Source organism: Flavobacterium sp. 3HN19-14 (assembly GCF_051373205.1).
Classification (GTDB): domain Bacteria; phylum Bacteroidota; class Bacteroidia; order Flavobacteriales; family Flavobacteriaceae; genus Flavobacterium.
This window is the reverse complement of record NZ_JBPPZT010000001.1, coordinates 1,038,086-1,095,756: the sequence shown is the minus strand read 5'-3', so window position 1 is coordinate 1,095,756 and position 57,671 is coordinate 1,038,086. Positions and strand designations below refer to the sequence as shown.

Here is a 57,671-nt window from a genome sequence, read left to right as displayed (position 1 = left end):
TCCAGTCGATGTGCTTGGTGCTTTCGCCGGCATTATAAACTTTATGCTCGGCAAATTCGGCAGAAAAACCATGAAACGGGCTTTTATGCATTCCGGAAATAAAGCCTTCAACAACCTGATTGGCCAATAATTCAAGATGCTGGAAACTCGATATTTTCTCTATTTGTGATTCAATCTTCATGATCCAAATGTATTAAAAGATTAAAAGATTAAAAATTAAAAGATTGCCAAATTTCATCCATAGAAAAAGCCTGACTTTCATCAGGCTTCCGGTTCAACATCTATTTAAAAATCTAAAACTATTCAATTATTACCTTTTTAATTTCTTTCGAGTTACCCGTGATGATTTCGACGAAATAAATGCCCGCAGGAAATTCTGTTGTATTGATGACCGCACTATTGAAAGACTTAACATATTGACCGGTGGCTGTGTAGAAATTCACTTTTTCCAACATCAGCCCTTCCGAAAGCGATACTGTCAGCCTGTCTTTTACGGGATTCGGGAAAACTACGATTTTTGACGCTGTGAAATCCGGCGTATGCAATAAAAGATTGCTGAAATCATAAACCCTTGCATAACCTGCCCCGATGCGATAAGCGCCAATTGTAAGCTTATTTCCCATGGAAGAAAGCGAAATGCTATTGCCGAAATTATCAAAATTCCCACCTCCGCTCAGCGAATTTCCGATTTGCGACCACGTTCCGCCTGAATTCTGAAATAATCTCACCTCGCCCGAATCAACAAAACCTCCTGCGTCGGCAAGCGAGGCTCCCACAGCTAGCAGGTTGCCGTTTGCAGACAATGCAACGCTGTCACCAAAATGGTCGCCTGCAGCGTTGCCCTTAAGGTCTTCTCCGGCCTGGATCCAGTTCGGTACCGTTGAAGCCGAACACCCTTACTTTTCCTGATTCGCTACCATTATTGCTGTTTTTCGGCGCTCCGATTGCAATCATATTTCCGTCGGCCGATAACGACAAGGCATTGTAAAACAGCAATCCGAATCCGCCGAGCTGGTCATCTGCTGCCTCACCGTTGATTGCATTTCCCATTTGTGCCCAGCCTGTGCCGTTGAATTTGTAGATGCGCACCTGCCCGGAATCTGTAGCATTAACATCATGAAAAGGCGATCCGACGGCCACTTTTAGTCCGTCTGCAGAAAAAGCAAGGCTGCTTCCGGCCTGGTCGAAATTGGTTTCTCCATATATTCCGTCACCCAATGACGCCCATACAATTCCGTTAAAACTGAAAATACGGATTTGCCCTTTTTTTGTGCCGAATTCGCTGTCATTTGGCGAAGAAATGGCGATGCGCTGCCCATCTGCAGATAATGAAATATGATTCAGAAAACCGGACAGCCCGTTGATTTCGTTTCCAACCTGATTCCACAACCCGCCCGAATAACTGTAAATTTTCACTTGTCCGGCACCATGGTAAGGCGCGCAAATGGCAATCGTATTACCATCGGCAGACATTGAGACATTCATCCCGAAATTGTCACTTTCGGCAAGTCCGTTGATGTCGGCGCCAATTTGGCTCCATTCCGTTCCATTATAACCGAAAACTTTGACCTGTCCTGAATTAATGCCATTAACGTCGCTGAAAGGTGACGCTATCACCACTTTCGTCCCATCGGCAGACATGCCAACACTGGCTCCCGAAAAATCGCCGTTTGCCACTCCGGCAATGACAGATCCTATTTGTGTTTGGGCAACCGCCAATTTGCCAGCGGCTATTAAAATCATTAAAAAGAGTAATTTTTTGTTCATAAGAATTGTATTTAGGTTTTTATTTTTTTGATAGACATTATTGTTCATAAGTAATTAAAATGCGCATTGATTTTGATAAGATATTGGCCGAATTCGCTGCTTTATTGGTAACGACGATACCAGCGGGCGTTACTAAATAATCAAATTCGTAACCCGCAGTACTGTTGCCGTTGGAGACACAGCTTCCATTACCGATGTTATATTCGACCATTACAGATACGCTTAAAATCTTCGAAGTCGTCAACCCGTGTGCAATGGTGACCGAATTCCCCTGAAATGCCGCCGTAAATCCCGTTAACTTCAATTGCTTGACAGCCGGCGCATTCGAACCTTGCTTCGTGAATCCGTTGACTTCAAGCTCTGCCGCCGGCGCAGTAGTGTTAATGCCAACATTTCCGGCCGAAGTGATGGCCATTCTTGGTGTGTTATTATTCGTCCTGAATACGATTCCTTCACTGATCCCGCTATTGTACAGAATACCGCCATTGGTCGCATTTCCGTTCACACCAAATAATATTCCGGTTTCACCTGTAGCAGAAAGCAGATTGATGAAAGTGCTGTTGCCGCCTTCGAACGTGGCGACAGCATTAGAATTTGGCGTAATACCAGTCGTTGCCTTGCTTACGTGCAATTTTGAAGAGGGAACCGTTGTGCCAATGCCAACATTTCCGGCAGCAGTAATGGCCATCTGCGACGTATTATTGTTCGTCCTGAACACCATGCCGCTGGCAATTCCCGAATTGTAAAAAATACCGCCGTTAGCGGCGTTGCCATTTGTTCCGAATACGATTCCGGTTTCTGCGCCGGACAGCATATTAAGATAGGTATTACCCGCACTTTCGATAGTTGCAATTGGATTGATGTTTGGCGTAAGCCCGGAACTGCTATTTAAAATGTGAAATTTAGACAATGGAGCCGTCGTGCCGATACCGATATTTCCTGCCGATGTAATTGCCATTTGTGTCGTATTGTTGTTCGTGCGGAACACCATACCGTTGTTAATTCCTGAATTGTAAAGAATCCCTCCGTTGGTTGCATTTCCATTTACACCGAACAAGATCCCTGTTTCTCCTGCATTCGACAATAGATTCAGGTAGGTGCTGTTGGTACTTTCAAAAGTAGCGATTGCAGATGGGTTGGGCGTTAATCCGGATGCGCTTTTAAAAACATGTAGCTTAGAACGCGGAATTTTGGTTCCGATGCCTACTTCACCGATGCCGGTGAAACGCACCCTCTCTATAAAATTGTTACTATCGCCACAACCGAACGCGATATCACTTTCTAAATTGGAAACGTGAACCAACATTAACGTATCCTGAATTCCGAAACCGTAAGAACGGGTAGCATCACTTTTGTAAAGGCATATTTTTTCGCCGATTTCCTTTTTAAACTCCAGCGGAGATTTTGCATCAAACGGAACCGAGTGCTATATTTCCTGTGGTACCAATCCTGATGCGTTCAGCATTTGCAGTTCTTACGGCCAAAGGCTGGCTGTCGGTAGTCCCTATAAAATTCTGCGCGGCATCGGTACCGGAATTGCCGTTCATATCCCATTTTTGTTTGGAGTTGATCCCGTTCACAACGCGGTGGCATTGTCCCAATAGTAAAATCCCGGAAGATTCGCGCCCGAGGCTGTCGTTAAAAAAACCAGCATTCCGTTTTGTGCGGCAGTCGGATTTGTTGCAGGAAATACGTCGATTTTCGGGATCAGAATTCCGTCATTATTCGCCGGATTCGCCTGATTCGTAGCTCTTATGTCAAGTTGCGCTTCGGGAAATGCGGTGTTGATTCCCACTTGCCCAAATGCATGCGACGCTACAAAGAGTAACGTCATGATTAACAGCCTGTAAAATATTTCAGTTAAGAACCGCATAAGATTGTTTTTCAGGCGACAAAATTCTTCTAATCCATCCACATAAAAAATCGCTAATAGACCAATGGCGTTTTAAATAGACGAACGCATTTTCAGGTGATTTATAAATTTATACTTTTGCCAATATCAGGAAGTTATATGAAAAAATTCAATTGTGTTATAGTCGACGATGACGATATTGACCGTCTTACGGTGCTCTCTTTTGCGAAAAGAGAAGCCGGATTAAATGTGCTGGGCGCCTTCTCAAGCCCGATGGAAGCCATGCCGTTTCTTGAAAATGAAAAAATCGACATCCTGCTGCTTGACATCGATATGCCCGGGATGAGCGGAATGGAATTCAGGAAACTGTTGCTCGACATTCCCGTTTGCATTTTCATCACGGCACATCCTGAACATGCGGCAGACAGCTTTGATGTTGATACGCTTGATTTTATCGTTAAGCCGCTGAAAGCTGATCGTTTCAGGAAAGCTATGGAGCGTGTTGAAGAATATATGAAGCTGAAGCAAAAGGCCAAACTTTTTGAATCCAGCCTCGGCGGAGATTCCATATATATTAAGGAAGGCCATAAACAGACAAAAATCAGCCTGACTGATATTTTATATCTTGAAGCGCTCAAAGATTACACGCTCGTGGTGACTTCGCAGAAAAGGTATTGTGTTTTATCAAGCATAGGAACGTTGCTGAAGGAACCGCATTTTCGTTCATTCATACGCATTCACCGGAGTTTTGCCGTTCAAAAGCAATACATCAGCAGCATGGGCACTTCTGAGGTCGAGCTTAACAACAGCGTCATAATTCCGATTGGGCGCAGCTTTAAAGACAACTTAAATCTTTTGCAATGAAAAAAATGATCCCGCTGTTTTTTTTCATTTCGTTTTGTGCTTTTTCCCAAAGTGACGGACAGCATGCCATTGACTCACTTCAAAAGACATTGACACATCCGAAAGACAAGCTCCAGCAAAGTCAAATCCTCAATGAACTGGCTGCTGAATATTACAATATCAATCCTGAAAAATTAAACGAATATGCCCGGAAAGCTTATGCAATCGCGGCGAAAGAAGGTTTTGAGTCTGAGAAAGGCGTAGCTGCCGGTCATATCGGCGAATATCATTTTATCATGGGAAATTCAAAAGAATCCTTTAAATGGTATGCGATTGCAAGGGGAATATTCGAAAAGCTCGAAGACCGTTGCTCGCTTGGACTGATTTATATGAACATCGGCAACAATTATGCGCGTTCCGGTTCTTATCCAGAGGCGCTCGATAATTTTTTCAAGGCCTTGAAATATTATGAGCATTGCGATGAAAAGTCTTTCAGCGGAATTGCGTCATGTTATCAGGGCATCGGGAATATTTATACGGCAAACCTGAGTTACGAAAAAGCCATTAAGAATTACGAAAGCGCGGCGGCTTATTATGAAAAAGTTCCCGGGCATGAGATGGAAATCGCGATGAGTATGGCCAGCAAAGGCCTTGCCTATGAACATTCTGATAAAAATGCTGAGGCGTTGGCAGCTTTTGAAGCGGCGTTGAAAAAAATGCCCGCGAATGGCAACGAATGGGCGAAAGCAGCAATTACAAGCTGGGAAGGCGTTATTTATTGCAAACTGGGCGCTTATGATCGCAGCATCGCTATTTTAACGCAGGCCAATACGGTCATTAAAAAATTTGGCGACCAGGATATGATGGCAACCAATTATCAGAATCTGGGTGTTGCTTATTTGAGAAAATCAAGTGAAAATGGCGACCGAAAATATTTGCCGCATGCGTTGGATTACCTGAACCAATCACTTGCGCTGCACAAAGAATCGAACAATCATGAAGCTTTAATTAAAGATTATAACATTCTGTCTGAATATTATGGCTATATAAAAGATTACAAAAAAAGCCTTGAGGCACATTTGCAATATTCGGTTTATAAAGACTCAGTATTTAACTTTCAGAACAAGCAATCGCTGCAAAACCTCAATTATGAAAGGATGATTGAATTGCGCGAGAAAGAAATTAAGATCAACAAACTGAGCCTTGAATCGAAAGAACGGCAAAAATGGTTCCTCTTGACCGCCATTCTTTTCCTTTTCATTATCGGTTTGCTTTTCTTCTACCAAAGCCAGAAACGCAAAATGATGAACGGTAAATTAATGGAACTCAACACCGAACTCGACCAGGCCAATAAAGTAAAAGCGCGTTTCTTCAGCATCCTGAACCACGATTTGCGCAGCCCACTCAGCAACCTCATTCATTTTTTGCATCTGAAGAAAGAAAATCCCGGACTTCTCACGGCAGAAAACGAAGCGATAATGGGCCAAAAAACCATCACTTCAGCCGAAAACCTGCTCGAATCGATGGAAGATCTGCTGGTTTGGAGCAAAAGCCAGATGGAAAATTTCAAGCCGCAACCCAAAAACATCATCGCCCAACATCTTTTCGATTACCTGAAACTACATTTTTCAGGAGAAGAAAAAATAAAGATGACTTTCGAAAACCCGCACAACTTACAACTGTTTTCCGACGAAAATTATGTAAAAACAATCATGCGGAATCTTACCGGAAATGCTATCCATTCGCTCAAAAATTTCGATAAAGGCGCCATTCACTGGAAAGCCTGGGAAGAAAACGGCAGCCCCTACCTATCAATTACCGACAACGGAACGGGCGGCACTTCCGAAGAATTCAGAGCATTGTATGACGAAAAAGAAATTACCGGAATCAAGACCGGACTCGGCCTGCACCTGATCAGGGACTTTGCAAAATCTGTCGACTGTACCATCGAAGTATCTTCCGGCGCAAGCGGCACAACTTTCTTACTAAAATTCAATAAAAGATGAAAAATACATTCCTGTTGGTTTTATGCTTTTCGCTTTACAAATCTGCGGCACAGTTGCATTTGCTTCCGTCGAATTATCTGTATGTAAACGACCGTACAGTATTTGTTAACAACGCGATTGAACTTCAGGATGGCACTGGAATTTACCTCAGAAATGAAGCGCAGCTTTTACAGGGCGATCATCCGGCATCAGACAATAATGGCAACGGGAAAGTCTCGGTTTTTCAGGAAGGCAGCACCAATAATTTTCAATTCAACTATTGGTGTTCGCCAGTCGGCAATGCTTCTTCCTTTAAAGGAAATGAAAATTTCGGCATAACGATGCTTCATTCTCCCATTGATTCGTTGCAAAGTACGCCTGTTGCCGTTACTTCAGGTTATGACGGAACAGCCAGCCCATTAACAATTGCCGAATACTGGATTTTTAAATTCCTCCAGTCAAGCGCTTACTCCGGCTGGGAGCAAGTAGGTTCACAGAATATGCTCTTGCCGGGCGAAGGATTTACGATGAAAGGAACAGCAGGCGCAGACGCAACAATGGTTTTGGGCGTTGAAAACAATCCGGGAAGCAGGCAGCGTTACGATTTCAGGGGAAAACCCAATGACGGTGATGTGCACAGAGCTGTGGCCCGGCTCAGGAAACCCTCACAGGAAATCCTTATGCTTCGGCAATCGATCTTTCGCTTTTCCTCACAGAAGCAACCGATTGTACCGGAATTGCATATTTCTGGGAGCAGGATAAAAGCATCGATTCGCACACGCTGGCAGATTACAGTGGCGGTTATGGCCGATATGCTCCGGTATCAAGACATGGTTTGGGAATTTATATTCCGGCAGTTTTTTACAATTATGATTCTTTCGGGCAGCAGATTGGCGTAGGCACTGCTTCAAATAATATTTTTGAGCGGTATTTTTCGCCTGTCGGACAGGGTTTTATGATTGAAGGCGCTGAAGGCACTTCCGGAATTGTCACGATGAAAAATAAATACCGTGTTTTTGTAAAGGAAGGCGCGGCGAATTTTTCTGAATTTGAAAGATCTGCCAATAATCAGATTAGTTCATCAGGTGCGGCTTTACCTGAGATCATTTCGGTTTCCGGGTTTGATTATACAACTGTTTCTACAACGCCGGTGCCTCAAATTCGTTTTGATGTGCTGCTGAATAACGAAGGACGTCGTATTATAGTTGCGGCATTCGACCCTGAAGCGACAGATGGCGCCGATCATGCGATGGATGCAAGTGCCGATGCGGCAGAACTTCCGGCCAATGCTTATTTTTTAATCAACGAAAATCCATTCTTAATTGATGTGATGCCTTTTGACATACACAAAAAAATACCTGTCGGATTTCAGAATACCAATGAAGCCAATTATAAAATCACGATAAGCGAAACCGTTGGCCTGCCGGAAATCCAAAATATTTATCTGCATGATAAAATCGCTGATTTGTATTTTGATATCAAAAATGATATCCATGAACTGGTTTTACCCGCCGGCACCAACGATACCCAATATGAAGTCACTTTTGAAGACGGCACGCTTTCAACCGGTTCAGAAGATCTTAAGACCGTCATTATTTCACAAGACAATGACGCACGTCGTTTATTGGTTGAAAACGCGCAATCGCTTCAGCTGGAGCAATGTTATATTTATGATATTTCGGGGAAACTGGTATTACAGCATGAATTAAAAAATACCGCAGCATCATTTTCGGTTGATACGACTTCGCTCTCTGAAGGTGTTTACATTGTAAGATTGAGTGCTGTAGATATCAAACCTTTCTGTAAAAAAATCATCATTATAAACCAATAAAAAACCCGGCACAAACCGGGTTTTTGTTTTATTTCTTAATTTTTTATTTTAACAATGCGTTGAGTGAATCAGCATAGGTTTGTTTCGGCGCAACGCCAACTTGTCTGCCTACTACTTCGCCATTTTGGAAAACCAATACGGTCGGAATGTTTCTCACACCGTATTTTGCGGCAAATTCCTGGTTGGCATCTACGTCGACTTTTCCGACTACGACTTTCCCGTCGTACTCTGTGCTTAATTCATCGATGATTGGAACCACCATTCTGCACGGACTGCACCATGCTGCCCAAAAGTCGACCATTACCGGTTTGCTTGATTTCAATACTACTTCGTCAAAAGTAGCGTCTGTTATTGCTAGTGCCATATTATTTTGTCTTTAATGTTATTATTATGACACAAAATTAGGCATTTAATCTCTAATGTTTTGTTAATTGAAAATTGGTTTTGGCTATGACCCTATTATAAACGGCAATTACGAACAATTATCATAATTAATTTTTTACAAATAACAAATATCTATTTTTTAAATAAATTAAAATAAATAAATCTCATATTGTAATTTTTATTATATCTTTATGCTATTAAAAACCTACATTATGAAAAAATCATTACTACTTCCAATTTTCATTATGACAACTTGCAGCAGTATCGCCCAACTTCACGTGGCTGCAAATGACTATTTGTATGTTTCGCATGATTTCGTCTATGTGAAGCAGGAAACCAGCCTCAACGGCAATTTGTACCTTCGGAATGAATCGCAATTGCTTCAGGGCAACGACATCAGCACATCCTTTAACCGCGGACAAGGTATTTTATCTGTCTACCAGGAAGGGACGAGTGATAATTATGAATACAACTACTGGTGTTCGCCGGTCGGCAACCCGTTTGTTTACGGTTTCCGGAAAGCAAGAATTTCTGGATTCACATGCTTTATCGTCCAGTAACTGCCACAGAAAGTGAACCGGCAATTGTAATCAATCACGACATTGACGGCATAGACGGGATTTCGAACCCGCTGTCTATCGCCGACCGGTGGATTTACAGATTGACAACCGCTTCCTATTATTTTCAGATTGCAGACACCTCTTCTGGGATTCAGGTTTCACCAGGAGAAGGATTTACGATGAAAGGCACCGCCGGAGAAGATTTTCACGAGGTATTGGGTGTGGCGAACAATCCGGGCTCCAACCAACGCTACGATTTCAGGGGAAGCCCGAATAACGGCAACATCACGTCTATGCTTTTCAGCACTTATTCTGAATTGACGGGCAATCCGTATCCATCTGCCATCGACCTTTCGATGTTCCTGACCGACGCCGATGCTTGCAGCGGAATCGCTTATTTCTGGGAAATGGACGAAGATGCCAATACGCATATCGAATCAGATTATGTAGGCGGTTACGGGGCATTTTCTCCTGTAAGCCGCGGCGGTACCGGAATCTATGTCCCTGCGGTTTACACGCCATTTCTCGGAGGCCCATCGCCAAATCATGAATATGAAAGGCGGTTTTGCCCGATCGGACAGGGATTTATTCTTGAGCGTACCGAAGAAGGCATTGGCGAAATTACGATGAGGAACATTTACCGCGTATTTGTTCCCGAGGGAACTGCGAATCATTCTGATTTTGAACGGAATGCAGCAGGAAAATCCGAATTCCTTCCTGCAATCCAATCTGTTTCCGGATTTGATTATACAAAAGTTTCCACAAAGGACGTACCGCAGGTAAGGCTGGCTACAACAATCAACGGAAAATGGGTTCGTGAAACTGCCCTGGCTTTTGACGATAAGGCTACAGACGGCGTTGATCATGCAATGGACGCCCGTTTGTATGATAAATATCCGGCCGACTGTTATTTTGTGATTGGGCGTGATAAAAAAGAATATGTTGTCGATGTAATGACTTTTGATATCCACAAAAAAATACCAATTGGCTTCAGGAACGACGCTGCCACAAAATTCGAAGTTTCAGTAAAGGGACTGCTGAATTTAAATAATGTTCAAACGGTTTACTTGCATGATAAAAAAACGGGGAAGTATGTTGACATCAGCAAAAAATCTTTTGAGATTACGCTCCCAAAAGGCATTAACAACAGCCAGTTTGAAATAACATTTGAAAATGATTCCGTTTTGGACAAAAATCCGCTTACTGAAGAAAATATAGGCATTTTGCATAATAATGATTCAAAAAACGCTGTTGTGCAGAACAAAAGTAATCTGGCACTTGAAGATGTCACATTATTTGACCTCAACGGAAAAATGATATTGGAGAAAAAATTAGGAAGTGATAGCAACTATCAATTTTCAACCGCTGCACTTTCGGATGGCATTTACATCGCCAGAATCACAGATGTTTCCGGAAATCAATTCAGCAAAAAGATTAATGTGAAAAACTAGTTCAGCTTAAAATTCACCTGCAATTTCTCTAGTTCCTGAAGCAATTCACCCGAAATCTTAACCTTTAGTTTCCTGCTTGGCATGCTCAGGCGGGTAACTATTTTGGTTTCTTCGACCTCGACCAATTCATTCATATGTTGCGCTTCGGCGGTATCATCATCGGTCGAACTCTCGTCGGTTTCTTCTTTGACAGTGACGGCAGTTTCGACCATTTTTTTGATTTGCTCGAGTTCCATCACTTCAAAAGTAACAGAATTGTCACCTTTATTATTCTGGAAAACTGTGCTTAATTGATGCACTAAATCGGTTCTTAAATCGGCAATATTAAGATTGATAATGAGTTTTTTTGCAAAGCTCGTTAATACATCCTGCAAATACTGAATGAGCATGAATTGCAGTCGCGGCTCACCTTTTTTGCCGGTTTCCTTATTGGCCAGCCTTCTTTTACGAGTACTTTCATAAACGTAAAATTATTCTGGATCAGGAAATGACGGAATTTCAGGTATTCCTCACCAAAAATCCGGAACTCATAACTTTCATCGTAACCTTCAAGCATAAATGAAGCCCAGCCTTTCCCGTTTTTCGCCGTGCGATGTTGCACATTGGTAATAATACCGCCGAGCGTCAGGTTTTTATTGACGTGTGATTCAAGATTTTTGAGCGCTTCCAGCTTCGAATTGCAGAAATATTGCATCTCAAATTTATAATCGTCAAGCGGATGTCCCGAAATATAAATCCCGACAACTTCTTTCTCTTTGGCGAGTTTTTCCATCGTATTCCAGTCTTCGCAAGGCGGAACGACCGGTTCGGCAATCTGGACTTCACTCGCTTCTCCAAATAAACTCACTTGCGATGAATTCTCATTTTCCTGAATTTCGAACCATAACGAACGGCTTTTTCAAGAAACGTAATGCCGTCGCCTTCGTCATGAAAATATTGCGCCCGATGCGTTCCTGTAAACGAATCGAATCCGCCGGCGAGCGCTAAATTTTCAAAAGCTTTTTTATTCGCGGCGCGTAAGTCGATTCGCTTTGCCAAATCAAAAATCGATTTGTATTTTGTAGCGGTGCGATTTTCGACAATTGTCGCCACCGCACCAGAACCAACGCCTTTGATAGCGCCCATTCCGAAACGCACGGCATAATTGTCATTTACGGTAAATTTATAGAACGATTCATTCACATCCGGCCCTAAACCTGCAATCCCATCCGCTTGCATTCTTCCATAAAGAAAGAAACCTGCTTGATGTCGTTCATATTATTCGAAAGCACGGCCGCCATATATTCTGCCGGATAATTGGCTTTCAGATAAGCGGTTTGGTATGCAATCCATGCATAACAAGTCGAGTGTGATTTGTTGAACGCATATTCCGCAAATGCTTCCCAGTCTTTCCAGATTTTTTCGAGTTTCGCTGCGTCATGGCCTTTCGCAACCGCCTGATCAACGAATTTCGGTTTCATTTTATCGAGTACGTCGCGCTGTTTTTTTCCCATTGCCTTACGCAAAACGTCTGCATCACCTTTTGAGAAATCCGCTAATTTTTGCGACAAAAGCATTACCTGTTCCTGGTAAACCGTGATTCCGTAGGTGTCTTTGAGCAATTCTTCGCAGGCGTCAAGGTCATAGACGATTTCTTCTTCGCCGTTTTTACGTTTGATAAAACTCGGGATATAAGCGATTGGTCCCGGACGATGACAATGCGTTCATGGCAATCAAATCACCAAAAACCGTCGGTTTGAGTTCCTTCATGTATTTCTGCATTCCGGCACTCTCATACTGGAAAATCCCAACTGTTTCGCCTCTTTGGAAAAGCTCGTAAGTTTTTACATCATCAATCGGAAATGCATCGGGATCGATGTCTTTCCTGTGCGGTACTTAACCAATTTCACTGTATCCTTTATGAGTGTAAGGGTTTTCAGTCCCAAGAAGTCCATTTTCAGAAGACCGGCACTTTCTACGACGGAGTTGTCGAATTGCGTGACATACAATTCTGAATCTTTTGCCGTTGCAACGGGAACAAAATTTGTGATATCATCGGGTGTAATGATGACTCCGCATGCGTGGATTCCGGTATTCCTGAGATTTCCTTCCAGAACCTGCGCTTGTTGTAAAGTTTCCCCGCCTAAATCATTTTCATTCGCCAAAGCAATCAGTTCTTTGACTTTATCGAATTCTTCAGGACGCAAAGCTGCTTTCAACTTCGCATCGTCGAAAGAAAATATCTTCGCAAGATTTAAGTTGAACGGAATTAATTTTGCGATTTTATCAGCTTCGAAAAGTGGTAAATCAAGCACACGTGCGGTATCGCGAATGGCTGATTTTGCTGCCATTGTTCCGTAAGTAATAATTTGTGCTACTTGCTTTGAACCGTATTTCTTAATCACATAATCCATAACCTTGCTCCTGCCCTCGTCGTCAAAATCGATATCAATATCGGGAAGCGATACACGATCCGGATTCAGGAAACGCTCAAAAAGCAAGTTGTACATCAATGGATCGATATTCGTAATTCCGAGGCAATACGCTACTACGGAACCGGCGGCGGAACCATGGCCTGGCCTGTACGGAAACCCCCATTTTCCTGGCTTCGGCGATGAAATCCTGAACGATTAGGAAATAACCCGGATAACCGGAATTTTCAATCGTCAATAATTCAAAATCGATGCGCTCTTTGATGTCTTCGGTGATTTCGGCATAACGCCTTTTCGCGCCTTCGTATGTCAGGTAATGAAGGAATTTATTTTCGCCGCGTTTGCCCTTATCTGCAAAATCTTCTTCAACCACGAATTCCTGTGGAATTTCAAATTTCGGAAGCAGCACTTCGCGCGCAAGGCTGTAAATTTCAATCTTATCTACGATTTCGGAAATATTCGAGATGGCTTCAGGCAAATCGTTGAAAAGCGCTTTCATTTCGTCACCTGACTTGAAATAATATTCCTGGTTCGGCAATCCGAAACGATAGCCGCGGCCACGGCCTATAGGTGTTCCCTGTTTTTCGCCGTCGCGGACACAAAGCAAAATATCGTGTGCATTGGCATTTTCCTTGTCGATGTAAAATGTATTGTTGGAAGCGATTAATTTCACCTCATGTTTCCGCGCCAACGAAACCAATCCTGAATTCACGCGGTTTTCGTCTTCCTGATTGTGGCGCATCAATTCAAGATATAAATCGGAACCGAATCGGTCTTTCCACCAGATTAGCGCTTCTTCAGCCTGGTTTTCACCGATGTTGAGTAATTTATTCGGGATTTCTCCATAAAGATTTCCTGATAATACAATTAAATCTTCTTTGTATTTTTCGATAACATTTTTATCGATTCGCGGTACGTAATAAAATCCTTCGGTATAAGCGATTGACGACATTTTCGCCAGATTATGATAGCCATTTTTATTCTTCGCCAGAAAAACCACCTGGTAACCATTATCTTTCCTGGTTTTATCTTTGTGGTCTTCGCAGACGAAAAATTCACAGCCGACGATAGGTTTGATTTCGACTTCTGACGGTTCTTCACCATTTTCAACGGCGGTTTTATTTTTGGCTTCCGCCGATTTGTTGTGGTATAAAATATCGCGGACGAAATGAAACGCACCCATTAAATTCGCGTGATCGGTAATCGCGACAGCGGGCATTTTATTCTGGACAGTCGCCTTTACCAAAGCTGCAACGCTGATTGTAGATTGCAGAACCGAGAATTGCGTATGGTTATGCAAATGCACAAAATCAACATCGGCAAGACTTTCAGAAGCTTGCGTTGAAGCCGGCTTTTGTATTTCCTGCACTTTTTTGAATTGCTCGCGAATCGCATCTGAAGCGGCCTTCAGATTGATGTGCTGTAATCCGATTAACTGGATTTCGTGTGTATTCCTTTCCTGGAAATCCTGAATGTAGCCAATGGGAACATCGAGTTGCTCTTCTGTATAATTACCGCGACGGACGAGTTCAAGGAAACATCTTGTCGTGGCCTCAACGTCGGCGGTGGCATTGCGTGCTTCTGCGAAAGGAACGTGAAAAAGGTATTCGTGCAATTCAGTGAGCGTTGGCAATTTGAATTTTCCGCCACGACCGCCGGGAAGCTGCAATAATGAAGCGGTAACTTCCGTACAAGTATCGAGAACCGGCATTTGCGCCATTTTTGAATCGATGCCAAAACGGTAAAATTCGGCGCCCATGATATTGACGTCAAAACCTACATTTTGCCCGACGATGAATTTGGAGTTGGCTAAAACGGCGTTGAATTTTTCGAGGACTTCACTGAGTGGAATCCCGTCAGCTTCAGCCAATTCGGTTGAAATTCCGTGAATACGCTCGGCATCATACGGAATATTAAAACCTTCGGGCTTTACGAGATAATCCTGATGTTCGATAAGCGCGCCGTATTCGTCATGCAGTTGCCAGGCGATTTGTATGCATCGCGGCCAGTTGGCAGAATCGCTCACTGGCGCATCCCAACGTTTCGGCAATCCGGTGGTTTCGGTATCAAAGATTAAATACATAAATGATTTTGAGGGTTTTGCAAAGTGGAATAATCCGCAAATTGATTTTTCAAAAATAGGCTTTTTATCGTTGAAAATGAATGGGAAGTTATCAACAGAAAATGGTTTTTTGTTGGGTTTTTTCAACTACAAATTGAATAAGGCAGAAAACAAAAAAACCATTCCTCAAATGAAGAATGGTTTATATATGTGGTAAAAAAATAGTGTTAAATCTAACAGTACATTATGCCAATTGTCGGATTTGAATCCGGTGAAGCAAATTAATATCCGCCTCTGTTTCCGCCACCGCGGTTATCTCCGTAGCCGCCACCGCCTGAGCGATTGCCGCCACCGTATCCACCGCCACCTGGACGACTTCCACCACCGTAACCTCCACCGCCACGGTTTCCACCGCCGCCAAAGCTACGTCTTTCCCCTTCGGGTTTCGGTTCTGATTTATTAACAACAATTGCACGACCCTGAACAGTAGCTCCGTTCAATTCGTCAATAGCTTTTTGTGCTTCATCATCATTTGGCATTTCAACAAAGCCAAAACCTTTACTTCTTCCTGTAAACTTATCAGTAATAATTTTTACTGTGTCAACGGCACCGTATGCCTCGAAAGATTCTCTTAAATCTGCTTCCTCAATACTGAACGGAAGGCTTCCAACAAAAATATTCATATGTACTATTTATTAATTACCAACAAATATAGGGGTAATAAAATTGTAAAGCACTATGGGATAAGTTATATGTAAGTTAAAAAAAATATAAATGTTGAGAATTGTTTTATAGGAAATTGAATTTGGTAATTGTAAAAGAAAACGTGGTTCCGCTGCCGATTTTAGAATCAACGCTGATTTTTCCGCCAAGTCCCGCAACGAGTTTTTTGACAGTGGAAAGACCGATGCCACAGCCGCGGTTTCCAAAACGGTCTTCGGAGGTCAGCACTTCGAAAATATTGAAGATGCGTTCGCGATGTTCTTCAGCAATACCGGGACCGTTGTCTTTTATGAAAAACTCGTACGTTTCTTCTGCTTCAGCAAAACCGATTTCGATTTCGACTTTAATTTTGTCATTATATTTTATCGCGTTAGCAATCAGATTGATAAGAATTTGCTGCAGCGCCACCCTATTGGTATAAAGCGCTTTATCTTCAAATGATTTTTTAAAATGGTATTGCTTTTCGTTATCAAGCATGCCAATCGTTTCATCGACAAGTGCTTCGATATTGAAAACAGTTCGTTTTTCAATCAGGACGGTATCGCATTTGCTGTGCTCCAGAATACCATCAACAAGGTTTCGAAGACTGTTGGAAGACACGTCAAGCATTTCCATCAGCATTTTGGCATTGTCATCGAGCTTGTCTGAATAATCGGAAAGCAGGATTTGCGTAAGGCTTGAAATATTGTTGAGCGGCGATTTAATATCGTGCGCCGCCACTTGCGCGAATTTGTCGAGTTCGGAATTCCTTGTCTCAAGGTCTTTTGTGAATTTTTCCAGCAGCATCTTGCTTTTTCGCAGCTCAAAAAGGCTTACGACCTGATTGGAAAGCGCCTTTAAAGCTGTCAGCTGTTCGCGGCTTAATTCTTTTGGCTTATCGTCGATGACGCATAATGTACCCAAAGCCAATCCATCCGAAGTCACGAGCGGAACGCCGGTGTAAAAAATCACGTGCGGGTCGCCAACCACAAACGGATTGTCCTGAAATCTTTCGTCAAGCCTGGAGTCTTTGACCGTAAAGATGGAATCAGGATCAATTATCGCATGTGCGCAAAAAGCATCGCTGCGACTGGTTTCCGTACCATCAATTCCGACTTTCGATTTAAACCACTGGCGCTTCTCGTCGATTAAGCTAATGGTCGAAATCGGGGTGTTGCAAATCTGCGAGGCGAGTTGTGTAATATCGTCATATTCCTGCTCCGGAAGCGTGTCAAGAATCGAATATTCCTTTAACGCTTTTAAACGGGAAGTTTCATTTTGAGGGATTGGAGCATTCATCATTTTATGCTATTAAAGTAAAAAACCATCCGCATGGGATAGTTTCAGATATAAAAAGATATTTTTTACTGTATCGGAACGTGATAAAAAGCGCCTTCCTGAAAATTTACGTTTTCATTCACGACAGTGCTTGTACCGGTATATTTCGCATTGAATTTGAATGTTCCGGAAACCGTCTGGTCAACCGTATCATAATCATTAATAACAATAGTAGCATTGCCGATGCTTTCGTCATGCTCTAAATCCTGTCCGGTTGAATAAACAAGTCCAAAACCTTGATCTTCATAGGTATAAATCGCTGCAATATCATCGCTGTCATCAGGCGTTGGTTCAAGTTGATATTCTGCCGGGTTGAATTTTGTAATAGGTGTATTTTTTAAAAACGGAATCCTGAGCGTAACAATCTCAAGGCCTTTGTAACCATTGATTGTCAGGTAACCTTCATTAGGCGCGTCCGGGATATTATAAGAAGTAAAATGCGCATCGGACAAATCGGCTCTCCATGCAAAATTGTCTTTTCTTCCCTGAAAACCAGGATCGCTAAACTTCACATCTGATTCACATGACCAAAAAGCTACTGTTAATAATAAGAGCGATAAAATCTTTTTCATTAAAATATATATTAAGATTGGGTAGTTGATGTATTTTGGATACAAAAATAGTTTTTAAAACGAAATATGCTAAAGAAAATTGAATAATTTCTGCCTTATTTCAAATATTTAACGAATAGTGCAATCAATAATGTATTAAAAATCAACGCAGAATTAGCGTCAATTAAAAAAATGTGTATCTTTGCACCCTTAATTAATCGAGGTCGTGTACCTCAAAATTTAATCATAAGATTATGTCTGTAAAAATTAGATTACAAAGACACGGTAAAAAAGGAAAGCCTTTTTACTGGGTAGTAGCGGCTGATGCACGCTCAAAAAGAGATGGTAGATACCTTGAAAAAATCGGTACTTACAATCCAAACACCAATCCTGCAACCATCGATCTGAACCTTGACAGTGCTGTTCAATGGTTACACAATGGTGCACAACCAACTGATACTGCCAGAGCAATCCTTTCTTACAAAGGAGCTTTGTTGAAACACCACCTTGACGGAGGCGTTCGCAAAGGTGCTTTAACCCAAGAGCAGGCTGATGCTAAATTGGCTGCCTGGTTAGACCAGAAAGCAGGTAAAGTTGACGCTAAAAAAGAAGGTTTGTCTAAAGCACAATCAGATGCTAAAGCAAAAGCCTTGAAAGCAGAACAGGAAGTGAACGCTAAGCGTTTGGCTGCTGCTGCCCAGGCTGAAGCCGATGCAATCGCTGCCGAAGCTGCTGCAAACGCGCCGGAAGTGGAAGAAACAGAAGAAGTTGCTGAAGTAGCTGCTGAGGAAACTCAAGCTGTTGAAGAAGCGCCTGCTGCCGAAGCTGCAACTGAAGAAGCGCCTGCTGCTGAAGAGAACAACGAAACAGAAGCTTAATTTTACAGCGATAATGCGTAAAGAAGATTGTTTCTATTTAGGTAAAATCGCAAAAAAATTCAGTTTCAAGGGTGAAGTCCTGATCTGGTTAGACACCGACGAACCCGAGTTATACGAAAATCTGGAATCAGTGTTTGTCGAATGCGGCAAACATCTGGTTCCTTTTTTATTGAAAACAGTTCGCTCCACAAAAACGACTTTTTAAGGGTGCGTTTTGAAGACATGAACACCGAGGAAGATGCTGATGCCGTCATGGGCAACGGCATTTACCTTCCTTTAAAAATGCTGCCAAAACTCACCGGCAACAAATTCTATTTCCACGAAGTCATCGGATTTGAGATTGAAGACAAACGTCTCGGCGTTTTCGGGAAAATCCATGCTATAAATGATTCGACTGCACAACCGCTTTTCGAAGTTTTAAATGGCGAAGTCGAAATCCTCGTTCCTATGATTGACCATTTCCTGGTAAAAGTTGATCGCGAAAACAAAAAAATCGTGATGGATTTACCGGAAGGGCTCATTGAAATGTACCTCTAGTATTCCCGATTATTGTGAGTTTCCGAAATGTCACCCCGAGCGCAGTCGAGGGCCTTATATCAACCATGTTCCAATTCAAACAATTTTCCGTCCAACAAGACCGCTGCGCAATGAAAATCGGCACCGACAGCGTTTTGCTCGGCGCGTGGGCACCAATTGATAATAATCCATTCTCAATCTTAGACATCGGCGCCGGAACCGGAATTCTATCTTTAATGTTAGCGCAAAGAACTTCCGTAGAGCAAATCGATGCATTAGAAATCGACGAAGACGCCTACGAACAATGCGTCGACAACTTCGAGAATTCTCCTTGGGGCGACCGCCTTTTCTGCTTTCATGCCGGACTCGATGAATTCGTCGAAGAACCTGAAGACGAATATGATCTGATTATTTCAAATCCACCATTTTTCTCCGAAGATTATTTTTCCGGAAATGAACAACGCAATCAGGCAAGATTTCAGGACGCTTTGCCTTTTGAAGATTTAATCGAAGCTGCAGATTTACTACTTTCGGAAAACGGGATTTTTGCCGTCATCATTCCTTATAAAGAAGAAAAGAAATTTCTCGACTTAGCAACCGAATCCGAATTACATCCGATGAAGATAACGCGCGTAAAAGGCACTGCAACTTCTGAAACCAAAAGAAGCCTTTTAGCTTTCAGCAGAAATAAAACCGACAATTTTCAGGTTGATGAACTTGTCATTGAAATTTCCCGCCACGATTACACACCGGAATATATTGCATTGACCAAAGATTTCTACCTGAAGATGTAATTTTCTGAAAATCAATATATATTGATTACTTTTGCAGAAAATTGCAAAAATGAAATATTTCTATCTTATGCTACTGTCAGGATTTATAATGTCCGGGCAGGAAAACAGCAATGCCGAACAATGGGGCAATAAACCTTATAATATCCTTAGTTTCACCGGGCCGCAGGGCAATTTGTCAGGGATTCTCGATAACAATCAGGTACTGGCAGTCGCCGAGCAACCCGATGGAAAAGTACTAATCGGAGGCGGTTTCTATAATTTCAATGAGCTCGAAAGTCCAAAAGTAGTGCGTGTGAATCCTGATGGCACTATCGACACCACTTTCCACTCTACCATTACCAAAGAATATTTTACGCGCGTCACCAATATTTTAGTCCTTGCCGATGGCAGAATCGTCATTACAGGCCAATTTGAGAGCGGCAACGAGAGCTATCGCATTTTGGACACCTTCGGCAATGTTCTCAATCCGGGAACGCTCATCGTAGGCAATTTGTGCAATGCTGCATTGCTTCAGGCAGATGGCAAAATCCTGCTTTCCGGGGAACATAACGAAAATGGATACATCACAAAAGGCATCACGCGCCTTAATAATGACGGGACGCTCGACACCACTTTTCCTACAATAGGCCAAAACGTAGGTTCTGCGCAGGCTTATCAAATCAGGGGCTTCGCACAACAATCAGACGGAAAAGTCATTGTGGTTGGAGAATTTTCTTCCTACCGCGGCGCGATTGTAAAGAATATGTTCCGCATGAATACCAACGGTACGCTGGATACGACTTTCAACAATCAAAGCAATATTAATGACGAGATCCATTGCGTCAAGGTGTTACCTGATGACAGCATCCTCATAGGAGGTGATTTCTACCAGTTCGGAGGTGTTACGCGGAATCATTTCGCAAAATTACATCCTGACGGCACACTTGATACCGGCTTCCCGGTAGAGAACAACATTTATCCCGTTAACAGCATAGACGTTCAAGCTGACGGGAAAATTCTTCTGGCTACGGATTACTCTCCTAACAACACCGGATTTTCAACCAGACTCAATCCGGATGGAAGCGTAGATACTTCATTCTACAAAAATTCACTTGTCAACGGCGATGCCAACATAGTGCACGTTCTTAGCAATGGCCGGATTATTTTCGGTGGCGATTTTAAAACGTTTCAGGGAGCACCCAGAAAATACATTGTGGCCGTTTCAGAAAGCGGCATTCTGGATGCAGGATTCAACCCGTGCACAGGTGCCAATGATGAAATCCGGAAAATGATCAAACAGCCCGATGGGAAAATATTGATTGCCGGAAAATTTGAAGAATTCAACGGCACGACTCATTTTGGGGTTGCCCGGATTTTTGCCGATGGTTCCGTCGATCCAAGTTTTGACAGCGGAACGGCTTTCCTTGACGGTACCGTTAATGACCTTGCATTGCTGGATAACGGTAAAATTATTGTTGGCGGACTCTTCTCGAATGTGCTTGGCACTGGACTCAATGGAATCGTACGACTCAATGCCGACGGCTCGCTCGATACCGGTTTTCAGGCGCCGCTCACCAGCGGGCAGTATGCAACACACATTGCATTACAGGCTGATGGAAAGATATTATTATCAGGAGAGATTTACCTTGGATTGAGCGCTTATTACAGACTTAATCCTGACGGAAGCCACGATGCTTCATTTGATCCCGGCCTCAGCCCTTATGACACTTATTCTATTACTGTACAACCCGACCAAAAGATTATTTACACCGGAAGTTTCAGCTATGGCACCGACGAAAGCAAACATGGCGTTGCACGTGTCAATTCAGATGGCACTATTGACACGACCTTTAGCGTCACAAGCGGTGCGAATGGGAATGTATATACTGCAAGCTTATATCCGAATGGTAAAATCCTTTTTGGAGGAAGCTCAACCAATTACAATAATACGACAGTTGGCTGTGTATTCCGTGTAAACGCCAACGGAACGCTTGACAATACCTTCTTGAACCAAACCGCCTATGCCCGCGTACATTCCATCACACCACAGCCTAATGGCAAAATCATTATTGCCGGGGAATTTTCGGCAGTGAACAGCCATCCATCAAAAAAAGTGGCCCGCCTGAATGCCAATGGAAGTGTTGACACCGTTTTCTTACTGCAAGCGCCAATGGTTTTTACGCCGCAACTTCGTTACTCGACGATGATGGCGAACTGGTTGTAGCAGGCGATTTCACTGAATATAATGGTGTGCACCGTGGCCGCATCAACAGGGTAAATATGAGTACGCTTAGCACAGGATTTGAAGAACCTGCCTCAACCCAAGAGGTATCGGTATATCCGAATCCCGCCAAAGAAAAAGTAATGGTGAAATCAGAATCTCCGATAGAATCGATTTCGCTGTATAACATACAAGGCGTATTGTTAAAGCAATTCAACGTAAATGACTTTGAAACTACTATTCACATTGATAATTATCCGGCATCTGTATATGTGCTGAAAATAAAATCCGGAACGCGGCGTTATTTCACGCAAAATTGTCAAATTATAAAGATTTTGCAAGCAGTTGCAAAGTCTTGAACTATATTTTATCAGATTCGGATAAATTATAACAAAAATCACACGTATCGTTAAAATTCTTTCTGTAAATTTGCGACCATTAAACCAAAAAGCTTTGTATGAAACCAGATTTATTCCAATCACCGGATTACTATTTGTTAGATGATTTACTGACCGAAGAGCACAAATTAGTGCGTGATGCCGCGCGCGCGTGGGTAAAACGCGAAGTGTCGCCAATCATCGAGGAGTATGCGCAGAAAGCAGAATTCCCAAAACAATTAATTAAAGGGTTAGGAGAAATCGGCGGTTCTGGCCGTTATATTCCCGAAGAATACGGCGGTGCTGGCCTGGACAGATTTCCTACGGACTCATCATGCAGGAAATTGAAAGAGGCGATTCGGGCGTTCGTTCGACTTCGTCGGTGCAATCTTCGCTCGTCATGTATCCAATCTGGAAATACGGAAATGAGGAGCAACGCCAGAAATACCTTCCGAAATTAGCGACCGGAGAATTCATCGGCTGTTTCGGTTTGACCGAGCCCGATCACGGTTCAAATCCGGGCGGTATGACGACGAATTTCAAAGATATGGGCGACCATTATTTATTGAACGGCGCCAAAATGTGGATTTCCAACGCACCTTTTGCCGACATCGCAGTTGTTTGGGCAAAAGATGAAACCGGAAGAATCCACGGATTAATCGTTGAACGCGGCATGGAAGGCTTTACCACTCCGGAAACACACAACAAATGGTCACTTCGCGCTTCGGCAACCGGCGAATTGATTTTTGATAACGTAAAAGTGCCTAAAGAAAATTTACTCCCGAATAAATCAGGATTGGGTGCACCGCTTGGCTGCCTCGATTCTGCACGTTATGGCATCGCATGGGCGCCATTGGCGCGGCAATGGACTGCTACGACACGGCTTTGCGTTATGCAAAAGAAAGGATCCAGTTCGATAAACCAATCGCCGGAACGCAATTGCAACAGAAAAAATTGGCCGAAATGATTACTGAAATCACCAAAGCGCAATTGCTGACATGGAGATTAGGTGTTCTGAGAAACGAAGGCCGCGCAACATCTGCACAGATTTCTATGGCGAAAAGAAATAATGTGGATATGGCCATCAACATCGCTCGTGAAGCACGTCAAATCTTGGGCGGAATGGGAATTACCGGCGAATATTCAATCATGCGCCACAGTATGAACTTAGAATCGGTGATTACTTATGAAGGGACACACGACATCCATTTATTGATTACCGGAATGGACATTACGGGAATTCCGGCGTTCAAATAAGATATTTTTATTTCAACCAAAAAGCTTCCTCTAACCGGGAAGCTTTTTTATTTTATAAAACCAAAAACGGTTGTGCTGCGTAACTATTTTCGTAAAATAAGTAAGATGAATTTATTCAAAAAATATCTGAAATTGATTTGTGTTTCATTGCTGACTTCCTGCTCAGGTGGGAATGACGGCAGTGAATCTACCTATATTCCGCCCGTGACGCAGCCAACTACGCGCACCATTAATTACCTCGCTTTGGGCGACAGCTATACCATTGGTGAAAGTGTTTGCGAAACCTGCCGTTTTCCGGAGCAGTTGAAATCGGTGCTTTCGTCACATCTTACTGCTAACTATAATCTCAAAATTGTCGCACGAACCGGCTGGACAACGACCAACCTGAAAACCGCTATCGCAGAAGAAGGATTAAGCAACAACTACGATTTGGTTACCTTATTAATAGGCGTCAACAACCAATACCAGCAAAAGGCATTTTCGATTTATGAACAGGAATTCCCGGAGTTACTGGCCACGGCGATTGAAAAAGCCAAAGGCGATAAGACGCACGTAATTGTCGTATCGATTCCTGATTATGCTTACACGCCTTACGGAATGAACACAGGAAATCAGGCAATGATTTCAGCACAAATTGATCAATATAATGCTTTCGCGAAAAATTATGCCGAGCAAAATGGCGTGAAGTTCATCGACATCACTCCTATAACCCGGGAAGGATTGAATAATACAGTACTCGTCGCATCAGACGGATTGCACCCATCGCAACTGGCGTATGCGAAATTTGTGGAATTGTTGTTTCCTGTAGCAAACGATATCTTGCAGGAATAGCTTTTTAGTATTCAGGAGCGAGTTCGAGTTCAAGTCCGTCCAATTCCTCTGTGATCGGAATCTGGCAGCCAAGGCGGCTGTTGGATTTTACGTAAAACGCTTCAGACAGCATTGCCTCTTCATCATCACCCATTTCCGGTAGCGGCACATCATTAAGCACATAACATTGGCACGAAGCGCACATCGCCATGCCGCCGCAAGTGCCTTCGACAGGTAAATCGTAGGCCTTGCAGAGTTCCATGATGTTCATGGCCATATCGGTTGGCGCTTGTAATTCGTGAATTATGCCTTCACGGTCTTTTATTCTGATTAAAACGTCCATAAATTTAGATTGAATATTTAGATGTCATCTGCATACTAAATTACAAAAATCTATTCTATTGATTTAACAACCTGTTTTTCAGCTTCTTTCTCGTGCCGTCAAAACCGTCAACACCGGAAACCGTAGTATATTTCATCACATATTTCTTGCCCGGATTCATGCGTTGGTAAACGCTTTGGCACATTAAAGTCGCCTCGTGGAAACCGCATAAAATCAACTTTAATTTACCAGGATAAGTATTGACATCGCCGATGGCATAAATGCCCGGAATGTTCGTCTGGTAATCTAAAGCGTTATTGACCTTAATCGCATTTTTTTCGATTTCAAGTCCCCAATTGGCGATTGGGCCGAGTTTTGGCGACAATCCGAAAAGCGGGATGAAATAATCGGTATCGATTTCTCGGTGTGCGCCGTTTTCGTCGATGTCGATAGATTCAAGGTGTTCTGCGCCGTTTAATCCAACGACTTCTGCAGGGGTAATCAATTTGATTTTGCCTTCGTTTTTGAGTTCCTGCACTTTATCGACAGAATCGAGTGCGCCACGGAATTCGTTCCTTCTATGGATTAACGTTACTTCTGAAGCGACGTTAGAAAGGAAAATACTCCAGTCAAGTGCTGAATCACCACCGCCTGCAATGACGACTTTTTTATTGCGGAATTCCTCGGGATTTTTGACGAAATATTTCACGCCTTTGTCTTCGTAGAATTCGATGTCTTCGATGAGCGGCTTTCTGGGTTCGAAACTACCTAATCCGCCAGCAATGGCAACTGAATTGGCGTGGTGTTTCGTGCCTTCGCTGGTGGTTACGATAAAAGACCCGTCTTCGAGTTTTTCGATGGTTTCTGCGCGTTCCCCAAGTGTAAAGCCCGGCTGGAACTGCTTGATTGTTCCATCAAATTGGTAACCAAATCGCCTGCCAAAACTTCAGGATAACCCGGAATATCGAAGATTGGTTTCTTAGGATATAACTCAGATAATTGTCCGCCCGGCTGTGGCAAAGCGTCAATGATATGGCATTTAAGTTTTAGTAATCCTGCTTCGAATACGGCGAAAAGTCCGGTTGGCCGGCGCCGATGATGAGTATGTCTGTTTCTATCATTTTGTTTGTTGCAAAGTTGCAAAGTTGCAAAGGAACAAAGTTGCAAAGTTTATGGAAGAATTTTTCTCGGGATACCGAAATGCGTTAGGGATTAAGGCGGTATCCTTTTTATCTTAATGGAAATTCCCGGCAACCGAAATGGCTCCGATAAAAAGATTACTTCGTCAGTTCGCTTCGCCCGGGTGAGCAGAAAGCCCTGCCCGCAGGGAAACGCCCAGATCCCTCACTCCGTTCAGGACGACAATCACGCGATATTTACGACGGTTTCGATTTGCGGCGCGAATTTTTTGATGGTCGTTTCGACTCCGGCTTTCAAGGTCATCTGGTTGACGCTGCAGCTGATGCAGGCACCTTCGAGGCGAACGGTAACGTGCTTGTCGTCTTCGATGCCGATGAGTTTGATGTCGCCGCCGTCGGAATTCAGGAACGGACGGATTTCTTCGAGCGCTTTTTCGACGTTTAATGTTAATTCTTCTGTTGTCATAATTTCAATGTGTCAATTAGAAAATCAGATAATCAGATAATTTTTAACCATTATCTAATTACCTGATTATCTCATTATCTAATTCTTTTTTACCGCTGAACACCCGGCCATTGTTGTAATTTTGATGACTTCGGTAGCGGGTAAATTTTCGTTTCTGTTGACGGTTTCCTGCACTACGTTTCTGGTGATTTCTTCGAAAACGACTTCAATTATTGACGCTGTTTGTAAAGCTGCAGGTCGTCCGTAATCTCCGGCTTCGCGGATGGATTGTACGATTGGTACTTCTCCAAGAAACGGGACGCCCAAATCTGCTGCGAGGTTTTGCGCGCCTTCTTTTCCGAAGATGTAATATTTGTTTTCTGGCAATTCTTCAGGAGTGAAATAGGCCATGTTTTCGATAATTCCCAAAACGGGAACATTGATGCTGTCGGACAAAAACATTGAAACGCCTTTTTTGGCATCGGCTAAAGCGACGGCTTGCGGCGTACTTACGACAACCGCGCCCGTAATTGGCAGCGATTGCATGATGGATAAATGAATATCGCCGGTTCCCGGTGGTAAATCGATGAGCATGAAATCGAGTTCACCCCAATCGGCGTCAAAAATCATTTGATTGAGTGCTTTTGAAGCCATGGCTGCACGCCAGATAACAGCCTGGCTTGGCGCTGTGAAGAATCCGATGGAAAGGATTTTAACTTCGTAGCTTTCGATGGGTTTCATCTTTGATTTGCCGTCGACGTTGACGGAAATCGGTTTTGCCGTTTCGACGTCGAACATGATTGGCATTGACGGACGGTAAATATCAGCGTCTAAGATCCCGACAGAAAAGCCCATTTTGGCTAATGTAACCGCGAGATTTGCGGTTACAGTCGATTTTCCAACACCGCCTTTTCCGGAGGCGACGGCGATTATATTTTTGATTCCGGGAATGGATTTTCCTTTGATTTCGGGTTTTTCAGGCGATTCGATTTTGGTGTTGATCTTGATTTTTGCTTCCGCGGAAACGGTTTCAAGGATTACTTTACGGATGTCGTCTTCTGCGCGTTTCTTGATGTGCATTGCGGGCGAATGCAAAACCAATTCTACAACAACTTCATCGCCGAAAGTCAGCACGTTGGTAACGGCACCGCTTTCGACCATATTTTTACCTTCGCCTGCAACCGTAATGGTTTCAAGGGCTTTAAGGATTTCTTTTCTGTCTAATTTCATTTAAGTTTACTGTTAACAGTTAACGGTTTACAGTTTAAAACGTTATGTTTATTTAAACTGATTTCAGATTGCAAAGATAATACGAAAAGTTGTGATTGTAAAGGAAATGGATTGGATTTGTTGATGGTAGGATTGGGATTTCAATGGCTCAGTTCTGAGTTGATTACCGATCACTGAATCTCCGGCTGCCAGAAATATTTGTCAAAATCAACCACCTGATTATTCTTCACTTCAACACCCTCGCTTTCGAGCAATTGCTGCATTAAATTGGTGCCGTCGAAATGGTGCTTTCCTGTCAATAACCCGAAACGGTTGACGACGCGGTGTGCGGGAACATCTTCGTATTTTCCGGCGCCGTTCATCGCCCAGCCGACCATTCGTGCCGATTGTGCCGAACCGATGGCTTTCGCTATTGCGCCATAAGACGTGACTTTTCCATACGGAATCTGTCTGGCGATGTCGTAGACTTTTTCAAAGAAATTATCGTTGTCAGGATTTTTCGCCATCTTAAAATATATTATAATAGAATTGTAAAATATTGAATAACGTGAGGATTGAAACCACCCCGGTAATCGAGCCAATGATGTAATTCATGTTTTTCAGCATAAAACCTGATTTGCTTTCCATCGACTTGAAAAAAGCGATATAACAATAAAACGCAAAGAATGCGCCCAATCCGGAGCCGACAACAAACGTATAAACAAACGGCCTGTCAAAGAAAAACCAGTTGTATGTCGCCAGCGTAACACTTACAAAAACATAAAAAGGAATGGGAAAAAAATTGAGCGCCGAAAGCAGCATTCCGAGAAAAAAACGGCTTTTCTTGCTGTGCAGCTTCTCCTCTTCCTTTCCAGGTTTCGGTCGGTTCGCCCACCAGAAAAAATAAACGGTCAGGATGACAAAAATAGCCAGTCCAACTTCCCGTAAAAGAATGACAATTTCGGGATTATTTTCAATGAATCTTGCGAAAAGCACGGCAACAAATGTCTGAATAAGAACTATTAAAGTTGCTCCGGAACGCAAAAACCAAAGCCCGTGTTCTTCCTTCATTGAGGCTAACTTTTGCCGCCGTCATATTGATCAGTCCCGGTGGAATAATTCCGACCGACGACGTGACAAATCCCAAAAAAAGCGGCATTACATAGCCCATTTTTATTTTTTTATCGACATTTAAAATTATAAAAAAATAATTTTTAAACCATTATGAAATTAAGATTATTAAGCTTTATGCAACTCAATCCTTTAAAGGTTTAAAAATTTATGCTTTTTGGTAAATTATTTTATTTTGAACCGGATATACGTAATCGCTTTGTTAACCTCCAGATATTGTTTTTCGTAAAACGTCTGAATACCAGTAACTTCCTCCGGGCTTCCTTCGTTCAGATAAATGTTGTGGTTCGCATACAAAACCTCATGGCCTTGCCCATGTAAAAGTCCTGAATGTGTAACCGTGCATGAATTCGCTGTCGGTTTTAAGGTTCATGACGCCGTGTTCCTTGAGCACTTTTTTGTACAATTGCAGGAATTCAGAATTCGTCATCCTGTGTTTGGTACGCTTGTATTTGATTTGCGGATCGGGAAAAGTAATCCAGATTTCATCGACTTCGCCATCGGCAAAAATATGGTCGAGTAATTCAATTTGCGTACGGACAAAAGCCACATTGTGCAGGCCGTCTTCAACAGCGGTTTTCGCGCCACGCCAGAAACGAGCACCCTTGACGTCAATTCCGATGAAATTTTTATTTGGATATTTTTCGGCCAATCCGACAGAATATTCGCCTTTTCCACAGCCTAATTCCAACACCAGCGGATGGTCATTTTTGAAATATTCTGCGTTCCATTTGCCCTTCAGCGGGAACGAACCGCCTGTAACTTCTTCTCTTGTCGGCTGGAAAACATTCCCGAAAGTCTCGTTTTCCTTAAACCTCTTTAATTTATTCTTGCTTCCCACGTTGTTGTTTAATATTTTGGTAAAATTACGGAAATATAAAGTATTGCGAATAGTTTTATCTTTAGCTTTTTATTGGAGTAGCTGAGTGCCTGAGTGCCTGAGTTGATTTCCTTATCGGAAAAACATTGAAAAACAAATCAAAGAACATTCTTGTTGCGCCGTTGAATTGGGGATTGGGACACGCCACGCGCTGCATTCCGATTATTCGTGCGCTTGAAGCCGAAGGGTTTAACCCGATTTTGGCTTCAGACGGCATTGCCCTGGAAATTTTGAAGAAAGAGTTTCCGCAACTGAAAGCACTTGAACTGCCTTCCTACGAAATCACTTATGCCAAAAACGGCCGCAATTTCAAATGGAAATTGATTTTCAGGGTTGCCGAAAATGATCATGGCAATTTTAAATGAGAAGCGAACAATTGAGAAATGGGTCGACGAATATAATCTCGAAGGGATAATTTCCGATAACCGTCTGGGCGTAAGAAACAGGAAAATCCCGTCAGTATTTATTACGCACCAATTGAATGTCCTTACGGGAAATACTTCGGAAATCACAAGCAAATTGCACCAATATATTATCCGGAAATTTGATGAATGCTGGGTTCCTGATTTTGAAAAGATGCCGAACCTGACCGGAAAACTCGGCCATCTTAGGAAAACCGATTTAAAAATCAAATACATAGGTCCGTTAAGCCGCATCCGGAAACTCGATATTCCCCAGAAATATGATTTGATGGTAATTCTTTCTGGGCCTGAACCACAACGCACAATGCTTGAGGAAAAAATCAAATCCGAATTGATGCAATTCAACGGGAAAGTGGTTTTCATCGCCGGGAAAGTCGAAACCTTACAAAAATCAGAATTAAAAGGCGAAGTGAAATATTACAATTTCATGAATTCCGAACAGCTTGAAAAAACCTTTAACCAGAGTAAACTCGTACTTTGCCGTTCGGGTTACACTACAATCATGGATTTGGCGCAACTCGGCAAAAAAGCGTTCTTCATTCCAACGCCGGGCAATATGAGCAGGAATATCTCGCCAGGAAATTAAAGGAAAGCGGCATGGTGCCGTATGCGAAACAGCACAAATTTAAGATTGAAAATCTTTGGGAAACGCAGACTTATTCTGGGTTTTCAGTGCTGGAAAATAAAATAGACTGGACGTTGTTATTCCGCCTTTTCGATGGTAAATGAAAATTCTGAGCCCACGCCGAACTGGCTTTCTATGTAAATGCGTTCGTCATGTGCTTCGATGATGTGTTTCACGATTGACAATCCGAGACCCGAACCGCCTTCTGCCCTGGCCCTGCTTTTGTCTACGCGATAAAATCTTTCGAAAAGCCTTGACAAATGGTGTTTTTCGATGCCTTCGCCGTTGTCATTCACGCGAACGATTACCTTATTATTGGCGATGTCTTCGATGCCGACTTCGGTAGAACCGTCATTTCTGCCGTATTTGATTGAATTCACGACAAGGTTCGTCACGACCTGCTGGATTTTTTCCTGATCACCAAAAACCATTATTGGCTTGGCATATTTGTTGTCGAAAGTCAGGATGATGTTTTTCTTTTCGGCTTCCATTTCAAGTAAATCGAAGACATTCTGCACCACTTCGACAATATTGAATTTGGAAACCGTCAGGTTCAAATCGCCCGATTCGAGTTTGGTGATCATATCTAAATCCTGGACGATAAAGATTAATCTTTCGACACCTTTTTCTGCCCTTTGTAAATATTTTTTACGGATGTTTTTGTCGTTCATCGCGCCGTCGAGCAATGTTAACAGATAACCCTGAACGGTAAATAACGGCGTTTTCAATTCGTGGAAACATTTCCTAAAAATTCGCGGCGGTATTCTTCACGCACTTTCAGCGTTTCGATTTCCATTTTTTTGTCGGTGGCGAATTTCTTGACTTCTTTGGTTAAAGTAGCCATGTCAGTTGTAATTGGCTGCTTGCGGAATGAGCTGGCTTCGAGAAAGGAAACATCGTCATAAATCTTTTTCACACGACGGTAAATGAAAACCTCTACGCGGTATTGAATGACGAAAAAAGAGAAAATGTAAATGGAAACGGCAAATGCGACTGCAAATGAAATGAGGTTATTGAGTGTTGGATTAAAGAAAAAATAACTCAGTATCGCAACGAAACCTCCAGCAAACAGCGTGATGTACAACGCTGATTTTATAGCAAATTTGTAGGATTTTTTGAAGTTTAATTTCATTTTGAAGTGTCAAAGTACCAAAGTTACAAAGTTGCAAAGGTTTTGATACGACAAAAACAGTTAAACTTCAAATTTATAGCCCACACCTTTAATGGTCTTAAAGAAATCGTCACCAATTTTCTCGCGCAGTTTCCTGATGTGCACGTCGATGGTTCTTCCGCCAACGATTACTTCATTACCCCAGACTTTATCGAGAATCTCCTCGCGCTTGAAAACTTTTCCGGGTTTCGAGGCGAGTAAATAAAACAATTCGAATTCTTTTCTTGGCAGAATAATTTCTTCGCCGTCTTTAATGATTTTGTATTCTTCGCGGTTGATTTCAATTCCGCCGACATTTAAAGTATCTGAAGTTTGTTCTTCATCTTTAAGTCTTCGCAACAATGCTTTCACTTTGCTCACGAGCAATTTCGGCTTGATCGGTTTGGTGATGTAATCATCGGCACCGGCGTCAAAACCGGCAACCTGCGAGTAATCTTCGCTTCTGGCGGTCAGGAAAGTGATGATGACATTTTGCAGTTCGGGCATTTTTCGGATGAGTTCTGTTGCTTCCATACCGTCCATCTCGGGCATCATGACATCCATGATGATGAGTTGCGGCAATTCCTTTTTCGCTTTGGCAACAGCCTCTTTGCCATTGACGGCAGTGATGATCTGGTAGCCTTCCTGCGATAGATTATATCCTACAATTTCGAGGATATCGAGTTCATCGTCAACCAAAAGAATCTTAATGTCTTTTTTCTTCATAACTGCAAAATTTATGTGATTTGCGACTGTAAAAGTATATATAAAACACTTGGATAAACAGCCGTTAACTGTAATTTAATTACTTAACCTTTTCATAATATTAAAAATACTTAATGGTAACAGGTGGTTAACCTGAACTTTACAATACGGCAGTTCCTTTGCAAAAAATTTAAACAACACTACAATGAAATTCCGATTATTATTTATTACACTATTAATCTGTACCGCAGTTTTTGCTCAAAACAAAGGTACGGTTTCCGGAGTTATTTCTGACAAGGATTTAAATAATGAGGCGCTGTCTTTCGCCAACGTAATGATCAAGGGCACTACAACAGGCACTACCACAGATGTTGAAGGAAAATACAGCCTGACTGTTGATGCCGGCGACCATGTGCTTATCATCAGTTTCGTAGGGTATGAAACACTCGAAGTGCCATTTACAATCAAGGCCGATGAAAAATTAGAAATCAATAAAGCCATCGGTTCAGGAAGTGTCACGCTTCAGGATGTGGTACTGACTACAACGGTCAATAAGGAAAAGAATCTGCATTATTGCTTGACCAGAAAAATGCAGTCGGCATTAAACAAAATATCGGCGCACAGGAATTGTCCCGAAAAGGAGTTAGCGACGTGGCTACTGCCGTTACCAAAACAACAGGCATTACCAAACAGGAAGGTTCCAACAATATTTTCGTGCGTGGATTGGGCGACCGTTACAACTCAACCACTATGAACGGTTTGCCGGTTCCGTCTAATGATCCGGAGAACAAGAACCTCGGGCTTGAGATTTTCTCAACCGACATCGTTGAATCAATTAGCATTGATAAGGTTTATAACAGCAAATTATTCGGTGATTATGCCGGAGGAAATGTTGACATTATCTCAAAAGACTACAAAGGAAGCGGCATGCTGAAAATTGAATTGGGGTCGAAGGTCAATACAAACGCACTTGCAAACGATGATTTCAGATTCCAGAAAGGGCAAGTGCGACTGGTTTCAGTACCGTTTCGATTCCGTCAGACGCATTAAATTCTTATAAATTCAAATCACTTCAGACGGAAACCGAGAATCCGATCGCGACTAACTTCGGCATTTCTGCCGGAAAATCTTTCAACGTAGGAGAACAGGGAAAATTAAACTTTTTCGTAACTGCCGGATTTGACAATGATTTTGATTCAAGAAGCGACGGAACTGCAAAAGCTGGCGTTAACGGAAATGGTGTCGTTAACCAGAACTATCAAAAATATGCGCTTAACTCTTACAACACCAATACAACCGTTATGGGTAATGCGGGTTATAAGTGGAACGCTGATAACAAGATCAATTTCAATTCGCTTTTCATCAATACCAGCTCGCAAACTACTGAAGAATACACCGGATATATCGTTGATATCGCCAATGACGGCAATGGTTTCAGACGCCGTTTTAAATACGACAAGGACAGATTGTGGATCAATCAATTGTTAGGTGACCACACCTTAAGCGAGCGGACAAAATTCAATTGGGCCACATCTTACAGCACGATCACAGGTGATGAACCGGACAGGGTGCAGAATACCTTCAGGAAAGAAGCAGCAGGATATGTGCTTTCGAGTATTTCTGCAGCAGACAACCACCGTTATTTTCAATACCTTACAGAAGACGAAATCGCGCTGAACGCTTCATTGGATTACAAAATTTCTAAAAATGCCGAAGGTGATTACAAAGGAAAAGTAACTTTAGGCTATTCCGGAAAGATTAAAAAACGTGATTTCGAGGCGACGCAATTCAACTTAAAAGCCAATAGCGGTTTTACCAATACTATTGTTGACCCGAATAATCTTGATCTTTTTTACAACCAGCAGAATTATGCCAACGATTACTTCGAAATGTCAACTTTCAAAGGAGGTTCGCAAATTGCTGATGCAACAGACCCTCAATTTTACAAGGGAGATTTATTCGTCAATGGCGGTTACATCAATACAGAATACAAGTTCAACAAATTAAGCGGTGTTTTAGGATTAAGGGCTGAAGTGCTTACGCAAAAAGTTGAATGGAATACTTCAATAGACCCGGTTGGCGGTGACGACCAGTTGGATAAATTTGCTTTCCTGCCAAGCTTAAGCTTGAAATACGAATTGACCGAAAAGCAAAACCTGCGTTTTGGTTTCAGCAAAACTTACACATTGCCTCAGTTTAAAGAAAGAGCACCGTTTGTCTATGAAGAAGTGACGGGCACCAAATTCGGAAATCCTTATCTTTACGAATCTGATAATTATAACTTTGATCTTAAATGGGAAATGTTCCCGAAAAGCGAAGAACTGATTTCAGTTACCGGGTTTGGAAAATACATTCAAAATCCAATCAATGAAGTAACAGCGCTTTCTTCAACCAATGACGTTACTTTTTTCAACACAGGGGATTACGGTTATATCGCCGGGGCGGAAGTAGAGTATAGAAAACAACTTTTCGGATTCGGCGAAACCAATGCTAAAAAACTTACTGCAGGATTCAATGCTTCTTATCTTTATTCGAATCAGCAACTCGATGCGGCGAAAGTTGCGAAAGAAAATGGCGGACTACAGGCAGCCTTTACCGAAAAAGAAACCAAACTTACAGGCGCTTCAGATTTATTGCTCAATGCAGATATTTCTTACCTGAATGAATGGAATGAAAAGCAAAGTAATTTCATGGCAACCGTAGCCTATACTTATTTCTCAGACCGCGTCTACTCAATTGGCACAAACAATATGGGCAACCAGGTTGATAAAGCGTTCGGTTCACTTGATTTTATTGCGAAATCAAAACTGAACAAACACCTTGGACTTAGCTTTATCGCGAAGAATTTATTAGACCCCACAATCGATCGCGTTCAGGAAAACAAGTCTGGCGACGTAAATGTGCTCTCTTATAAAAAAGGAATTACCATGAGTCTTGGACTGAATTACCAGTTCTAATCCTAAATTCATCATTCTTTTAAGAAACTTTAACACGCCGTAAAACTGAGTTAAGACAAACTTGACATTTACTTAACCTAGTATTTGGAAAGTCGGCTGACCTTTGCAAAAAATATAATAAAAACTAAAATTTTAATTACAACACAATGAAAAAGTCTTTTTTAAATCTATTCGGAATTCTTGCTGTAACCGCAACGGTACTAACAGGATGTTCATCGTCTGACGACAACAACCCGACTTCAACTTTCGTACTTGATGCGAACAATTTTCAAGGTACAATTGAAGATGGCGAAGTAGTATTGAATGCCAATACAGTTTACAAATTAACAGGTGCAGTTGTTGTAGACGAAGGTGCTACATTGACAATTCCTGCAGGTACAAAAATTGAAGGTACAAACGGAACTTCATCTTATATCGCTGTTGCACAAGGCGGAAAAATCAACGTAAACGGAACTGCTTCAAACCCGGTTATCATGACAAGTGGTTTGGCTACTAAAGGAGCCGGAGACTGGGGTGGACTGGTAATCTGTGGTAAAGCGCCGATCAACGACGTTTCAGGCGGTACAGGTACAGCGACTTCAGAAGTTGCAGGCCTTACTTACGGCGGAACAATTTCTAACGACAATTCTGGTGTAATCAGATATTTGAAAGTTGAATATTCTGGTGCTTCATTTAGTGCTACTAAAGAATTCAACGGAATCTCTTTCTTCGGAGTAGGTTCAGGAACAACTGTAGAATATGTTCAGGCATTTCACGGTTCTGATGACGGATTTGAATTCTTCGGCGGAACAGTAAACACTTCAAACCTTGTTTCTATCGGAAACGAAGACGATCAGTTTGACTGGACAGAAGGATGGTCTGGAACCAACACTAACTGGTATGGTAAATTAGATTTCGGTAAAGGAAACAGAGGTATCGAAGCTGACAACTATGAATTCGGATTCGCTAACACGCCAATCTCAAACCCAACAATCACAAACCTTACTTTGATTGGCCTGGAGCGCTGCTGATGCAACTACTTATACTGAAAACAATGCTTTCAAATTAAGAAGAGGTACAAAAGGTATTTTCACAAACGTTGTATTAAGCGCCTGGAAACAAGGTTTCAACGTAGAAAATGACGAAACTGTTGCCAATATCGTTGCAGGAAGCCTCAAGGCTAACAACGTAACTTTTGGTGCAGATGTTGCTACAAAATCTAAAGGTGCCCTTACAGCTGTTGCTCCTGAAACTGTTGGTGCAACTGTAGATGTAACTGCTGTTTTCGGTGAAACGACTACTGCTACCGGTGCCGGAAACGGTCTTGCTGCTCCAACTTGGGCTGCCGGCTGGACTACTGGTTTCTAATCATAGAAAAATGCTAAAGAAGTCCCCGTTTCAAAATTTTGGAACGGGGATTATTTTTTGGCATTAATTTTGAAATATTTTTTATACATTTACAAAATCAAATCCCAATGATGCCAAAAAACTACTTTTATATTATCTTACTGGTTTTCTGCTTTTTCACTGTTGGCGCGCAAGCCCAGGAAAAGCCGTCACAACCTGCTGCTACCGAATTGAGTTTCTATCCAAACCCGGTGAGCAACGGCAAGATTTATATTACTTCTAAAACTTCATTGGAAAAAGAAATCGCCATCTTCGATGTGTTGGGCAAATTGGTTTTTGAAGACAAAACTGCCAGTAAAGAGCTCAACATTTCTAAATTATCCCCGGGCGTTTACATCATCAAAATTAAAGAAGGCGAGACTACCGCCACAAGAAAACTGATTGTCAAGTAATTATTATTTCTATTTGTTACAATTTAATGTTTTTTTCACATTGTTTGTTTTAAAAGAAACAAATTACTGACTATCTTTGCACTATAAAATTTATTAAAAAATCTAAAAATGAAAAAACTTTACACATTCCTTTCTATTGTTTTAATTTCTGCTGCCTCTCAGGCTCAGGTAGTAATAAGTCAGGTTTACGGTGGTGGTGGAAACGCCAGTGCTACTTATTCAAATGACTTTATTGAATTATTCAACGCAGGATTAACACCACAAAACCTAAGCGGCTGGTCTGTTCAGTATGCTTCTGCCAATGGCTCTTCATGGGCAATGACAGCATTGCCTAATTTTACACTTTTACCAGGTCAGTACTTTTTAATTAAAGAGGCTGCGGGAGCAACACCAGTTTTAGATTTGCCAACTCCGGATCTTGATGGTATGAGCGATGCGACTACCGGCAGCAATGGATTACCATTGACTACAGGTTTGGCAATGAGCGGTTCAAATGGAAAAGTTATTCTTTCAAACACTGTAGTGGCTGAAACTACTGCTGATCCAACTGGCGCTAACATTCAGGATAAAGTTGCTTATGGAACGACTTCAACTTCTGGATTTGAAGGAACAGGCACTACCGGAACTGCATTAACCAACTCAACATCAGCTCAAAGAAATTCAGAAGGTTGTGCAGATTCACAAAACAATGCTGCAGATTTTACAGCTGCTGCTCCAACACCGAGAAATTCTGCATCTGCACTACATGTTTGTGGTTTAGGAGTTAACGGCAGCACAATTGCCGGACTTAAAGTATATCCAAACCCGGTAACCAATGGTAAATTATTCATCGAAACTTCTGCAAATGCTGAAAAATCGGTTGTAGTTTATGATGTATTGGGTAAAGTGGTTGTAAATACTACAACTTCAAATAACGAAGTAAACGTATCAACTCTTAAAGGCGGCGTTTATATCGTTAAGATTACTGAAGAAGGCAACTCTGTAACAAGAAAGTTCGTTATCAAATAATTGCTTTTTACTTTATAAAGAAAAGCATCCTTAACAGGATGCTTTTTTATTTTAATTACTTTTGTAAAAAAAATCCTTGCTTACCCATTCCGACATATTTACAATCGCCAACAATAAGCAATTCGAGAAAATCGCACTCAAGGTTTTCCGATTTCAATACGACAATAATAAAGTTTATCGCGAATTCTGTGATTTCCTCAAAGTCGAAAAAACCTCGGTAAAATCTTTAACGCAGATTCCGTTTTTGCCGATACAATTCTTCAAAAGCCATGATGTGGTTTCCAATGAAAATGAAATTCAGGAAACTTTCACAAGCAGCGGCACGACGGGAATGATTACGAGCCGCCACCTGATTACAGACGTTACTTTTTATGAAGAAAGTTACCGCAAGGCTTTCGCCGGATTTTACGGCAATATTGAAGATTACGCGGTTTTGGCTTTGCTACCGTCCTATCTTGAACGGGAAGGTTCTTCACTGATTTATATGGTGAAGGATTTAATCGAATTATCCAATAATCCCGACAGCGGATTTTACCTCAACAACTACGACGAACTCATTGAAAAACTCGTAAAACTCGACAATTCCGGTCAAAATGTTATCCTGATTGGCGTGACATACGCTTTGCTGGATCTCATCGAAAAGCGAAAATTCGAGCTCAAAAATACAATAATCATGGAAACCGGCGGCATGAAAGGCAAGCGCAGAGAAATGATCCGCGAGGAATTGCATGACCTCCTTTGCAACGGTTTCGGCGTTCAGGCGATTCATTCTGAATACGGTATGACAGAATTACTTTCGCAGGCTTATTCACTCGGAAACGGCATCTTTGAATGCCCTAACTGGATGCAGGTCTTCATCCGTGATACCGAAGACGCGCTGACTTACGTCGAAAACGGGAAAACCGGAGGCATCAATGTTATCGATCTGGCGAATATCAATTCGTGTTCGTTTATTGCAACGCAGGATTTGGCTAAGAAATACCCCAACAATTCGTTTGAAGTGCTCGGAAGATTTGACAATTCTGACATCCGCGGCTGTAACCTGATGGTACTATAATAAATTCGGAGATTTTGTGTTACTAATCTTATGAAATACTTCTTTTCTGCTATTTTTATTTTAATGGTGTTGCCGATTTTAGCCCAGAATCCTTTGGAAATTAAAATCGAAACTATCACTTTTTCTGATACCACTTCAATACGAAATTACCTGCGCAACGGCGAAATTGAAGAAACAAAATCGATAGCTGAACGCAAATTTACCGTTAACTTCCACATCAAAAACACAAGCGATAAAACCATCCGTTTTTATTATAACGATGCCGAATTAGAAAACCTGACATTTAATGTTTATCAGGAAAATAAGATTGTCGCAGCTTTTCTTTATAAAGAATCAGAACGCGACGCTTCAAAATATTATTTAGGTGCGCCTCCGGAAACTGAAGAAATTATCGAAAAACCGGAAGTTAACTTATCTGATCCGAAAATCGAAAGAATATTTCAGGCGCTCGAACCGGGAACCAAACTGTCAGACATTCCCGAGTTATTTATCGACAAACGTGAAATCCTTCGCAATTCGTTATTTAGCTTGAGTCCGGGACAGGAATGGCAGTTCACACAAATTTTCTACTGGAATAAAAACCAACCCAATCGCACAAAAAACCATCAGGGCTATATCGATCCGGGTTTTCCGCATTATCTCGTTTTTTCGGTGAAATTGGGCAAATATGCCTATCAATACTGGATGCATGAGGTCGATTTCGACAAAATCAAAGATGATGAAAGTTTTGTTGAAGGCATTTTTACTTCTGAAAAAGCGGCGATTAATTTTGATTAAAAAACCGCTGAAACGAATCTCAACGGTTTATATATTTTTCGAATTTGTATGGATTTATACCACGCGAATAATAAAATAATTCTTTTTCCCGCGTTGCAACAAAACGAACTGATTGTTGATCAAATCATTTATCGAAAATTTGAATTCTTCGGTAACTTTTTCCTTATTGACGGAAATTGAATTTTCACCCAAAGCCCGTCTCGCCTCACCATTCGACTTTAAAAACCCTGATTTTTCATTCAAAACGGTTACGATATCCAAGCCATTCTCAATATCGCTTTTGGCAATTTCAGCCTGCGGAACACCGTCAAAAACTTCAAGGAAAGTCGCTGCGTCCAGCTGTTTCAAATCTTCCGCGGAAGCGTTTCCAAATAAAATATTCGATGCTTTAATTGCCTTTTCCAAATCGGCTGCAGAATGTACGAAAGTCGTGATTTCTTCTGCTAATTTACGTTGCAAAACACGCAAATGCGGTGCTTCTTTGTGTTCTGCAATCAAACTTTCAATGACTTCTTTATCCAGGAATGTAAAAATCCTGATGTATTTCTCCGCATCTTCGTCGGAAGTATTGAGCCAAAACTGGTAAAATTTATAAACCGAGGTTTTATCTGCCGTCAACCAAACGTTTCCGCCTTCGCTTTTCCCGAATTTAGAGCCGTCAGATTTCGTAATTAAGGGTGTTGTAAGCGCAAAAGCCTTAGCCTCTGTATTCGGGTTCATACGGCGCACAAGCTCAGTCCCCGTGGTAATATTTCCCCATTGGTCAGAACCGCCCATCTGCAAAACGCAGTTGTATTCTTTATGCAAATGATAAAAATCGTAACCTTGAATCAATTGGTAAGTGAATTCGGTAAAAGACATTCCTTCGCCTTCTCCTGACAATCTTTTCTTCACAGAATCCTTCGCCATCATATAATTGACGGTGATTCTCTTTCCAACTTCGCGCGCAAAATCGATAAATGAAAATTGTTTCATCCAGTCGTAATTATTGACCATTATCGGCGCATTGGCTGCGGTCGAATCAAAATCAAGAAATCTTGAAAGCACGGCTTTGATACCTTCGACGTTTTTATTGAGCGTTTCTTCGTTCAATAAATTGCGTTCATCCGACTTGCCTGACGGATCGCCAATCATTCCGGTTGCGCCGCCGATTAATGCGATAGGCTGGTGTCCGAAACGCTTCAGGTGCACCAAAAGTATGATTTGCACCATGCTTCCGATGTGCAGTGAATCGGCAGTTGGATCAAAACCGATATATGCCGTTGTTGCTTCTTTGAGCAATTGTTCTTCTGTTCCCGGCATACTGTCGTGGTACAATCCGCGCCAGCGCAATTCTTCGACTAAATTCTTCATTTTTGATAATAATTTGCGCAAAGATATGAAAGGAAAAGTCCAAAGTCCAAAGTCCAAAGTTTAAAGTCGCGCACTAAACTGAAAAATATGGGCATTAATTAAACTTTTAAACATTTGAAACTCCTGTTTTAAACAATAAACGCCATCTTTTGACTTTCGGCTTTCGACTTTCGACTCTGTACACTATCTTTATAACATGATTTTAGTCACCGGCGCAACAGGTTTTGTGGGTTCTCATTTACTGCTGCATCTTCTTGAAAAAGAGGAAAAAATACGGGCTTTATACCGAAATCAATCGAAAATCGCATTCGTAAAATCACTTTTCCGATATTATAAAAAGGAATTTCTTTTTGATAAAATCGAATGGGTTGAAGCCGATATTACCAATATTCCGCAATTGGAAATCGCTTTCGCGGAAGCAGCATTCGTTTACCATTGTGCGGCTTTGGTTTCTTTCGACCCGGACGACGAAGCGATTTTGCGAAAAACCAACATCGAAGGGACGGCAAACATTGTGAATTTGTCGCTTACCAATTCGGTAAAAAAACTGTGTTATGTAAGTTCCATAGCCGCATTAGGCGATTTGCCGGAACATGAAAACACAACCACAGAGGCGACAGAATGGAATCCCGAAAAATACCACAGCGATTATGCCATTTCAAAATACGGTGCCGAAATGGAAATCTGGCGCGGTCAGCAGGAAGGCCTGAATGTTGTGATTGTAAATCCCGGCGTTATTATTGGCGCATGTCAACCCAACGAAGGAAGCGGCGTGATTTTTTCCAAAGTAAAAAACGGGCTTAAGTATTACACAAAAGGTACAACCGGATTTATAGCTGTTGAAGACGTTGTGAAAATCATCGCGGTTTTGATGGAAAGTGATATCAGCGGAGAAAAATTTATTTTGGTCAGTGAAAATGTAACTTTTGAAAAATTACTAAAAGATATCGCTGTTGGATTTAACGTAAAACCACCATATCAATATGCCAAAAAATGGCTGACCGAAATTTTATGGCGATTGGATTGGCTGGCCAATATCTTTGGTAAGAAAAGAACGTTTTCAAAATCTACGGCAAAATCAATGCACCATACGACTTTGTACAGCAATGAAAAAATAAAAAATGCTGTCGGGTATGAATTTGTTGCTGTAGAAGAAGCTGTAAAAATGACCGCCGCTTATTTTTCCGAAGGAAGTTTAGACTGAAACATCTTATGAATCCTTGCTTTATCCATTTTCGCGTTTTCAATTTTAGCAGTATCTTTCTTCTTTTCGATGATTTTTTCGGGTTCCGGATGTGCTTTTAAAAGGGAATTTGTTTTCTTTTCATTCGCCTCAAGGCGGTCATTTACCTTTTGGTAAATCTTTTTATAAACATCGAGTTGGGAGGCATAATAACGGTCATTCTGCGCGAATTGGATACTGTCGATTTTATATTTCGAATAAATATATTGCGCCGGCGTAACATTATGTTCGTCCAGAAATCCCGGATTGTCGAGTTTCATGGCTTGTAACAATGACATGTCATAAATGATATCTGCCATTTTATCTTCGCTGATGAGGTAGTCGGGTTTTTGAATTGCCGAATCGCCGCAACTGACCAATATAATTGTTACAAAAAATAATAAAAATCGTTTCATGCTATATTTTTTACCGGTCAAAAGCAGGCGTTCGCCACACTGTATGTCTTTGACCTTGAAATTATTATAAACCAATTGCCCATTTACAAAGGTATGCGTAATTCTCGATTTAAAGCTATAACCTTCGAACGGCGACCAACCGCATTTGTATAAAATATTCTCTTTTTTCACACTCCACGGCATGTTGGCATCAACGATGACGAGGTCTGCGTAATAACCTTCACGGATGAAACCGCGTTTTTCTATTTTGAACAATTTTGCCGGATTGTGCGCCATTTTTTCGACGATTTTCTCGACGGAGATTTTCCCTGGCGGAAGAATTCAAACATCGCGACAACGGCGTGCTGCACTAACGGACATGCCCGATGGCGCTTTCAAATAAGACTGTTGTTTTTCTTCCAGAGTGTGTGGCGCATGATCGGTTGCAATGACGTCAATCCTGTCGTCGAGCAATGCTTCCCACAAGCCATCGCGGTCTTTTTCGGTTTTTACGGCCGGATTCCATTTGATGAAATTGCCTTTCTTTTCGTAATCTTCATTCGTAAACCACAAATGGTGGATACAGACTTCAGCCGTTATTTTCTTTTCTTCAAGCGGGATTTTATTCGTAAATAAATCAGTTTCCTTGGCTGTCGAAACGTGAAAAATATGTAGTCGCGCGCCGGTTTTCTTCGCGAGTGCAATCGCTTTTGACGATGAAATATAACAAGCTTCTTCACTCCTGATCAAATGATGGAATTTTACTGGAATATCTTCGCCGTATTCTTCCTTAAATTTTTCGAGATTGTTTTTGATTGTAGTTTCATCTTCACAATGCACGGCAATAAGTAAGGGCGTTGAAGAAAAATCTTCTCTAAAGCCACTTCGTTATCAACAAGCATATTTCCGGTTGAAGATCCAGGAAAAGTTTCAATCCCGCAACATTTTTCGGATTGGTTTTGAGGATTTCCTCCAAATTATCATTGGTTCCGCCCATCATAAACGAATAATTCGCGTAAGATGTCTCCGCGGCAATCTGGTATTTCTGCTCCAATAATTCCTGCGTAACTGCATTCGGAACGGTATTCGGCTGTTCAATAAACGATGTAATTCCGCCAGCAACAGCTGCTCTTGATTCAGAAGCAATATTGCCTTTGTGCGTCAATCCCGGTTCGCGAAAATGCACCTGGTCGTCAATCGCGCCCGGAATCAGGTAATTCCCGCCCGCATCAATGATTTTTGTCGCCGAAGATTTTGCGCTGATGCTCTCGGCAATTTCAGCAATGATGTTGTCTTCTATCAAAACATCGCCTTCAAAAATGACCCCTTCGTTGACAATTTTGGCATTCTTGATTAATGTCCGCTTCATTTTTTCCTTTTCTATAACCTGTTAAAAAACTTTCTTATTCTTAGTGTGATAACGCCCAAAACCGCTTCTTTTATGATCGAATTGCTCATTTTGGATTGTCCTTTTGTGCGGTCCGTAAAGATAATCGGCACTTCGACGATATTGTATTTTTTGGCGTAAGCCCTGTATTTCATTTCAATCTGGAATGCATATCCGATAAATTTGATCTTATCGAGGTTGATGCCTTCGAGCACTTCTTTTTTGTAGCACATGAATCCGGCAGTAGCGTCTTTAATGGTCATTCCGGTAATCTTTCGAACATAAACCGAAGCGAAATAAGACATCAGCACGCGTCCCAACGGCCAGTTGACAACATTTACTCCGGTAACATACCCTGGAACCAATCGCAACATCTGCTTTCCCGAAATGGCAGCAATCGTATAACTTTTCGAGATCGGCAGGATTGTGCGAAAAATCAGCGTCCATTTCAAAAATATATTGGTAATTCTTCGCAATTGCCCATTTGAAGCCGTGCACATAGGCTGTTCCAAGTTCGAATTTCTTCTCACGCGATTCTAAAAACAATCGTTGCGGGAATTCCTGTTGCAGCTCGATTACCTTAGTTGCGGTTTTATCTGGCGAATTATCATCGATTACAAGAATGTCAAACGGTTTTGGAAGCGAAAACACGGCCTGATGATCGATTCGATATTTTCAATTTCGTTATAGGTTGGAATTATAACTATGCCGTCGTTCATGGAAGTATTAAAATTACAACGCAAAAATAATGTTTTTATGGATGCCGAATCTTAATTAAATTATAAATCAGTCAAATAAAAAATAGTAATTTTGCGGGGTATGACGGATATCTTATTTCAGGCAAGGGCTTTTGCTGCCAAGGATTGGGCCACGGTTTTGTTCGTGCTGAGCTTTGCGTTGATTGCCTTGACGAAAAATGTTTTCGAAAGCCGTTTCAGCGATTTTACGAAACTCGCTTTTTCAGACAAATACATCAAGATTTACCGCGACAGCGAAATGATGAGCTGGTTCAATATTTTGCTTTTTGTGGTGCAGATGCTGTCATTTGCTTTTTTCATACAATTGCTGCTGAGTTATTCTGATAAAAGTGTCGTTTCGCACTATTCTAAGACCGATTACATCCTTTTTATCCGGATTTTTACTTTATTGGGCGTTGCCGTGCTGGGGAAATACCTGATTGAGAAGATTATTTCGACTGCCTTCAACATCGAAGAATTTGCCGAACAGTTTAATTTGCAAAAAGTTAGCTATCGCACCTACTCCGGAATCATTCTTTTACCGATTAACATTATTCTGTTTTACAACGATTCTGTATCGATTATCGTTTTTTACATCGTTATAGTTGCCATTTTAATAACAAACCTACTGACTTACCTTAATTCTTTGAAGATATATCAAAATTTGATATTGGGTAAGTTGTTTTATTTTATTTTGTATCTTTGCGCACTTGAAATAGGCCGTATTATTTCATGTATTATTGGTTTACAAAGAGTTAGCATTTAGAAAATAGCATATATGAAAGTGAAAACAATTTTGGTGTCACAACCTGAGCCTAAAGTAGAAAATTCACCTTACTTTGATTTGCAGCAAAAGCATAAAGTAAAAATTGATTTCAGGCCTTTTATCCACGTTGAAGGCGTTAGTGCGAAAGATGTGAGACTTCAGAAAATTGACCTCAACAATTACACTGCAATCATTTTAACGAGTAAGAATTCAATCGACCACTTTTTCCGCGTGGCGGAGGAAATGCGTTATAAAATTCCGGAAGGATTGAAATATTTCTGCCAATCGGAAGCGATTGCTTTTTATTTACAGAAATATGTCGTGTACCGCAAGCGTAAGATTTATGTCGGACAGAAAGATTTTGTCGATATGTCGCCGCTGATCAAAAAATACAAAGAAGAAAAGTTCCTTTTGCCGGCTTCTGACCAATTAAATGCTGACGCGCCGCAGGTATTGAACAATTTGAAAGTCGATTGGACGCAGGCAACTTTTTATAAAACCGTGATGAGCGACTTATCTGATTTGGCGGATGTTTATTACGATGTTTTGGCATTTTTCAGCCCGACCGGAATCAAATCATTGTTCATGAACTTCCCTGATTTCGAGCAAAACAACACCAGGATTGCTGTTTTCGGAAGCACAACACAAAAAGAAGCGCTTGAACACGGACTTCGCGTTGACATCATGGCGCCATCGCCTGAAGCACCGTCAATGACCATGGCATTAGAAAAATATATCGCAAAAGCAAATAAAGAAAAATAGGAGAAAAACATTACTTTATAAAAAGAGCTGTCGTTTCCGACAGCTCTTTTTGTGAACACGAACTACACAAATTTTCACAAATTAATTGGTGCGAATTTGTGTAATTCGTGTTATTTTTTCACCAAACCTTGAAATAAAAAAGCGGCTGTATCAATATGTATATTAAGCATAATATGACAACTGAATTTTAACAATTTCTACGGCATTCCCGTATCCAAGTCATCTGATTATTTCGTAGGGACGCATTCTCCCCTTCCCTGAAGGTAAGATACTGTTTTTCCCAACACGTTGTATTACGGGGATGCCGTAGAAATTGTTAAATTTTGAATGAAAATTATTTACATTTTATTAGAGAACAACAAATAAAAAAGCCATCATCACTGACGGCTTTCTTTAATTGAATCAAATAATTAACTTATGCTTTCGGCGCACCTGCTAAGATTTCAGCATTTGCCTCAGCTTCAAATTTCTCAAAATTATCTCTGAATTTTTGCGCCAATTCTAATGCTTTTACATCGTATAAATCTTTGTCAGCCCAGGTATTTCTTGGGTTTAAGATTTCACTCGGCACATTCGGGCAAGACTGCGGTTTCGCAATTCCGAAAACCTTATGATCGACGTATTCTACGTTATCCAAATCGCCGTTTAAGGCTGCCGTTATCATCGCACGTGTATATTTCAGCTTCATCCTGCTTCCCGTTCCATAAGCTGCCGCCAGTCCAACCGGTGTTGATGAGCCAAACTTTCACATCGGCATCTTTCATTTTTTTACTCAGCATTTCTGCATATCTGGTTGGATGCAAAGGCATGAAAGGCGCTCCGAAACAAGCTGAGAAATTTGGTTGCGGCTCAGTAACCCCGGCTTCAGTTCCCGCCACTTTCGCAGTATACCCTGATATAAAATGGTAAGCTGCCTGCCCCGGAGTCAATCTTGAAATCGGAGGCAAAATACCGAAAGAATCTGCAGTCAGGAAAAATATATTTTTTGGGTTTTTACCGATGGAACCCGGCTGAACATTATCGATATGATAAATTGGATAACTTACCCGCGTATTTGGTGTAATTGAAATATCTTCAAAATCTACTTCATTAGTACCATTTTTGAAAACCACATTTTCCAGGATAGCGCCTCTTTTGATGGCACGGAAAATATCCGGTTCGTGTTCTTCCGTAAGGTTTACGACTTTTGCATAACAACCGCCTTCAAAATTGAAAACCGTGTTTTCGCTTGTCCAGCCATGCTCGTCATCACCGATTAATTTTCTGGTTGGATCGGCCGACAAAGTTGTTTTTCCCGTGCCTGATAATCCGAAGAAAATTGCGGTATCTCCGTCGTCGCCAACGTTGGCACTACAGTGCATCGGCAAAGCGTTTTTATCTACCGGTAGTGTAAAATTCAACGCTGAGAAAATTCCTTTTTTCATTTCTCCGGTATAACCCGTTCCGCCAATCAAGGCAATTTTTCTTGTAAAATCAAGGATGGCGAAATTGTGCTGTCTTGTTCCGTCGATTTCAGGATCAGCCATGAAACCTGGCGCGCAGACAACGTGCCAATCCGGTTTGAAAGTATCTAATTCTGAAGCTTCCGGTCTTAGGAACATATTGTAGCAAAACAAATTCGACCATGCGGTTTCTGTTACAACACGAACATTCAATCTGTAATTGCTGTCTGCACAAACGTAACTGTCGCGAACAAAAATTTCTTCCTGAGCCGACAAGTAAGCGGTTACCTTATTGTATAATTTTTCAAATTTATCAGGCGAAAACGGAATATTTACTTTTCCCACCAAACCTGATCTTCAGTAATGTGATCTTTAACGATAAACCTGTCCTGTGGCGATCGTCCCGTAAATTCTCCTGTATTGATGGCCAACGCGCCTGTTGATGATTCGACTCCCTGTCCTTTTCGGATGGTAATGTCGTGCAATTCGTCCGGAGTAAGCTGATAATGAACATTTGAATTGTCGATTCCGATGCTTTTCAACGAAATCGATTTCGTAAACAAGGCGTTTGTATCCATAAATTTATTAATAAGTTGTGAAATCCGTTTGCAATTGTAAAATGCAAAAGTAAAAATTAATTACTACAACGTTATCGTAAATTAAAAAATTATGATTTTTGCCTCAAAATATTAACAAATAAACAAATCCATCCAAGAATTAATAAGAATCCGCCAACAGGTGTTGCGATTCCGATAATTTTTAGGTCGATGCCCGAAAGCGATTTTGTCGCGAGAATGTAAATGGAGCCTGAGAATAAAACAACGCCGGTTGTGATTAGATAAAAAATGGTCGCTTTGGTTTTTTCAGAAATAAATCCCATAAGACCGACGAACAATAAAAATAATGCATGGTACATTTGATATTTTACGCCGGTTTCAAATGTCGAAAGCTCTTCAACAGTCAACACTTTTTTCAAGGCATGTGCCCCAAAAGCGCCCAAAATGATTGCGATGGCACCAAAAGCTGCACCGGTCGCGATAATTTTTTTGTTCATTTATTTTTTTGATAAAGTTAAGCGATTATCCGGAATTTCTTTGCGGTTCTGCGTCTTTGCGAGATTATTTTTTCGCTCGCAAAGGCGCGGAGCCGCAAAGTTTGTAATCAGATTCAATTTCACTTTCAAAAATCCAACAAATTCATACATTTGCGTGATAAAATCCAAACATGAGAAATATACTGATTATTGGCGCCGGCCGTTCGGCTTCTTCCCTGATTCAATACCTGCTGAAAAAATCGGATGCCGAAAACCTGCACCTGACCATCGGCGACCTTTCAGTTGAACTGGCGCAAAGAAAAACCAATAATCACCCGAATGCAACCGCAATTGCCTTCGATATTTTTGATGAAAAGCAGCGGCAGGCGGAAATCCAAAAGGCTGATATCGTCATTTCGATGTTGCCGGCGCATTTGCATTTCGAGGTTGCGAAAGATTGCATCACCTTCAAAAAACACATGGTCACCGCTTCCTATGTAAGTGACGCTATGCAAAGTTTGGACGCTTCCGCGAAAGCGAACAACCTCATTTTCATGAATGAAATCGGCCTTGATCCCGGAATCGATCACATGAGCGCAATGAAAGTCATCGACGAAATTCGTGAAAAAGGTGGAAAAATGATTTTATTCGAATCTTTCTGCGGCGGACTCGTAGCGCCCGAATCAGACAACAACCTATGGAATTACAAATTCACCTGGCGCCGAGAAACGTAGTTTTGGCCGGACAGGGCGGTGCGGCAAAATTCATCCAGGAAGGCACTTATAAATACATTCCGTACCAGAAATTATTCAGGACTAACCGAGTTTTTAGAAGTGGAAGGCTACGGAAAATTTGAAGCTTATGCCAATCGTGATTCATTGAAATACCGCAGCGTTTACGGGCTTGACGATGCGCTTACCTTATATAGAGGAACAATCCGCAGGGTTGGTTATTCGAAAGCATGGAATATGTTCGTGCAACTCGGAATGACCGACGATACTTATATGATTGACGATTCGGAAACGATGAGTTACCGCGATTTCACGAATTTGTTCCTGCCTTATCACCCGACGGATTCTGTCGAAATCAAGCTTCGCCTGCAATTGGGCATCGAGCAGGACGACATTATGTGGGACAAATTGCTCGAACTCGACCTTTTCAATCCGGATAAGATTGTGGGATTGAAAGAAGCGACACCGGCACAGGTTCTGGAAAGAATCCTTAATGACAGCTGGACTTTACAGCCCGATGATAAAGACATGATCGTGATGTACCACAAATTCGGCTACGAAATTGACGGTGTTGAAAAACAAATCGATTCCAAAATGGTCTGCATCGGCGACGACCAGACTTATACAGCGATGGCGAAGACAGTCGGACTTCCGGTGGCAATGGCGACTTTGCAAATCCTTAACGGAAATATCACTACTCCGGGCGTTCAATTGCCAATTAATAAAGAAGTTTACCTTCCGATTTTGAAGGAATTGGAGGAATATGGCGTGGTTTTTAATGAGAAGGAAATGCCTTATTTTGGTTATAATCCGGATAAGCTTTAATTAGCGAATGTGTTGATTAGCGAATTAGCGAATTTTTCTATGTAGTTCCGAAATTCAACACAAACTGAGGTTATTCGCAATTCGCTAATTTTCAAATTCGCCAATCCTATTTCATTTTAAAACAAAATCACTACTTTTGGTTAAAATCCATAACCAATGAAAATCAATTCGCTTCAAATAGAAATCGATGGTATCGACAAGGAAATCCTGCGTGCCTTGATGGATGATGCCAGAAACCTATTTTACAGATTGCCAACAAGATCGGGATTTCGGGCGCGGCGATTCACCAAAGGCTGCGAAAACTCGAGCAATCGGCGTGATTTCCGGATCGAAATTTACTGTCAGCAATAAGGTTTTGGGTTACAGTACCATGGCTTTTGTGGGCATTTATCTCGATAAAGCCGCCAGAAATCCGGAAGCAGTTAAAGATTTGAAGAAAATTCCAGAAGTTTTGGAATGCCATTATACTACGGGAAACTGGTCGATTCTGATCAAGATTATCTGCCGCGATAACGAACATTTGATGCATTTGCTCAATACCAAAATTCAGGCGATTGAAGGTGTTTCGAGAACGGAGACTTTTATTTCGCTTGACCAGCAGATTGAAAGGCAGATTCAATTGTAATTAGTCAATTAGCGAATTAGAAAATGAGATAATATCCTCATTGAGATAAAAAAATCCGCATAAAGCGGATTTTTTGCGTAATACAAAATTTTCTAATTCTCTAATTAACTCATTTTCTAATTACCTTCTGTTGCCAAGGACTTGCATTGCCCAATATAACAGCGTCGCAGCAGCACCGATTGCGGCCACAACATAAGTTCTTGCAGCCCATTTTAATGCGTCTTCGGCACCTGCATATTCCTGCTGGCTCAGCATATTCTTATTTTTCAACCAGGCCAAGGCGCGGTTGCTGGCGTCGTATTCGACCGGAAGCGTCACGAAACTAAACGCAGTAACGACAGCCATCACTAACAAACCGGCGATGGCGATGTAAAATCCGAATCCGGAATGCGCAGCGGCACCCATCATAATTCCGATGATGATGATCCATGGCGCAAGGCCGGAACCGATGTTGACGACAGGCACCATTTGCGAACGCAAAGTCAGCATACTGTAAGCCTGCGCGTGCTGTACGGCGTGACCGCATTCGTGTGCGGCAACAGCGGCTGCGGCGGCATTTCTTTCATTATAAACGGCTTCGCTCAGGTTGACGGTTTTATCGGCCGGGTTGTAATGGTCGGTCAGCCTTCCTTCGGTGGAAATCACGCGAACGTCACGGATGCCGTGGTCTGCGAGCATTTTTTCGGCAATTTCTGCGCCCGACATGCCGTTGCGCAATTGCACTTTAGAATAGAATTCGAATTTGCTTTTTAATTTGGAACTCACCGCCCAGCTCACGAGAGCGATGGCGCCGAGGATGATCCAGTAAATTGGGTCGTACATCATAATTTATATACTTTTTGTTTGTTAGATTGCATCAAATTATTTGCCAAAGTTTGAAATTGTCATTTTGGCATAATTCAATTTCTCGCAAAGGCGCTAAGTCGCAACGGCTCAAAGTTGTAAAAAAAATACAAACTTGAAAAATACGTTGCAAATCTTTGCGTATCTGCGCCTTTGCGAGAACTATCTATCCAACCAGATTAATAATTTTACCCGGAACGATGATTACTTTATTCGGCGTGCGGCCTTCGAGTTGCTTCAGTGTACGCTCGTCTTTCATGACGATTTCCTCGATTTGCGCTGCTGTTAAATCCAACGGCAATTCAATGGTGAAACGCATTTTACCATTGAAAGATACCGGATATTCTTTGCTGCTTTCGACCAAATGCTCCGGGTTGAATTTCGGGAACGGCACTTTTGAAATGCTTCCTTTATGCCCGAGTTTTTCCCAAAGTTCTTCGGCGATGTGCGGCGCGTAAGGCGAAATGACGATAGCCAATGGTTCGAGAATACTTCTTTCGTGGCAGTTCATCGCGGTCAATTCATTCACGCAGATCATGAACTGGCTGACGGAAGTATTGAACGAAAATCCTTCGATGTCGTCCTGCACTTTCTTGATGGTTTTGTGTAAGGTCTTGAGCGCTTCCTTACTTGCAGGATTGGATGTTACTATTAAACCCTTATCATCAAAATAGAGTTTCCAGAGTTTTTTGAGAAAACCGAAAACACCTGTGATGCCGGCGGTGTTCCAAGGTTTGGCTTGTTCAAGCGGTCCGAGGAACATTTCGTATAATCTTAACGTATCGGCGCCATATTCTTCGCAGATATCGTCGGGGTTGACTACATTATACCATCTTTTCGACATTTTTTCGACCTCTCTTCCGACGATAAATTTTCCGTTTTCAAGTATAAATTCAGCATCATTGAATTGTGGTTGCCACGCTTTTAAAGTTTCAATATTGATTTCATCAGATGAATTGACCATGTTGACATCAATATGCAAACCTTCTGTTTCATAATCTCCTTTGAGATTCTTAGAAACATATTTATTTGTTCCTGCAATCCTATAGACGATGGCACTCATCCCCAAAATCATCCCCTGATTAATCAACTTCTTAAACGGCTCATCCTGAGAAACAAATCCTCTATCTTTCAAAAACTTATTCCAGAAACGCGAATACAAAAGGTGTCCGGTCGCGTGCTCGCTTCCTCCAATATATAAATCGACGTTCTGCCAGTATTGCTCGGCTTCTTTTGAGACAAATTCGTCGTCGTTGTGCGCGTCCATATAGCGCAGCCAGTACCAGGAGCTTCCCGCCCAGCCCGGCATGGTGTTGAGTTCAAGGGGAAATATCGTTCGAGCGCCCTCGACTGCGCTCGGGGTGACAGCAAGTGCTGACGAGACGATTTTATTATTTACGCTATCCCACGCCCATTCCGTCGCGTTGCCCAAAGGCGGCTGCCCGTCTTCCGTCGGCAGATATTTTTCGACTTCCGGCAGGCGGATTGGCAAATATTTCGCATCAATCATCTGCGGCAATCCGTTGACGTAATAGACCGGGAACGGCTCGCCCCAATAGCGTTGGCGGGAAAATACAGCATCGCGCAAACGGTAATTCGTCTTGCCTTTTCCTTTTCCGATGGCTTCTAATTGTGCGATAACTGTTTTGGTCGCCGTCTTGTAATCCATCCCGTTTAGGAAATCGGAATTCGCAATCACGACATTGTCTTTCGAGCCATAAGCTTCGGTTGAAATATCGACATTGTCGAAAATATTCTTAATCGGCTGCATGCCGTTCTGTCCTTTGAAATGGTTCGCGAAAGCATAATCGCGCTCGTCGCCGCAAGGCACCGCCATTACTGCACCCGTTCCGTAACCGGCGAGAACATAATCGCCAATCCAGACCGGAATTGGTTCTTTCGTGAAAGGATGTTCCGCGTAAGCGCCGGTAAAAACACCTGAAATGGTCTTGACATCAGCCATTCTTTCGCGCTCACTGCGTTTGGCTGTGGCTTCTACGTAAGCGTCAACGGCAGCTTTTTGTCCCGGCGTCGTAATCAGCGGAACCAAATCGTGTTCAGGTGCCAAAGTCATAAATGTCACGCCGAAAATCGTGTCGGGACGCGTCGTGAAAACTTCAATCTTATAGCCATTCGTTTCATCACCTGAAAGGAAATAATCGAGGTTGTCTTTTTCGGTTTCGGAATCGATGACGTTAAAAGTCACCAAAGCACCGACCGATTTCCCGATCCAGTTTTCCTGTGAATCTTTGAGCGATTGCGTCCAGTCGATTTCCTTCAATCCATCTAAAAGCCTTTGGGCGTATGCAGAAATTCGCATGCTCCATTGCGTCATTTTCTTGCGGATGACCGGAAAACCACCGCGCTCTGAAACGCCGTTGACGATTTCATCATTCGCGAGAACGGTTCCCAATCCCGGACACCAGTTCACTTCGGTTTCGGCGAGATAGGTCAATCGATATTGCAGTAAAATCTTTTGTTGTTGTTCGTCGGAAAGTACTTTCCATTCCTCAGCGGTGAAAGTCGGCACATTGTCATCCGCGACAGCGTTGACTTTGGTATTGCCGTTGGCTTCGAATTCGAGAATCAGGCTGCAGATGCTTTCGGCTTTATCAGTCGTTTTATTGTACCACGAATTGAACAATTGGATGAAAATCCACTGCGTCCATTTGTAATAATCAGCGTCGGAAGTGCGCACTTCGCGGCTCCAGTCAAACGAAAATCCGATTTTATCAAGCTGTTCGCGGTAACGCGCGATATTTTCTTTCGTAGTTTTCTCAGGATGCTGCCCGGTTTGTATCGCATATTGCTCTGCCGGCAATCCGAAACTGTCGTAGCCCTGCGGATGCAACACGTTAAAACCCTGATGGCGTTTGTAGCGCGCATAAATATCCGAGGCGATGTACCCAAGCGGGTGGCCGACGTGCAATCCGGCGCCCGAAGGATACGGAAACATGTCGAGCACATAATATTTTGGTTTTTCAGAATTGTTCTCTGCGGCAAAAGTCTGGTTGTCTGCCCAGTACTTTTGCCAGTTGGCTTCGATTTCGTTGGGATTGTATTTCATGTTGGGTTCAGGGTTTCGGGTTCAGGGTGCTGGGCTGAACTTTGTCCTTTGTGATTTAGTTTAGTCGATTTTCTCGCAAAATTGCACAGATTCTAGATTTACTTTTCTTCGCGCCTTCGTGTCTTAGTGCCTTTGTGGCAAATATTTCGCGCCTTTTATACAAAAAAAATCAATTCGCGCACGCAAATTTACGTTTATTGTACGAAAGTCAAAACTTTGGACGTTATAAACTGTGATTAAAGAATTCTTTATTATTTTTACCGAATAATTACACGCAAACTATGAGTTCTTCTTACGAAAAATTTAAAAAACGCAGGATACTTTCTTCTTATTTTTCGGTGGTCCTGAGTATTTTCCTGGTGTTGTTCCTGTTGGGATTTTTAGGGCTTTTCGTGCTGAATTCCACGAAACTCACCGACAATTTCAAGGAGAAGTTTGCGATGACGGTTTTCTTTAAAAATGAGGCCAATGACAGTGTAATCAAGGCTTTCAACGAAGAACTCAAATCGGCGCATTTTGTAAAGACATTCGCTTATGTCGATAAAGAAACCGCTGCAAAAACGCACATGGCGGATATCGGCGAGGATTATATGACGTTTTTAGGTGAAAATCCGTTGCAGAATTCGTTCGATATCCATCCGAAAGCGGCTTATATCCAAAATGATGAAATACGCAAAATTGCCGAAAGGCTTGCCAAGAACGAAATGGTTTCCGACGTTTATTACGACAAGGCTTTCATTGATTTGGTCAACAAGAATATTGACATGATCAGTTTTTATATTTTATGCATCAGCGGATTTCTGGCAGTCGTTTCTATATTACTGATTAACAGCTCAATGCGCCTTTCAATTTATTCCAACCGATTCATTATCAAAACAATGCAGATGGTTGGCGCGACAAAATCGTTTATCAGGAAACCATTTATCTGGAGAAGCATTCAACTTGGAATTATCGGTTCGCTTTTGGCGGTCGCAGCTTTGGTCGGTGTGTTATTTTATGCGAATGACAACCTGAACGAAGTCGATTTGCTCGATGATCCTTTAATGACCGGACTTGTTTTAGCGGGCGTAGTTGTTGTAGGGATTTTAATTACGTGGATTTCTACGTTTTTCGCGACCCAGCGTTTTCTTAATTTGAGAACAGACGACCTTTATTAATTGACGATTTTAGATTAAAAATATCATGAAAAAAAACGAACAACAATCCCCTACGGTGCAGCAAACCGAATTTCTTTTTGAGAAAATCAACTATAAAATCCTTTTGATCGGGATTGGCGTCATTGCACTCGGATTCATCCTGATGTCAGGCGGCGGCAGTGACGACCCGAAAGTGTACAGTGATGCGATTTTTAATTTCAGGAGAATAAAACTAGCACCGACCTTAGTGCTGATTGGTTTCGGAATTACGATTTATTCGACGCTGAAGAATCCTAAAAAAGCATAATGGATTATTTACAGGCAGTCGTTCTGGCCATCATCGAAGGCATTACAGAATTTTTACCGGTTTCTTCAACCGGCCACATGATCATCGCAAGTTCGTTTTTCGGGATTGCGCATGACGATTTCACCAAACTTTTTACGATTGTCATTCAACTCGGCGCGATATTATCGGTTATTGTTTTGTATTTCAAGAGATTTTTTCAGTCGATTGGCTTCTATTTTAAACTTTTAGCGGCATTTATTCCGGCAGTGGTTTTCGGATTACTTTTCAGCAAAAAAATCGATGCGCTGCTTGAAAATCCGGTTACTGTTGCCATTTCACTTTTGATTGGCGGCATCATTTTATTGAAAGTTGACGATTGGTTTAGAGCGCCGGAAACCGAAACTGCCGTAAGCGACATCAGTTATTTGACCGCTTTTAAGATTGGATTATTCCAGTGTATTGCCATGATTCCGGGCGTTTCAAGAAGCGGCGCAAGTATCGTTGGCGGCATGTCACAGCAATTATCCCGCAAAACCGCGGCTGAATTTTCATTTTTCCTTGCAGTTCCGACGATGCTCGGCGCAACTGTAAAAAAATGCTACGATTATTATAAAGATGGATATGTTTTGGATCACAATCAGGTTAATTTGCTGATCATTGGAAACGTTGTCGCTTTCGTAGTGGCACTTCTCGCGATTAAAACATTCATTGATTTCCTTACCAAAAATGGCTTTAAGATTTTCGGTTATTACAGAATTGCAGCCGGAATCGCATTGTTGCTGATCCATTTCTTCATCCAGAAACTCGACGTGATTTAATGACTGCCGAAGATTTCCAGAACGGCCAGATCCTTTTAATCGACAAACCTTTGCATTGGTCGTCTTTCC

At 41.9% G+C, this 57,671-nt stretch carries 44 protein-coding genes and 16 pseudogenes (2 of these 60 running past the window's edge); 32 read left to right on the top strand and 28 right to left on the bottom strand.

Features of this window, described 5'->3' with window-relative positions; all coding sequences use genetic code 11:
- The 6 genes and pseudogenes from ACSLFW_RS05700 to ACSLFW_RS05675 form a co-directional block, all read right to left on the bottom strand.
- Positions 1–181, bottom strand: a pseudogene (locus tag ACSLFW_RS05700) (DUF58 domain-containing protein); it reaches 748 nt to the left of the window's first position.
- A 118-nt stretch (positions 182–299) separates the two neighbouring features.
- Entirely contained in the window at positions 300–866 is a 567-nt protein-coding gene (locus tag ACSLFW_RS05695) for a T9SS type A sorting domain-containing protein (RefSeq protein ID WP_436557382.1), read from the bottom strand.
- Positions 844–1,767, bottom strand: coding sequence for a WD40 repeat domain-containing protein (locus tag ACSLFW_RS05690; RefSeq protein WP_436554984.1), 924 nt, complete (start codon positions 1,765–1,767; stop codon positions 844–846). The genes ACSLFW_RS05695 and ACSLFW_RS05690 overlap by 23 nt, the downstream gene beginning before the upstream one ends.
- A gap of 37 nt (positions 1,768–1,804) precedes the next feature.
- Positions 1,805–3,073, bottom strand: a complete 1,269-nt coding sequence (locus tag ACSLFW_RS05685; RefSeq protein WP_436554983.1) for a hypothetical protein — start codon at positions 3,071–3,073, stop codon at positions 1,805–1,807.
- Positions 3,074–3,176: 103 nt separating this feature from the next.
- Positions 3,177–3,347 (bottom strand): hypothetical protein, encoded by a 171-nt coding sequence (locus ACSLFW_RS05680; protein WP_436554982.1) that lies wholly within the window; start codon positions 3,345–3,347, stop codon positions 3,177–3,179.
- Positions 3,344–3,601 (bottom strand): hypothetical protein, encoded by a 258-nt coding sequence (locus ACSLFW_RS05675; protein WP_436554981.1) that lies wholly within the window; start codon positions 3,599–3,601, stop codon positions 3,344–3,346. The genes ACSLFW_RS05680 and ACSLFW_RS05675 overlap by 4 nt, the downstream gene beginning before the upstream one ends.
- Positions 3,602–3,778: 177 nt before the next feature.
- On the opposite strand from ACSLFW_RS05675, the gene ACSLFW_RS05670 reads away from it, so the two are divergent.
- The 4 genes from ACSLFW_RS05670 to ACSLFW_RS05655 are packed head-to-tail and all read left to right on the top strand — an operon-like array spanning position 3,779 to position 8,278.
- Entirely contained in the window at positions 3,779–4,483 is a 705-nt protein-coding gene (locus tag ACSLFW_RS05670; RefSeq protein WP_436554980.1) for a LytR/AlgR family response regulator transcription factor, read from the top strand.
- The gene (locus tag ACSLFW_RS05665) at positions 4,480–6,468 is read left to right on the top strand and encodes an ATP-binding protein (RefSeq protein ID WP_436554979.1); all 1,989 of its coding nucleotides are present in this window, start codon (positions 4,480–4,482) and stop codon (positions 6,466–6,468) included. Before ACSLFW_RS05670 ends, ACSLFW_RS05665 begins: the two co-directional genes overlap by 4 nt.
- Entirely contained in the window at positions 6,465–7,346 is an 882-nt protein-coding gene (locus tag ACSLFW_RS05660; RefSeq protein ID WP_436554978.1) for a hypothetical protein, read from the top strand. The genes ACSLFW_RS05665 and ACSLFW_RS05660 overlap by 4 nt, the downstream gene beginning before the upstream one ends.
- Positions 7,283–8,278, top strand: coding sequence for a T9SS type A sorting domain-containing protein (locus ACSLFW_RS05655; RefSeq protein ID WP_436554977.1), 996 nt, complete (start codon positions 7,283–7,285; stop codon positions 8,276–8,278). Before ACSLFW_RS05660 ends, ACSLFW_RS05655 begins: the two co-directional genes overlap by 64 nt.
- Positions 8,279–8,321: 43 nt before the next feature.
- On the opposite strand, the gene trxA is transcribed toward ACSLFW_RS05655, so the two are convergent.
- Positions 8,322–8,642, bottom strand: a complete 321-nt coding sequence (gene trxA, locus ACSLFW_RS05650; protein ID WP_436554976.1) for a thioredoxin — start codon at positions 8,640–8,642, stop codon at positions 8,322–8,324.
- 232 nt (positions 8,643–8,874) lie between these two features.
- On the opposite strand from trxA, the gene ACSLFW_RS05645 reads away from it, so the two are divergent.
- A complete protein-coding gene (locus ACSLFW_RS05645) occupies positions 8,875–9,222 on the top strand; it encodes a hypothetical protein (protein WP_436554975.1) in 348 nt (115 codons plus the stop codon).
- Positions 9,204–10,673, top strand: a complete 1,470-nt coding sequence (locus tag ACSLFW_RS05640; RefSeq protein WP_436554974.1) for a T9SS type A sorting domain-containing protein — start codon at positions 9,204–9,206, stop codon at positions 10,671–10,673. The genes ACSLFW_RS05645 and ACSLFW_RS05640 overlap by 19 nt, the downstream gene beginning before the upstream one ends.
- On the opposite strand, the pseudogene dnaE reads toward ACSLFW_RS05640, so the two are convergent.
- The 4 genes and pseudogenes from dnaE to ACSLFW_RS05620 all read right to left on the bottom strand — a co-directional run bounded on the left by dnaE (position 10,670) and on the right by ACSLFW_RS05620 (position 17,758).
- Positions 10,670–15,167: pseudogene (dnaE, locus tag ACSLFW_RS05635) on the bottom strand (DNA polymerase III subunit alpha). The gene ACSLFW_RS05640 and the pseudogene dnaE overlap by 4 nt on opposite strands.
- A gap of 260 nt (positions 15,168–15,427) precedes the next feature.
- Entirely contained in the window at positions 15,428–15,829 is a 402-nt protein-coding gene (locus ACSLFW_RS05630) for an RNA recognition motif domain-containing protein (protein ID WP_436554973.1), read from the bottom strand.
- Positions 15,830–15,935: 106 nt separating this feature from the next.
- On the bottom strand, positions 15,936–17,150 hold the full coding sequence (locus tag ACSLFW_RS05625; RefSeq protein WP_436554972.1) for a sensor histidine kinase: 1,215 nt from the start codon (positions 17,148–17,150) through the stop codon (positions 15,936–15,938).
- Positions 17,151–17,212: 62 nt separating this feature from the next.
- Positions 17,213–17,758: a DUF6252 family protein gene (locus ACSLFW_RS05620; protein ID WP_436554971.1), complete on the bottom strand. Its 546-nt coding sequence runs from the start codon at positions 17,756–17,758 to the stop codon at positions 17,213–17,215.
- A gap of 233 nt (positions 17,759–17,991) precedes the next feature.
- On the opposite strand from ACSLFW_RS05620, the gene ACSLFW_RS05615 reads away from it, so the two are divergent.
- The 7 genes and pseudogenes from ACSLFW_RS05615 (at position 17,992) to ACSLFW_RS05585 (ending at position 24,590) form a co-directional block, all read left to right on the top strand.
- Positions 17,992–18,615 carry a 30S ribosomal protein S16 gene (locus ACSLFW_RS05615; RefSeq protein ID WP_436554970.1) on the top strand — a complete coding sequence of 208 codons (624 nt, stop codon included), beginning with the start codon at positions 17,992–17,994 and terminating at the stop codon, positions 18,613–18,615.
- Positions 18,616–18,628: 13 nt separating this feature from the next.
- Positions 18,629–19,152 (top strand): annotated as a pseudogene (gene rimM / locus ACSLFW_RS05610) (ribosome maturation factor RimM).
- A 65-nt stretch (positions 19,153–19,217) separates the two neighbouring features.
- A complete protein-coding gene (locus tag ACSLFW_RS05605) occupies positions 19,218–19,925 on the top strand; it encodes a tRNA1(Val) (adenine(37)-N6)-methyltransferase (RefSeq protein ID WP_436554969.1) in 708 nt (235 codons plus the stop codon).
- Between the two features lie 49 nt (positions 19,926–19,974).
- Positions 19,975–22,128, top strand: coding sequence for a hypothetical protein (locus tag ACSLFW_RS05600; RefSeq protein WP_436554968.1), 2,154 nt, complete (start codon positions 19,975–19,977; stop codon positions 22,126–22,128).
- Positions 22,129–22,184: 56 nt separating this feature from the next.
- Positions 22,185–22,484, top strand: a complete 300-nt coding sequence (locus tag ACSLFW_RS05595) for a T9SS type A sorting domain-containing protein (RefSeq protein ID WP_436554967.1) — start codon at positions 22,185–22,187, stop codon at positions 22,482–22,484.
- 98 nt (positions 22,485–22,582) lie between these two features.
- Positions 22,583–23,759 (top strand): annotated as a pseudogene (locus ACSLFW_RS05590) (acyl-CoA dehydrogenase family protein).
- Positions 23,760–23,864: 105 nt separating this feature from the next.
- Positions 23,865–24,590 (top strand): SGNH/GDSL hydrolase family protein, encoded by a 726-nt coding sequence (locus ACSLFW_RS05585; RefSeq protein WP_436554966.1) that lies wholly within the window; start codon positions 23,865–23,867, stop codon positions 24,588–24,590.
- A gap of 4 nt (positions 24,591–24,594) precedes the next feature.
- Here the strand turns inward: ACSLFW_RS05585 and ACSLFW_RS05580 are convergent, their stop codons facing one another.
- The 7 genes and pseudogenes from ACSLFW_RS05580 to trmB all read right to left on the bottom strand — a co-directional run bounded on the left by ACSLFW_RS05580 (position 24,595) and on the right by trmB (position 29,656).
- Positions 24,595–24,912, bottom strand: coding sequence for a ferredoxin (locus ACSLFW_RS05580; protein WP_436554965.1), 318 nt, complete (start codon positions 24,910–24,912; stop codon positions 24,595–24,597).
- 50 nt (positions 24,913–24,962) lie between these two features.
- Positions 24,963–26,012: pseudogene (locus ACSLFW_RS05575) on the bottom strand (NAD(P)/FAD-dependent oxidoreductase).
- Positions 26,013–26,256: 244 nt separating this feature from the next.
- Complete coding sequence (locus ACSLFW_RS05570; protein ID WP_436554964.1) at positions 26,257–26,496, bottom strand: NifU family protein; 240 nt, start codon at positions 26,494–26,496, stop codon at positions 26,257–26,259.
- Between the two features lie 78 nt (positions 26,497–26,574).
- Positions 26,575–27,705, bottom strand: a complete 1,131-nt coding sequence (locus ACSLFW_RS05565) for a P-loop NTPase (RefSeq protein WP_436554963.1) — start codon at positions 27,703–27,705, stop codon at positions 26,575–26,577.
- Between the two features lie 170 nt (positions 27,706–27,875).
- Complete coding sequence (locus ACSLFW_RS05560) at positions 27,876–28,211, bottom strand: MGMT family protein (RefSeq protein WP_436554962.1); 336 nt, start codon at positions 28,209–28,211, stop codon at positions 27,876–27,878.
- A 1-nt stretch (position 28,212) separates the two neighbouring features.
- Positions 28,213–28,755, bottom strand: a complete 543-nt coding sequence (locus tag ACSLFW_RS05555) for a lysine transporter LysE (RefSeq protein WP_436554961.1) — start codon at positions 28,753–28,755, stop codon at positions 28,213–28,215.
- A 225-nt stretch (positions 28,756–28,980) separates the two neighbouring features.
- A pseudogene (gene trmB, locus ACSLFW_RS05550) lies at positions 28,981–29,656 on the bottom strand (tRNA (guanosine(46)-N7)-methyltransferase TrmB).
- A gap of 125 nt (positions 29,657–29,781) precedes the next feature.
- On the opposite strand from trmB, the gene ACSLFW_RS05545 reads away from it, so the two are divergent.
- Both ACSLFW_RS05545 and ACSLFW_RS05540 read left to right on the top strand, forming a co-directional pair.
- Positions 29,782–30,060: a hypothetical protein gene (locus ACSLFW_RS05545; RefSeq protein ID WP_436554960.1), complete on the top strand. Its 279-nt coding sequence runs from the start codon at positions 29,782–29,784 to the stop codon at positions 30,058–30,060.
- Positions 30,044–30,703, top strand: coding sequence for a glycosyltransferase (locus ACSLFW_RS05540; protein ID WP_436554959.1), 660 nt, complete (start codon positions 30,044–30,046; stop codon positions 30,701–30,703). Before ACSLFW_RS05545 ends, ACSLFW_RS05540 begins: the two co-directional genes overlap by 17 nt.
- Before the next feature lie 116 nt (positions 30,704–30,819).
- On the opposite strand, the pseudogene ACSLFW_RS05535 reads toward ACSLFW_RS05540, so the two are convergent.
- Together ACSLFW_RS05535 and ACSLFW_RS05530 are read right to left on the bottom strand one after the other, a co-directional pair.
- Positions 30,820–31,874 (bottom strand): annotated as a pseudogene (locus ACSLFW_RS05535) (sensor histidine kinase).
- A gap of 60 nt (positions 31,875–31,934) precedes the next feature.
- Positions 31,935–32,618, bottom strand: a complete 684-nt coding sequence (locus ACSLFW_RS05530) for a response regulator transcription factor (protein WP_436554958.1) — start codon at positions 32,616–32,618, stop codon at positions 31,935–31,937.
- Between the two features lie 184 nt (positions 32,619–32,802).
- Here ACSLFW_RS05530 and ACSLFW_RS05525 point away from each other — a divergent pair.
- The 8 genes and pseudogenes from ACSLFW_RS05525 to ACSLFW_RS05490 all read left to right on the top strand — a co-directional run.
- Positions 32,803–33,072 (top strand): annotated as a pseudogene (locus ACSLFW_RS05525) (carboxypeptidase-like regulatory domain-containing protein); the annotation flags it as partial.
- Positions 33,073–33,170: 98 nt separating this feature from the next.
- On the top strand, positions 33,171–33,647 hold the full coding sequence (locus ACSLFW_RS05520) for a TonB-dependent receptor plug domain-containing protein (protein ID WP_436554957.1): 477 nt from the start codon (positions 33,171–33,173) through the stop codon (positions 33,645–33,647).
- A 251-nt stretch (positions 33,648–33,898) separates the two neighbouring features.
- Complete coding sequence (locus tag ACSLFW_RS05515) at positions 33,899–35,554, top strand: TonB-dependent receptor domain-containing protein (protein ID WP_436554956.1); 1,656 nt, start codon at positions 33,899–33,901, stop codon at positions 35,552–35,554.
- 146 nt (positions 35,555–35,700) lie between these two features.
- A pseudogene (locus ACSLFW_RS05510) lies at positions 35,701–36,901 on the top strand (hypothetical protein).
- Positions 36,902–37,011: 110 nt separating this feature from the next.
- On the top strand, positions 37,012–37,332 hold the full coding sequence (locus ACSLFW_RS05505; protein ID WP_436557381.1) for a T9SS type A sorting domain-containing protein: 321 nt from the start codon (positions 37,012–37,014) through the stop codon (positions 37,330–37,332).
- Positions 37,333–37,440: 108 nt separating this feature from the next.
- Positions 37,441–38,340 carry a T9SS type A sorting domain-containing protein gene (locus ACSLFW_RS05500; protein WP_436554955.1) on the top strand — a complete coding sequence of 300 codons (900 nt, stop codon included), beginning with the start codon at positions 37,441–37,443 and terminating at the stop codon, positions 38,338–38,340.
- 76 nt (positions 38,341–38,416) lie between these two features.
- Complete coding sequence (locus tag ACSLFW_RS05495; RefSeq protein WP_436554954.1) at positions 38,417–39,397, top strand: acyl transferase; 981 nt, start codon at positions 38,417–38,419, stop codon at positions 39,395–39,397.
- Positions 39,398–39,427: 30 nt separating this feature from the next.
- Complete coding sequence (locus tag ACSLFW_RS05490) at positions 39,428–40,174, top strand: hypothetical protein (RefSeq protein ID WP_436554953.1); 747 nt, start codon at positions 39,428–39,430, stop codon at positions 40,172–40,174.
- Between the two features lie 54 nt (positions 40,175–40,228).
- Here the strand turns inward: ACSLFW_RS05490 and tyrS are convergent, their stop codons facing one another.
- On the bottom strand, positions 40,229–41,527 hold the full coding sequence (gene tyrS, locus ACSLFW_RS05485; RefSeq protein ID WP_436554952.1) for a tyrosine--tRNA ligase: 1,299 nt from the start codon (positions 41,525–41,527) through the stop codon (positions 40,229–40,231).
- Positions 41,528–41,723: 196 nt separating this feature from the next.
- On the opposite strand from tyrS, the gene ACSLFW_RS05480 reads away from it, so the two are divergent.
- Positions 41,724–42,731, top strand: coding sequence for an NAD-dependent epimerase/dehydratase family protein (locus tag ACSLFW_RS05480; RefSeq protein ID WP_436554951.1), 1,008 nt, complete (start codon positions 41,724–41,726; stop codon positions 42,729–42,731).
- Here the strand turns inward: ACSLFW_RS05480 and ACSLFW_RS05475 are convergent.
- From ACSLFW_RS05475 to ACSLFW_RS05465, 3 pseudogenes are all read right to left on the bottom strand, one after another.
- Positions 42,704–43,084: pseudogene (locus ACSLFW_RS05475) on the bottom strand (DUF4296 domain-containing protein); the annotation flags it as partial. The gene ACSLFW_RS05480 and the pseudogene ACSLFW_RS05475 sit on opposite strands and share 28 nt — an antisense overlap.
- A 102-nt stretch (positions 43,085–43,186) precedes the next feature.
- A pseudogene (locus tag ACSLFW_RS05470) lies at positions 43,187–44,513 on the bottom strand (dihydroorotase); the annotation flags it as partial.
- 11 nt (positions 44,514–44,524) lie between these two features.
- Positions 44,525–45,250, bottom strand: a pseudogene (locus ACSLFW_RS05465) (polyprenol monophosphomannose synthase).
- 100 nt (positions 45,251–45,350) lie between these two features.
- Here ACSLFW_RS05465 and ACSLFW_RS05460 point away from each other — a divergent pair.
- Both ACSLFW_RS05460 and ACSLFW_RS05455 read left to right on the top strand, forming a co-directional pair.
- Positions 45,351–46,034, top strand: coding sequence for a DUF4271 domain-containing protein (locus tag ACSLFW_RS05460; RefSeq protein WP_436554950.1), 684 nt, complete (start codon positions 45,351–45,353; stop codon positions 46,032–46,034).
- Between the two features lie 12 nt (positions 46,035–46,046).
- Positions 46,047–46,796: a uroporphyrinogen-III synthase gene (locus ACSLFW_RS05455; RefSeq protein ID WP_436554949.1), complete on the top strand. Its 750-nt coding sequence runs from the start codon at positions 46,047–46,049 to the stop codon at positions 46,794–46,796.
- Between the two features lie 415 nt (positions 46,797–47,211).
- Here the strand turns inward: ACSLFW_RS05455 and pckA are convergent.
- Positions 47,212–48,816, bottom strand: a pseudogene (gene pckA / locus ACSLFW_RS05450) (phosphoenolpyruvate carboxykinase (ATP)).
- An 89-nt stretch (positions 48,817–48,905) separates the two neighbouring features.
- Positions 48,906–49,292, bottom strand: a complete 387-nt coding sequence (locus ACSLFW_RS05445) for a DUF423 domain-containing protein (RefSeq protein WP_436554948.1) — start codon at positions 49,290–49,292, stop codon at positions 48,906–48,908.
- A 170-nt stretch (positions 49,293–49,462) separates the two neighbouring features.
- Here ACSLFW_RS05445 and ACSLFW_RS05440 point away from each other — a divergent pair.
- Both ACSLFW_RS05440 and ACSLFW_RS05435 read left to right on the top strand, forming a co-directional pair.
- Positions 49,463–50,827: pseudogene (locus ACSLFW_RS05440) on the top strand (saccharopine dehydrogenase family protein).
- A 156-nt stretch (positions 50,828–50,983) separates the two neighbouring features.
- Positions 50,984–51,452: pseudogene (locus tag ACSLFW_RS05435) on the top strand (Lrp/AsnC ligand binding domain-containing protein).
- Positions 51,453–51,572: 120 nt separating this feature from the next.
- Here the strand turns inward: ACSLFW_RS05435 and ACSLFW_RS05430 are convergent.
- Positions 51,573–52,277: a zinc metallopeptidase gene (locus tag ACSLFW_RS05430; protein WP_436554947.1), complete on the bottom strand. Its 705-nt coding sequence runs from the start codon at positions 52,275–52,277 to the stop codon at positions 51,573–51,575.
- A gap of 184 nt (positions 52,278–52,461) precedes the next feature.
- Positions 52,462–55,362, bottom strand: coding sequence for a leucine--tRNA ligase (gene leuS, locus ACSLFW_RS05425; protein ID WP_436554946.1), 2,901 nt, complete (start codon positions 55,360–55,362; stop codon positions 52,462–52,464).
- A gap of 281 nt (positions 55,363–55,643) precedes the next feature.
- On the opposite strand from leuS, the gene ACSLFW_RS05420 reads away from it, so the two are divergent.
- The 4 genes and pseudogenes from ACSLFW_RS05420 to truB all read left to right on the top strand — a co-directional run.
- Entirely contained in the window at positions 55,644–56,519 is an 876-nt protein-coding gene (locus ACSLFW_RS05420) for a cell division protein FtsX (protein ID WP_436554945.1), read from the top strand.
- A 25-nt stretch (positions 56,520–56,544) separates the two neighbouring features.
- A complete protein-coding gene (locus ACSLFW_RS05415; RefSeq protein WP_436554944.1) occupies positions 56,545–56,805 on the top strand; it encodes a DUF3098 domain-containing protein in 261 nt (86 codons plus the stop codon).
- Entirely contained in the window at positions 56,805–57,602 is a 798-nt protein-coding gene (locus ACSLFW_RS05410) for an undecaprenyl-diphosphate phosphatase (protein WP_436554943.1), read from the top strand. The genes ACSLFW_RS05415 and ACSLFW_RS05410 overlap by 1 nt, the downstream gene beginning before the upstream one ends.
- A pseudogene (gene truB, locus ACSLFW_RS05405) lies at positions 57,602–57,671 on the top strand (tRNA pseudouridine(55) synthase TruB) (it continues 630 nt past the right edge of the window). Before ACSLFW_RS05410 ends, truB begins: the two are co-directional and overlap by 1 nt.

Coding starts and splice junctions, on each gene's coding strand:
- ACSLFW_RS05690 (WP_436554984.1), bottom strand. CDS start 1,767: ATGAACAAAAAATTACTCTTTTTAATGATTTTAATAGCCGCTGGCAAA.
- ACSLFW_RS05685 (WP_436554983.1), bottom strand. CDS start 3,073: ATGTTGGTTCACGTTTCCAATTTAGAAAGTGATATCGCGTTCGGTTGT.
- ACSLFW_RS05675 (WP_436554981.1), bottom strand. CDS start 3,601: ATGACGTTACTCTTTGTAGCGTCGCATGCATTTGGGCAAGTGGGAATC.
- ACSLFW_RS05670 (WP_436554980.1), top strand. CDS start 3,779: ATGAAAAAATTCAATTGTGTTATAGTCGACGATGACGATATTGACCGT.
- ACSLFW_RS05665 (WP_436554979.1), top strand. CDS start 4,480: ATGAAAAAAATGATCCCGCTGTTTTTTTTCATTTCGTTTTGTGCTTTT.
- ACSLFW_RS05660 (WP_436554978.1), top strand. CDS start 6,465: ATGAAAAATACATTCCTGTTGGTTTTATGCTTTTCGCTTTACAAATCT.
- trxA (WP_436554976.1), bottom strand. CDS start 8,642: ATGGCACTAGCAATAACAGACGCTACTTTTGACGAAGTAGTATTGAAA.
- ACSLFW_RS05645 (WP_436554975.1), top strand. CDS start 8,875: ATGAAAAAATCATTACTACTTCCAATTTTCATTATGACAACTTGCAGC.
- ACSLFW_RS05640 (WP_436554974.1), top strand. CDS start 9,204: ATGCTTTATCGTCCAGTAACTGCCACAGAAAGTGAACCGGCAATTGTA.
- ACSLFW_RS05630 (WP_436554973.1), bottom strand. CDS start 15,829: ATGAATATTTTTGTTGGAAGCCTTCCGTTCAGTATTGAGGAAGCAGAT.
- ACSLFW_RS05625 (WP_436554972.1), bottom strand. CDS start 17,150: ATGATGAATGCTCCAATCCCTCAAAATGAAACTTCCCGTTTAAAAGCG.
- ACSLFW_RS05620 (WP_436554971.1), bottom strand. CDS start 17,758: ATGAAAAAGATTTTATCGCTCTTATTATTAACAGTAGCTTTTTGGTCA.
- ACSLFW_RS05615 (WP_436554970.1), top strand. CDS start 17,992: ATGTCTGTAAAAATTAGATTACAAAGACACGGTAAAAAAGGAAAGCCT.
- ACSLFW_RS05605 (WP_436554969.1), top strand. CDS start 19,218: ATGTTCCAATTCAAACAATTTTCCGTCCAACAAGACCGCTGCGCAATG.
- ACSLFW_RS05600 (WP_436554968.1), top strand. CDS start 19,975: ATGAAATATTTCTATCTTATGCTACTGTCAGGATTTATAATGTCCGGG.
- ACSLFW_RS05595 (WP_436554967.1), top strand. CDS start 22,185: ATGAGTACGCTTAGCACAGGATTTGAAGAACCTGCCTCAACCCAAGAG.
- ACSLFW_RS05585 (WP_436554966.1), top strand. CDS start 23,865: ATGAATTTATTCAAAAAATATCTGAAATTGATTTGTGTTTCATTGCTG.
- ACSLFW_RS05580 (WP_436554965.1), bottom strand. CDS start 24,912: ATGGACGTTTTAATCAGAATAAAAGACCGTGAAGGCATAATTCACGAA.
- ACSLFW_RS05570 (WP_436554964.1), bottom strand. CDS start 26,496: ATGACAACAGAAGAATTAACATTAAACGTCGAAAAAGCGCTCGAAGAA.
- ACSLFW_RS05565 (WP_436554963.1), bottom strand. CDS start 27,705: ATGAAATTAGACAGAAAAGAAATCCTTAAAGCCCTTGAAACCATTACG.
- ACSLFW_RS05560 (WP_436554962.1), bottom strand. CDS start 28,211: ATGGCGAAAAATCCTGACAACGATAATTTCTTTGAAAAAGTCTACGAC.
- ACSLFW_RS05555 (WP_436554961.1), bottom strand. CDS start 28,755: ATGAAGGAAGAACACGGGCTTTGGTTTTTGCGTTCCGGAGCAACTTTA.
- ACSLFW_RS05540 (WP_436554959.1), top strand. CDS start 30,044: ATGGCAATTTTAAATGAGAAGCGAACAATTGAGAAATGGGTCGACGAA.
- ACSLFW_RS05530 (WP_436554958.1), bottom strand. CDS start 32,618: ATGAAGAAAAAAGACATTAAGATTCTTTTGGTTGACGATGAACTCGAT.
- ACSLFW_RS05515 (WP_436554956.1), top strand. CDS start 33,899: ATGGGTAATGCGGGTTATAAGTGGAACGCTGATAACAAGATCAATTTC.
- ACSLFW_RS05505 (WP_436557381.1), top strand. CDS start 37,012: ATGCCAAAAAACTACTTTTATATTATCTTACTGGTTTTCTGCTTTTTC.
- ACSLFW_RS05500 (WP_436554955.1), top strand. CDS start 37,441: ATGAAAAAACTTTACACATTCCTTTCTATTGTTTTAATTTCTGCTGCC.
- ACSLFW_RS05490 (WP_436554953.1), top strand. CDS start 39,428: ATGAAATACTTCTTTTCTGCTATTTTTATTTTAATGGTGTTGCCGATT.
- tyrS (WP_436554952.1), bottom strand. CDS start 41,527: ATGAAGAATTTAGTCGAAGAATTGCGCTGGCGCGGATTGTACCACGAC.
- ACSLFW_RS05480 (WP_436554951.1), top strand. CDS start 41,724: ATGATTTTAGTCACCGGCGCAACAGGTTTTGTGGGTTCTCATTTACTG.
- ACSLFW_RS05460 (WP_436554950.1), top strand. CDS start 45,351: ATGACGGATATCTTATTTCAGGCAAGGGCTTTTGCTGCCAAGGATTGG.
- ACSLFW_RS05455 (WP_436554949.1), top strand. CDS start 46,047: ATGAAAGTGAAAACAATTTTGGTGTCACAACCTGAGCCTAAAGTAGAA.
- ACSLFW_RS05445 (WP_436554948.1), bottom strand. CDS start 49,292: ATGAACAAAAAAATTATCGCGACCGGTGCAGCTTTTGGTGCCATCGCA.
- ACSLFW_RS05430 (WP_436554947.1), bottom strand. CDS start 52,277: ATGATGTACGACCCAATTTACTGGATCATCCTCGGCGCCATCGCTCTC.
- leuS (WP_436554946.1), bottom strand. CDS start 55,362: ATGAAATACAATCCCAACGAAATCGAAGCCAACTGGCAAAAGTACTGG.
- ACSLFW_RS05420 (WP_436554945.1), top strand. CDS start 55,644: ATGAGTTCTTCTTACGAAAAATTTAAAAAACGCAGGATACTTTCTTCT.
- ACSLFW_RS05415 (WP_436554944.1), top strand. CDS start 56,545: ATGAAAAAAAACGAACAACAATCCCCTACGGTGCAGCAAACCGAATTT.
- ACSLFW_RS05410 (WP_436554943.1), top strand. CDS start 56,805: ATGGATTATTTACAGGCAGTCGTTCTGGCCATCATCGAAGGCATTACA.